This is a genomic window from Streptomyces sp. NPDC086549, from assembly GCF_044746205.1.
Classification (GTDB): Bacteria; Actinomycetota; Actinomycetes; order Streptomycetales; family Streptomycetaceae; genus Streptomyces.
In genome coordinates, this window is the sequence record NZ_JBIVBS010000015.1 from 115,344 (window position 1) to 172,620 (window position 57,277).

The following is a 57,277-nucleotide window of genomic DNA, read 5'->3' on the forward strand; positions in this document are numbered from 1 at the left end:
AAGGCGCTGTGATCCGCAGTGACCGCCGTGAGCACGTCCTCGACATCGGTGATCACACGGCTGCGTGCCAGGCGGATCCGGTTCCACTCGGTGTCGTCCTCGCAGGTCACCCGGAGCAGGCCGAGGAAGAAATCGCCCTTCGCCCGCCCGCTGTACTTCAGGTGGTACCCCTCCGGTGCGCACTGCGTTGCCGCGTCGAAGGCTCTGCGGTAGCGAGCCCGTTCCTCGACGCTGGGGTTCGGGATCCGGAGGAATCGTCCGGCTTCCTGTACCTGTGTGATCAGTGCCGCGCCGACTCCGCCGGTGAGAGCCGCAGGGGCTTCGGCACGCTGCGAGGGAGGCTTCGTCTTCAGTGGGGGAGTGGCGTCCTGCTGCGGGTGAGAGGCGGCCGGCGCCTCGGCTGCTATTGCGGCTCAACGAGGTCTGCGTGGAGCCTGCACGGGGCGGTCCGGATGATGCCCGTGCTCCAGGTAGAAGCGTCCAGCGTCGGTGATCTCCGCTGCCACTTCCCACTCTTCTTGGGCATAGTGATCAGACCCCGCTCTTTGAGCGCGCGAGCGGTGAGGGCGAGCTCGGGGCTTTCTGATGTGACGGGGTCGGTTCCGGATCCGATACGGACGAGGAGCGCTAACTGGCGGTCATTCAACGGAGACCATCGGTGCATGGTGATCGTCGTATCGCCTGCCGTCTCCTCGGCACAAGCCATGGGGATGGCTTGGACGGAGCGCACGCAGTGCACACCCGTCTCGACCGCGGAACGCCACTTGCGGGGAGCCGCCGGGGAGCCGCTTCCCGAAGTCGGCTCCCAAATGGCTCCCAAGACGGGCTCGCACAGCAGATCAGGCCCGGTGCTGATCTCTCAGCACCGGGCCTGACCTGCTGTTACGGCTGTCGGGGTGGCGGGATTTGAACCCACGACCTCTTCGTCCCGAACGAAGCGCGCTGCCAAGCTGCGCTACACCCCGATGTCGCTGCTTCCCGCGGCGACGTCGTTTACTTTAGCCCACCGGTGGCCGGAGACGAAATCCGGTTTTGGCGCGGCGGCGGATCGGGTTCGGGCGGGCGTGGTCCAGGGCGATCAGCAGGATGGCCAAGGCGTAGATGGCGAGGCCCAGGAGGAGGGCGTTGGCCAGGACGCCGCGGTAGCCGTGCTGCTCGACGTTCAGGAAGGGGTAGAGGTAGCGGCCGGGGTCGCCGGGGAGGAGGAGTTCGCCCCGGATGAGGGTGAAGGCCAGGTAGGCCAGGGGGTAGAGGAGCCACGCGGCGGCCTGGCGCAGGTGCAGGCGGCCGGGGGTGGTGAGAAGGAGCCAGTCCAGGACCGCCGCGGCCGGGGCCGCCTTGTGGAGGAGCTGGGCGGCGATCCACTCGCTGTGCCAGGGCGCCGGTGGCGTGGTGGCGCCCGTCATGGAGAACGGGGGCGCCGTGTGGGCCAGGAGCAGGTGGTAGGCGAGGGCCGAGATCACGGCGTAGAGCAGTGTGGCGCCTGTCACGGCCGACGGCAGGGGGCGGCGGGCCGTCCACGCCCGGTGGGCGGAGATCACGAACACCAGCGCCAGCAGCGCGCCGGCCTGGACGCTGAAGTAGCTCGCGGCGCGGGCCGGGCTGCCGAGGAGGAGTTCCAGGGTCACCCCGGCGGCGGCCGTCAGGGCGGCCAGGAGGCGGAACAGCGCGGCCAGGGGGTGGGGGACGGGAGGCACCACCGCCGTGGCCGGTACGGGCGCGGGCAGCAGTGGGGGTTTGCGCGGGACCGCGGGGAGGTCCGGGATGTCCCTGGGTATCGGGGCGGTCATGCCCTCACGCTAAGCAGGGGGGATAAAAGGGGCGATGCGGGTGGGCCGGGTGGGTGACCCGCCAGGCCCGCCAGGCCCACCCGGCCCGTCAGGCCCACCAGACCCACTCGGCTGTCGCCCCAGTGGGTTACTCCCGGCCCACCAGCGTCAGCAGCGTCGCCTCCGGCGGGCATGCGAACCGTACCGGTGTGTAGCGGTTCGTACCGCAGCCCGCCGAGACGTGCAGGTACGACGTCCGGCCCTCCGCCGTGTGCGTGGACAGGCCCTTCACGCGGTCCGTGTCCAGGTCGCAGTTGGTGACGAGGGCGCCGTAGAAGGGGATGCAGAGCTGGCCGCCGTGTGTGTGGCCGGCCAGGATCAGGGGGTAGTCGTCCGCCGTGAACGAGTCCAGCACTCGCAGGTACGGCGCGTGCACCACGCCCATCGAGAAGTCGGACGTACCGGAGGGGCCGCCGGCCACCTGCAGGTAACGGTCGCGCTTGATGTGCGGGTCGTCCAGGCCCGTCAGCTCCACCGAGACGCCCTCGACCTTCAGCACACCCCGGGTGTTCGTCAGGTTCAGCCAGCCCGCCGCGTCGAAGCTGTCGCGGAGGTCCTCCCAGGGGTTGTGGATCACGCCCACGGCCGGCGGGTTGCCGTTCAGGCCGTGGCGGCCGTTGACCTTCTCCATCAAGTAGCGGGCCGGGTTGCGGGGTTTGGGGCCGTAGTAGTCGTTGGAGCCGAAGACGTACGCCCCCGGGAACTCCATCAGGGGGCCCAGCGCGTCCAGGACCTCCGGGACGCCCTCCGGGTCCGAGAGGTTGTCGCCGGTGTTGATCACGAAGTCCGGGCGGAGCCCCGCCAGCGAGCGCAGCCAGCGCTGCTTCTTGCGCTGACCGCTCACCATGTGGATGTCGGAGACCTGGAGGATGCGCATCGGGCGCATGCCCGCGGGGAGGACCGGGACGGTCACCCGTCGGAGCCGGAAGGAGCGGGCCTCGAAGCCAGCCGCGTACAACACACCGGCGGCGCCGGCCGCCGCGATTCCCAGAGGTACTCCGTATCGAGCGCGCATACGACCATCGTGTCAGACGATACGGCCGCCCCGTTACCGGCCGCCGACCGAGCCGTTGCCCGCCCCTTCGCCTGCCCTTCGGCTGCCTTTCGTCTGCCCTTCGCCCGAGCCGCCGCCTAAATCGACGGGCGTCCGGGGTTCCACACCTGCGACAATCGTTGCTATGACCACCACGCTCAAGTCGAAGCTGCACGACGACCTCAACGCCGCGATCAAGGAGCGCGACGAGCTCCGCTCCTCGACGCTCCGGCTGACGCTCACCGCGATCACCAAGGAGGAGGTCGCGGGCAAGGAGAAGCGTGAGCTCTCCGACGACGAGGTTCTGAAGGTGATCACCAAGGAGGCCAAGAAGCGCCGGGAGGCTGCCGACGCCTTCGCCCAGGGTGGTCGCCCCGAGCAGGCCGAGCGGGAGAAGGCGGAGGGCGAGCTCCTCGCCGCGTACCTGCCGAAGCAGCTGTCCGACGAGGCGCTGGAGCAGATCGTCGCCCAGGCCGTCGCGGAGGCCAAGGCGGCGGGCGCCGAGGGGCCGCGGGCCATGGGCGCCGTCATGAAGATCGTGAACCCGAAGGTGGCCGGCCAGGCCGAGGGCGGCCGCGTCGCCGCCGCGGTCAAGAAGCTGCTGCAGGGCTGACGCACGACAGCTCGTACAGGCTTGTACAGACGAACAGGACCGCACCGTGGGCCTCGGCCCGGGTGCGGTCCTGTCGTGTTCGGACTCGGACGGTGTACGGCAGACGACAGACGCGTACGGCAGACCGTGGACGGTCGGCCGTACGGGCGTCAGCGCGTCCCGCCGTTCCCGTTCCCGTTGTTCCCTCCGTTGGCCGCCCCCTGGATGAAGTTGCCCGGGAGGGAGATGGTGGGTGTCGGGAAGGTGCCGCCGTTCGTCGTGCCGTTCGTCGTGCCCGTCGTCGTGCCCGTCGTCGTGCCGCCGTCCGTCAGGCCGCCGATGATCCCGCCGATGAGGCCGCCGTTGTCGCCGCCGCCGTTGTCGTGTCCGTTCCCACGGCCGTGACCGTCCTCGTCGTTGTTGCCGTCCGGGATGTCGACGAGGTGGAAGGAGTCGGCGCTCTTGCCCTCCAGGGCGCCGGTCATGGCGTCCTTCCAGATCGGGCCGGGGACCTGGCCGCCGTAGACGAGGGGGTGGTAGACGCCGCCGATGGAGATGTTGACCATCTTCACGTTCTGCCGGGCGCTGCCGACCCAGACCGCACCGGCCATGTTGGGTGTGTAGCCGACGAACCAGGCGTTCTTGCGCTCGTCCGTCGTACCCGTCTTACCGGCGCTCTCGCGGTCGGTGAGACCGGCCTGCTGACCCGTACCGGAGTCGACCACACCGCGCAGCAGGGTGTTCACGGTGTCGGCGGTCTTCTCGCTCATCGCGCGCGAGCAGGTCGACTTCGGCACCTGGAGGGACTTGTGCTCGTTGCCGACCTTCTGGGTGATCGACTCGATGGCGATCGGCGTGCAGTACATGCCGCGGGCGGCGAAGGTGGCGTAGGCGTTGGCCATCGTCAGGGGGGAGATGCCCTTGGAGCCGAGCGCGATGGCGGGGACCTGGGGGAGCTTCTCGCCGTCGCCCTGCACCACGTGCAGCGCGTCGGTCATCTTCACCACCGGGCACAGGCCGATGTCGGAGATGAGCTGCACGAAGTAGGTGTTGACCGACTTGGCCATCGCCTCCTTCATGGCGTACGGGCCCTTCTCCGTCGCGCTCTCGTTCTCGACCTTCGCGTTCTCGTTGTTGACCCACTGCTTGCCGTCGCAGGCCTGCACGGGGCTCGGGTACAGCATCTGGTACGGCGACGAGTACGCCTGCGTCGCCGGCTTGCCGCCCTCGATGGCGGCCGCGGCCACGAACGGCTTGAAGGTCGAACCGGTCGGGAAGCCGTAGTTGGAGCCGCCCAGCGAGCGGTCGACCGAGAAGTTGTACTCGGTCTCGTTCTTGCCGTAGCCGTACGGCTTCGACTGGCCCATGGCCAGGACCTTGCCGGTGCCGGGCTCGACCAGCGTGGCGGCCGCGGCGACCTTGTCCGACTTGTTGACGTGCTGCTTGAGCGAGGCCTGGACCGACGCCTGGGCCTGTGGGTCGAGGGTCGTACGGATCGTCAGACCGCCGCGGTTCCAGACCTTGGCCCGCTCCTCCTTGGTCTTGCCGAAGACCGGGTCGGTGAGGAAGACGTTCTCCACGTACTTGCAGAAGAAGCCGGCACCCTTGGTGGCGGTGATGCAGCCGTTCTTCGGCTGGCTGACGTGCAGCCCGAGCGGCTTCTCCTTGGCCGCGTCGGCCTCCTGCTGGGAGATGTCGCCGACCTCGGCCATGCGCTGCAGGACGGTGTTGCGGCGCTTGGTGGCCTCCGCCTCGTCGTTCACCGGGTCGTACCGGCTGGGCGACTGGACGATGCCGGCCAGGAGCGCGGCCTGCTGCAGGCTGAGGTCCTTGGCGTGCTTGGAGAAGTAGCGCTGGGAGGCCGCCTCGACGCCATAGGCCTGCTCGCCGAAGAAGGTGATGTTGAGGTAGTTCTCGAGGATCTTCTTCTTGCCGAGCTTTTCCTCGATCTGGATCGCGTACTTCAGCTCACGGACCTTGCGGCCCAGGGTCTGCTGGGTGGCCTGGGCGACCTTCGTCGGGTCGTCGCCGGCCTCCTCGATGAAGTAGTTCTTCACCAGCTGCTGGGTGAGCGTGGAGGCGCCCTGGGCGACGCCGCCGCTCTGCGCGTTCTTGTTCAGGGCGCGCAGGACGCCCTTCAGGTCGATCGCGCCGTGCTGGTAGAAGCGGGAGTCCTCGATCGCGACGATCGCCTTCTGCATGTACGGCGAGATGTCCTTGAGGTCCACCACCGTGCGGTCACGGGAGTAGACGGTCGCGATCTGGTGGCCCTCGCCGTCGAGGATCGTGGTCCGCTGGCTGAGCTGGGGGCTCTTCAGGTTGGCCGGGATATCGTCGAAGCCCTGGACCGACCCCTTGGCCGCCAGCCCGAGCGCGCCGGCGGCGGGCAGCGCGATGCCGGCCATCACGGCTCCCGCGAGGACACTGACACCGAGGAACTTGGCGGCCTGCTGTGTTGCCGACAGGCCACCGCCCGAGCGCTTCTTTGGCATGGGGGCAGCCTAATCCGTAGTCCTGAGGGTTCCGGTGGAGCGGGGGCCTCTCGGGATGTTCGAGTGCCGGATCGTGACATGAACGGCATCCGTGACATCTCGAACGGCATCCGTGGCATCTCGGGGCGGCCGCCCCGAGCCGGGCCGAGGGCAGCGTGAAGCGCCTACGTTCTCATTCGCCGGACACGCGTAAAGGCATTGGCCTAAGCTGCTATCAACTGTCACAGCAGTGCGGCCACGTATCAATACGTCCGGCGACCCCGAATCGTTCCGGGCGTAGCTCAATTTTTTGTGGGCGACGTGTCCGAATCCGCCTCGTGTGTTACCGGGCGTCCGTTGTGACGCACCATAGCTGTACCGGTTTGCCGGGATGGTCGCATATGTCGCCAGCTCACTCCCGCGGGTGATCTGCCGTTTACCCATAGTCCGTTCGGGCCATTCAAGATTGGGCCCGAAGGGGGTGTTGCGCTGTGCCCACCTTCCGTAACGTCCTCAACTGGCGGCGGTGAATATGCCGCTGCCGCCGTGGGGGAGCCTCGATTCGGGAGAGGACGGCGCCGGTATGGGCTGGGTTACCGACTGGAGTGCGCAGGCCGCCTGCCGCACTACCGATCCGGATGAACTGTTCGTTCAGGGAGCAGCGCAGAACAGGGCCAAGGCAGTGTGCACCGGATGTCCGGTACGCACCGAATGTCTGGCCGATGCGCTGGACAACCGCGTCGAATTCGGCGTGTGGGGAGGCATGACGGAGCGGGAGCGCCGCGCGCTGCTGCGCAGGCGGCCCACCGTGACGTCCTGGCGCAGGCTCCTGGAGACCGCGCGCTTGGAGTACGAACGCGGGGCCGGGATCGTGCCTCTCGACAGCGACGAGGTGTACGAGAACTACGCGGCGGTGAGCTGAGGGGCATTCCCCTCGGGCATTTCCTCTCGGGCATACGCCCGGGGCAGCTCCGACCGGGTTTGCGTCGCACGCGTCAGTCGCACCCTCAGACGCGTGCGCCATGGGAAGCCCCGGTGGAAGCCCCGGTCGGGCATGCGCCAAGGTCGGGCATGCGCCAAGGGGGATACACCGCCTCGGGCATGCGCCCAGGACGGGTCACAACCTAGGGGAGCTCCGGCCGCGCGGCCGCGAGCCGTTCCCCGATGTCCCGCAGTCCTGTCAGGTCGTGCACGTCGCCGGGCAGCGCGGCCACCTCCACCACCGCCACCTCGGGGTGGCGTGCGGTGAAGCGGTCACGCGTGCGCTGCTCGCGGGAGAGCAGCCGCATACGCTCGGCGTGCAGCTTCAGCAGGCCTGCGGTGAGCTGAACGACTGATCGCTCCGGGTCCGTGGCGGCGGGGGAGCCTTCGGCAGGAGCCGGTGCTTCGGAAGTGGGAGATTCGGAAGCGGGAGATTCTGAACTGCCGTACGTGTCGGGAGAGTTACGAAGTCCAGCTTTCCCGCCCCCCTGATCCACAATGCGGGGCTCTTCAAGATTTTCCGCGGCGGCGAGCGCACGTTCGGCCGACAAGCGGTCGGCGCCGCTGCCGTGGACCCGGTTGAGCACCAGGCCGACCAGCGGCATGTTCTCCGCGGCCAGCCGCTCCACGAAGTACGCGGCCTCGCGCAGCGCGTCCCGCTCCGGGGCCGCCACCACCAGGAACGCCGTACCGGGCGCCTGCAGCAGTTTGTACGTCGCGTCCGCGCGCGTGCGGAACCCGCCGAAGGTCGTGTCCATCGCGGCCACGAACGTCTGGACGTCCTTCAGCAGCTGACCGCCCAACAGCTTGCCCAGCGTGCCGGTCATCATCGACATGCCGACGTTGAGGAAGGCCATCCCCGCGCGTCCGCCCAGCTTCGCCGGGGCCGTCAGCAGCCGGATCAGCCGCCCGTCCAGGAAGGACCCGAGCCGCTTGGGCGCGTCAAGGAAGTCCAGCGCCGACCGGGACGGCGGAGTGTCGACGACGATCAGGTCCCACTCGTCCCGGGCCCGCAGCTGACCCAGCTTCTCCATGGCCATGTACTCCTGCGTGCCCGCGAAGCCCGCCGAGAGCGACTGGTAGAAGGGATTGGCCAGGATCGCGGCCGCCCGCTCGGCATCCGCGTGCGCCTCGACGACCTCGTCGAAGGTGCGCTTCATGTCGAGCATCATGGCGTGCAGTTCGCCGTCGCCCTCGGTGCCCTTCACCCGGCGCGGGACGTTGTCCAGTGAGTCGATGCCCATGGACTGGGCCAGCCGCCGGGCCGGGTCGATGGTCAGCACGACCACCTTCCGGCCGCGCTCGGCGGCACGCAGCCCCAGGGCCGCCGCGGTCGTCGTCTTGCCGACACCGCCCGAGCCGCAGCACACCACGATCCGGGTCTTCGGATCGTCGATCAGCGGGTCGATGTCGAGCACGCGCGCCGGGGACAGCCGGTGGCGGGTGGTGTCCTGCGCCTGGGCCAGGTCCGGACTCATGCGATCCCCTGCTTCCGCAGCTCGGTGGCGAGTTCGTACAGGCCCGCCAGGTCCATGCCCTCGGCGAGCAGCGGCAGTTCGTGCAGCGGCAGGTCCAGCTCGCTCAGGACGGCTCGCTGCTCGTGCTCAAGCGCGTACCGCTCGGCGTACTCGGCGGCCTGCTCCAGCAGCGGGTCCACCAGCTGCTCGGCCTTCCCGCCGCGGCGCGCCCCGCCGAGGCCGGCGGCCGAGAGAGCATGCGCCACGGCGGTGCGCGGGACGGTCCGCACGAGCTCCAGGTCGGCCGCGTCCAACACCTCGGGCCGCACCATGTTCACGATGACCCGGCCCACCGGCAGCCGCGCCGCCTGCAGTTCGGCGATCCCGTCCGCGGTCTCCTGGACGGGCATCTCCTCCAGGAGCGTGACCAGGTGCACGGCGGTCTCGGGAGACTTCAGCACCCGCATCACGGCCTGCGCCTGATTGTGTATCGGGCCGATCTTCGCCAGCCCCGCCACCTCGTCGTTGACGTTGAGGAAGCGGGTGACGCGCCCGGTCGGCGGGGCGTCCATGACGACGTAGTCGTACACGAACCGCCCGCTCTTGTCCTTGCGCCGCACCGCCTCGCACGCCTTGCCCGTCAGGAGGACGTCCCTCAGACCCGGTGCGACGGTGGTGGCGAAGTCGATGGCGCCGAGCTTCTTCAGGGCCCGGCCCGCCCCGCCCAGCTTGTAGAACATCTGGAGGTAGTCCAGAAGGGCCAGTTCGGGATCGATGGCGAGGGCGTACACCTCGCCGCCCCCGGGAGCGACGGCGATTTTCCGCTCCTCGTAGGGCAATGCCTCCGTTTCGAAGAGCTGTGCGATGCCCTGCCGACCCTCGACCTCCACGAGAAGCGTCCGCTTCCCCTCGGTCGCGAGGGCCAGCGCGAGGGCCGCGGCGACCGTCGTCTTTCCGGTCCCGCCCTTGCCGCTGACGACCTGGAGCCTGCTCACGCCTTCGAGACTAACCAGTCCGCCGACAGGCTACGCGGGAGGCTGTGGATAACAGCGGCTACAGTCGGCCACATGACCAAGTGGGAATACGCAACCGTGCCGCTGCTCGTCCACGCCACGAAGCAGATTCTGGACACCTGGGGCGAGGACGGCTGGGAGCTCGTCCAGGTCGTGCCCGGCCCGAACAACCCCGAGCAGCTCGTGGCCTACCTGAAGCGGGAGAAGCAGTCGTGAGCGCCGTCGAGGCCAAGCTGGCCGAACTCGGCCTCTCCCTGCCGGCGGTCGTGCCGCCGCTCGCCGCGTACCAGCCCGCCGTACAGTCCGGGGTGTACGTGTACACCTCCGGCCAGCTGCCGATGGTGGACGGCAAGCTCCCGGTCACCGGCAAGGTGGGCGCGGAGGTCACCGCGGAGGAGGCCAAGGGCCTGGCCCGCACCTGCGCGCTCAACGCCCTGGCCGCCGTGAAGTCCGTCGCCGGTGACCTGGACCGCATCGCGCGCGTGGTGAAGGTCGTCGGCTTCGTCGCCTCGGCCTCCGACTTCACCGGGCAGCCCGGCGTCGTCAACGGTGCCAGCGAACTGCTCGGCGAGGTGCTCGGCGACAAGGGCGTACACGCGCGCAGCGCGGTGGGCGTGGCCGTGCTGCCGCTGGACGCGCCGGTGGAGGTGGAGGTCCAGGTCGAGCTGGTGCCGTAAGGCCTTGCTCAGGCCCTGATCAGGCCCTGCTCGCCGGCACCTCTCGAACATTCGCTCACATCGGGATAGCCTCCGCCCATGGCTAATGGGCAGTGGTTTCCCCCGGAGTGGCCGGAACGTATCCGCGCGCTCGCGGACGGCACCCTCACCCCGGTGCCCGCCAGGCGCGCGGCCACGGTGATGCTCCTGAAGGACACCACTGCCGGTCCCGCCGTCCACATGCTGCGCAGACGCGCCTCCATGGCGTTCGCCGGAGGCGCGTACGCGTACCCCGGCGGCGGTGTCGACCCGCGCGACGACGACCACCAGATCCGCTGGGCGGGCCCCACGCGCGCGTGGTGGGCGCAGCGGCTCGGCGTCGACGAGACCGGCGCGCAGGCGATCGTCTGCGCGGCCGTCCGGGAGACGTACGAGGAGGCGGGCGTCCTGCTCGCCGGAACCACCCCCGACTCGGTGGTCGGCGACACCACGGGCGAGGACTGGGAAGCGGACCGTGCCGCCCTGGTCGCCCGGGACCTGTCCTTCGCCGAGTTCCTGGACCGCCGCGGGCTGGTCCTGCGCTCCGACCTGCTGGGCGCCTGGACCCGCTGGATCACCCCGGAGTTCGAGTCCCGCCGCTACGACACCTGGTTCTTCGTAGCGGTCCTCCCGGAGGGCCAGCGCACCCGGAACGCCTCCACCGAGGCCGACCGCACGGTGTGGATCCGCCCCCAGGAGGCCGCGACCTCGTACGACGCGGGCGAGCTGACGATGATGCCGCCCACCATCGCGACGCTGCGTCAGCTGCTTCCGTACGCCTCCGCCGCCGAGACGCTCTCCGCCGCGCCGGCGCGCGACATGACCCCGGTCCTGGCCCGCGCCCGCCTGGCGGACGGCGAGATCGTCCTGTCCTGGCCGGGCCACAACGAGTTCACCAAGCACATCCCGACCGTCCCGACCGGTGGAGGCCCCTCATGACCGTCGCCGCAGCCCAGCCGGGCCGGCCCAGGAGCGGAGGCCCCGTTTCCTGTGTGTCCCTCGCGTCCTGTGCGTCCCTCGCACCGTCGCGCGGGCCGCGGGATGCCGGGCGGGCCTCCGGCCGCCGGCTCGACGCGTGGACGACGGAGTCGGAAGGAGCTTCCGCATGACGGACGCCGCAGCCCTGCCCGGCCAGCCCAGGGGCGGAGTTCTCTCCGGTCCCGCCACCGCACGGGCCGTCAACGTCCTGGCGCCCAACGCCTCAGCGATGACCCTGGACGGCACGAACACCTGGATCGTCGCGGAGCCCGACTCCGACCTGGCCATCGTGATCGACCCCGGTCCCCTGGACGACGACCACCTCCGGAACGTCGTGGACACGGCCGAGACGGCCGGCAGGCGTGTCGCGCTGACCCTCCTGACCCACGGACACCCCGACCACGCGGAGGGTGCCGCCAGGTTCGCCGAGCTGACCCGTACGAACGTGCGTGCGCTGGACCCGGCGCTGCGGCTCGGCGACGAGGGCCTGGCCACCGGGGACGTGGTCACGGTCGGCGGCCTGGAGTTGCGGGTCGTACCGACCCCCGGCCACACCGCGGACTCCCTGTGCTTCCACCTCCCGGCCGACGGGGCGGTCCTGACCGGCGACACGATCCTCGGCCGCGGCACGACGGTCGTGGCGCACCCCGACGGCCGCCTGGGCGACTATCTGGACTCCCTGAGGCGTCTGAGGTCGCTCACGGTGGACGACGGCGTCCATACGGTCCTGCCGGGCCACGGCCCCGTCCTGGAGGACGCACAGGCCGCCGTCGAGTTCTACCTCGCCCACCGTGCCCACCGCCTCGCCCAGGTGGAGACGGCCGTCGAGGACGGCTACCGCACCGCCGCCGAGATCGTCGCGCGCGTGTACGCCGACGTGGACCGTTCGCTCTGGCCCGCGGCGGAGCTGTCGGTGCGGGCGCAGCTGGACTATCTCCGGGACCACGGGCTGATCTAGGGCTGATCCGGGGCCGCCAGGGTCGAGTCGGGGGCGCCAGGGTCGGTCCAGGGCCGATCCGGGGTCGATCCGAGGCTGATCCAGGGCCTGTTCGCCCGGTCGGCGCCCGAACCGGTGCTCAGTCCGGTCTCGGGGCCTTCACACCGTGCACGCGCGCGTACTCCTCGGCGAGCCACGGCCCGAGGTTGTCGACGTACGACCGCAGGACGGCGGGATCGCCCTCCGGCTCGTACCCGTACTCGGCCGCGGCCCGCATCTGCCCCGCCCGCTCCGGGTAGTACGCGCCGAAGACCTGGGCCATCTCCCTCAGGTCGCTGGTCCAGCCGTTCCAGCGGGGCATGACGAGGGTGAACCCGGTGCGGACGAGGTGCCGGGACATGAACCGTACGAGGGGTCGCAGGGCCTCTCCGGAGACGTCCGCGCCGGCGATCCGCTCCCGCCAGCGGGGGAGGAAGAGGGCCAGATCCCCGTTGGTCTCGCGGGCGAGCAGGGAGTCGGGCCGGTAGCGGGGCAGGTACTCGGCGAGATCCTCCCCGAGGACCGGTGTGCACAGGCAGGCGACGAACCAACCCAGGTCGTACCGCTCCAGCTCACTCAGCAGCCGCGCCCTGCTGTACAGCAGTGTCCCGACCCCGTCGATCTGCGGGAACTCCTTGTCCAGCGCGTCGCCGAGCGCACGGAAGGCCTCTCGGTCCGCGTCGCTCGGCTCCTCCCGCAGTGCGACCAGGAGATCGAGGTCGCTGCGGCCCACGCGCGCGGTGCCGCGTGGGATCGAGCCGTAGAGGTAGGCGCTGTGCAGCCGCGCCCCGAAGACGTCCAGCAGCCGGTCCCGCGCGGCGGCGACCACGGGGCGGAACTCGTGCGGGACGCGGACGAGTGAGCCTTCGCGTTCGATGCGGCCCTGAGGGTCGAGGCCTTTGGAGGGCATGGTTTCGGGCATGGGCTCACTGTGCCCCGGGGGGACCGGCCGGGCAGCTCATTTGCCGCCGCGTCGGCAACGAAAACGGGGTGCCGCCCCTCACGAGGCGGCACCCCGTCGACGTACGTCCGGGTGACTCGGCGTCAGCGCGAGCGCTTCGCGAGCCTTTCGACGTCCAGCAGGATCACGGCCCGCGCCTCCAGGCGGAGCCACCCGCGCTGGGCGAAGTCCGCGAGCGCCTTGTTCACGGTCTCGCGGGACGCGCCGACCAGCTGGGCCAGCTCTTCCTGCGTCAGGTCGTGGACGACGTGGATGCCCTCTTCGGACTGCACGCCGAAGCGGCGGGAGAGGTCCAGCAGGGCGCGGGCCACACGGCCGGGGACGTCGGAGAAGACCAGGTCGGACATGGCGTCGTTGGTCTTGCGCAGACGGCGCGCGACGGCGCGCAGCAGGGCGGTGGCCACCTCGGGGCGGGCGTTCAGCCAGGGCTGGAGGTCGCCGTGGCCCAGACCCAGCAGCTTGACCTCGGTCAGCGCGGTGGCGGTCGCCGTGCGCGGGCCCGGGTCGAAGAGGGACAGCTCACCGATGAGTTCGCCGGGGCCGACCACGGCGAGCATGTTCTCGCGGCCGTCGGGTGAGGTGCGGTGGAGCTTGACCTTGCCCTCGGTGACGACGTAGAGCCTGTCGCCCGGGTCGCCCTCGTGGAACAGGGAGTCGCCACGTGCGAGCGTCACCTCACTCATGGAGGCGCGCAGTTCCGCGGACTGCTCGTCATCGAGCGCCGCGAAGAGCGGGTTGCGCCGCAGAACGTCGTCCACGAGTTCTCTCCTTGTCGACCTGCTCAGGGGATCTTGCTCCCCCTTGGTACCAGGGGACCGTGCTCCCCATTTTGCCGGACGGTCCAAACAGTGTGATCTGTCACAAGGATGCCGCACAGGTGTCCCGAGGTAAGCGGCAGGGGTCCAATTGGGCGCTGATCCTCTGGGTCCGGGGCGGATGTCGGTGCCTGGCTTTAGGCTGGCCGGGTGTCCAAATCGCCGGTAGAGCACAGGCCAAGGGGGCTGGGCGGGTGGTTGTACGTCGCGATTCCGCTGTGGGCGAACAGAATCCGGGCGGCGGTGGGAAAACCGTAAAAACGGCTAAAACGGCGCCTGTGAAGAAGACGGCGGCGAAGAAGGCGGTGCCGAAGAAGGCGCCCGCGAAGGCCGCGCCCGCGAAGGAGGCGGCGGCGAAAGTCGCGCCCGTGAAGATCGCGCCCGCGAAGGTGCCGGCGAACGAGTCGCGCACCTCACTGGTCCGCCGCGCCCGCCGCATCAACCGCGAGCTCGCCGAGGTGTACCCGTACGCCCACCCCGAGCTCGACTTCGAGAACCCCTTCGAGCTCCTGGTCGCCACGGTGCTCTCCGCCCAGACCACGGACCTCAGGGTCAACCAGACGACCCCGGCCCTCTTCGCCAAGTACCCCACTCCTGAGGACCTGGCCGCCGCGGTCCCGGAGGAGGTGGAGGGGATCCTCCGCCCCACCGGCTTCTTCCGGGCCAAGACCAAGTCCGTCATGGGGCTGTCCAAGGCCCTCGTCGAGCAGTTCGGCGGCGAGGTCCCCGGGAGGCTGGAGGACCTGGTCAAGCTGCCCGGTGTCGGCCGCAAGACCGCGTTCGTCGTCCTGGGCAACGCCTTCGGACGGCCCGGCATCACCGTGGACACGCACTTCCAGCGGCTGGTGCGGCGCTGGAAGTGGACCGATGAGACCGATCCGGACAAGATCGAGGCAGCGGTCGGCTCGCTGTTCCCGAAGAGCGAGTGGACGATGCTCTCGCACCACGTGATCTTCCACGGCCGCCGCATCTGCCACGCCCGCAAGCCCGCCTGCGGCGCCTGCCCCATCGCCCCGCTCTGCCCGGCGTACGGCGAGGGCGAGACCGACCCCGAGAAGGCCCAGAAGCTCCTGAAGTACGAGAAGGGGGGCTTGCCGGGGCAGCGCCTCAAGCCCCCGCAGTCCTATCTCGACGCGGGCGGCAGACCGGCGCCGCCGCTGGGGGCCGCATGACGCGCCGACAGGCTTCGGCACGCCGGTCGACGCAGCCCGGCCCGCCGGAACGATCTCGGGACCGTCGGGCGTTGGACACGGCAGAACGGGGGTGCCCATGACGCACACGAGCAATACCCAGGGCGGCTCGGTGACACTCAGCAAGGCAGGGCTGCCCGAGTGGCTGGACCCGGTGGTGAGCGCCGTGGAGACGGTCGAGCCGCTCCAGCTCAGCCGCTTCCTGCCGCCGGAGAACGGGGCGGGGCGGCAGTCCGCCGTGCTGATCCTGTTCGGCGAGGGCGAGCGCGGCCCCGAGCTGCTGCTCATGGAGCGTGCCGGGTCGCTGCGCTCGCATGCCGGCCAGCCCGCGTTCCCCGGCGGCGCCCTCGACCCCGAGGACGGCGACCCGCAGGCCGACGGGCCGCTGCGGGCCGCTCTCCGCGAGGCCGAGGAGGAGACCGGACTCGACCCGTCCGGCGTCCAGCTCTTCGGCGTGCTGCCCCAGCTCTACATCCCGGTCAGCGGCTTCGTCGTCACACCGGTGCTGGGCTGGTGGCGCAAGCCGAGCCCGGTCGGCGTCGTCGACCCGAACGAGACCGCGCGCGTCTTCACCGTCCCCGTGGCGGATCTCACGGACCCGGAGAACAGGGCCACCGCCGTCCATCCGCGCGGCTACGCAGGTCCGGCATTCCTGGTCGAATCGGCACTGGTCTGGGGTTTCACGGCCGGACTCATCGACCGGCTGCTGCATTACGCGGGCTGGGAGCGGCCCTGGGACAGAGAGAAGCAGGTCCCACTCGACTGGCGGTCATGACAGGGTGAACCCCGTGCTGTGTTTTCCCGGGGGACGCCGTGTCCCTTTGCCGCTTCGCGGCGGGCCGGACCCCCGGCAGAGCTGGAGGGACCGGAGAATGACGAGGCGAGGCCAGAATCAGTGAACGTGCTGGACATCCTGCTGCTGGTCGCCGCCGTGTGGTTCGCGATCGTCGGCTACCGCCAGGGGTTCGTCGTCGGCATCCTGTCGGTGATCGGGTTCCTGGGCGGCGGTCTCGTCGCCGTCTACGTGCTTCCCGTCATCTGGGACGCCCTGACCGACAACGCGGAGGTCAGCACGACCGCCGCGGTCGTCGCGGTGGTCGTCGTCATCGTCTGCGCCTCCATCGGCCAGGCCCTGACCACTCACCTGGGCAACAAGCTCCGCCGGTACATCACCTGGTCCCCGGCCCGCGCCCTGGACGCGACCGGCGGCGCGCTGGTCAACGTCGTCGCGATGCTGCTGGTCGCCTGGCTGATCGGCTCGGCCCTGGCCGGTACGACGCTGCCGACGCTCGGCAAGGAGGTCCGCAACTCCAAGGTGCTCCTCGGTGTCTCCCGGGCCCTGCCCGCGCAGGCGGACACCTGGTTCGCGGACTTCTCCTCGGTCCTCGCGCAGAACGGCTTCCCGCAGGTCTTCAGCCCCTTCGCCAACGAGCCGATCACCGATGTCCAGCCCCCCGACCCGGCCCTGGCCAACAGCGTCGTCGCCACCCGCGCCCAGAACTCCATCGTCAAGGTCATGGGCACCGCGCAGAGCTGCGGCAAGGTCCTGGAGGGCAGCGGCTTCGTCTTCGGCGACCGCCGCGTCATGACCAACGCCCACGTCGTCGGGGGCGTCGACGAGCCCACCGTGCAGATAGGCGGCAAGGGCCGCAAGTACGACGCCAAGGTCGTCCTCTACGACTGGGAGCGCGACATCGCCGTACTGGACGTGCCGGACCTGAAGGCGAGTGCTCTGCGGTTCTCGTCCCAGGACGCGTCGAGCGGCGACAGCGCGATCGTCGCGGGCTTCCCGCAGAACGGGTCGTACGACGTCCGTGCCGCGCGCGTGCGCGGCCGCATCACGGCCAACGGCCCGGACATCTACCATCGCGGCACGGTCCGCCGCGACGTCTACTCCCTGTACGCGACCGTCCGCCAGGGCAACTCCGGCGGCCCGCTGCTCACGCCCGACGGCAAGGTGTACGGCGTGGTCTTCGCGAAGTCCCTCGACGACGCCGAGACCGGCTACGCGCTCACGGCGGACGAGATCCAGGCGGACATCGCCAAGGGGCGTACGGCGAGCGAGCAGGTGGGCACCGACAGCTGCGCCCTGTAGGGCGGCCCGCGCGTGCGGTCAGCCGCGCGGGTGACGCAGCCGTACCGAGACCCATCGGGCCCGGCGGCGCAGGATGCGCGGGATCCCCACCCGGAGGTCCGCTCCCGGCACCTGCGGGGCGCCTCGGCGGTGGGAGCTCAGACCGCCTGCGGAACGGCGGTCGCGGGGTGCGTCACTGTAGTCGTGCGTCCAGCCCATACCCCGACGTCTGCCCCTGCCCCATGGTCGATAACCGCCTCCGGGCCCCTCAATTGGCCTATGCGCCAGGCATGTGGCTGTTCGTAGGACAGATGTTCAACTCCGCATACCGGGCGTATCGGCTCGGTCACCGATCGGGTTCGGGGTCTTTGAGCCAGTTGATCAGCTCGGCGGAGAACGCCACCGGATGCTCCTCGTGAGGGAAGTGGCCGAGCCCGTCGAACAGGCGCCAGCGGTACGGCGCCTCGACGTACTCGCCCGATCCCGCCGCGCTGCGCGTCCGCATCACCGGGTCCAGCGAGCCGTGCAGATGCAGCGTGGGCACGCGCACCGGCCGCTTCATGCGGCGGTTGAACTGGATGCCGTCCGGGCGGGCCAGCGACCGCACCAGCCAGCGGTACGGCTCGACCGAGCAGTGCGCCGTCGACGGGATGCACATCGCCCGCCGGTACGTGTCCACCGTCTCGTCGTCCGGCAGCCGAGGCCCTGACCACTCCCGGAGCAGCCGGCCCACGAGGGCTCCGTCGTCGGCGACGAGCTGCCGCTCCGGGATCCAGGGCCGCTGGAAACCCCAGATGTACGAGCTGGCGGCGGTCTGCCTGGCGTCCCGCAGCATCGCGGAGCGCCAGCGCCGGGGGTGCGGCATGGAGACGACCGCGAGTCGCCGTACGAGCTTGGGCCGCATCGCGGCCGCGGTCCACGCCAGATAGCCGCCCAGGTCGTGGCCGACCAGTGCGGCGTCCGGCTCGCCGAGCGACCGGATCACGCCGGTCACGTCGAGGGCGAGATTGGCCGGGTCGTACCCGCGGGGGGTGCGGTCGCTGCCGCCCACGCCTCGCAGGTCCATCGCCACGGCACGGAAACCCGCGTCGGCGAGCGCGGCCAGCTGGTGCCGCCACGTCCACCAGAACTGCGGGAAGCCGTGCAGCAGCAGCACCAGGGGGCCGTCGCCCAGCTCCGCGATGTGGAAGCGGGCGCCGTTGGCGGCGACGTCCCGGTGGGTCACCCCTTCGGGGACATCGACGTGTACGACCGATGGAGTGGCGGGATCCGTCATGACGACGAGCGTGCCACAGCTTCGATGGCCTCGGGCATCCGGTCCTCCAGGGCCGGGCGCTCGGGGCGCGGGTGCGGCTTGGCGTTCTGCAGGACGCCCGCCGTCTCCTTCATCGACGCGGCCACCTTCTGCGGGCCCTGGCTCTTCTTGGCCTTCTTCGCGAAGACCACGCCGACCAGCGAGAGGACTGCGGCCACCAGGACGTTCGCCGCGAAGGACAGCAGGAAGCAGACCGCGAGGTTCCAGCCGCTCCAGGTCCGGATGCCGTACGCCAGGGCGAAGTTGAGCATCGGCAGGGAGAACAGCAGCAGCACGCCGGCCGCCGAGAACGCGCCGCCGCTCGTCGCGCCGCGCTTGACGTCCTGCTTGAGCTGGGCCTTGGCCAGCGCGATCTCGTCGTGCACCAGCGCCGACAATTCGGTCGTCGCCGAGGCGAACAGCTGGCCGATGCTGCGTTCGGCGCCGACCGGGCTGCCGTCGGGTGCGCTCATCGCGGTCTCCCTCTTCGTCTTTTGTACCGTCTCGTCAGATCATGCCGGACGGTCGTCATCCTCGCCTGCCCCGCCCGGTACTTCGGCAAGCCCGTGGCGCGACTCGGCCTTCTCCCGGGCGATGCGGCGGTGCTCGGCCGCCTTCCGCTCGTAGATCTCCGCCATGCGCAGGTGGTACGCCGGTTCGTCCTGCTCGTAGATGTCGGGGATGCCGTCGAGGTCCTCGTCCCGCTCCTCGTCCTGACACAGCCTCCGGTACCTGCCGTTACGTATCTTCAGCAGGACGGTCGCACAGACGGCCGCGATCAGCGAGCCGGTCAGTACGGCCGCCTTGACCTCGTCGGTGAGCACCGCGTCGCCCTCGAAGGCCAGTTCGCCGATGAGCAGCGAGACGGTGAAGCCGATACCGGCGACGGACGCCACGGCGAAGACGTCGGCCCATTCGAGGTCCTCGCTGAGGGACGCCCGGGTGAAGCGGACGGTCAGCCAGGTGCCGCCGAAGATGCCGGCCGTCTTGCCGACGACGAGCCCGAGGACCACACCGAGGGTCTCCGGCTTGGTGAACACGTCCATTAGCGCCCCGCCGGAGACCGACACACCGGCGCTGAACAGCGCGAACAGCGGTACGGCGAGGCCTGCCGACAGAGGGCGCACCAGGTGCTCGATGTGCTCGCCGGGGGAGTGCTCCTCGTCCTCGTGGGCGGTGCAGCGCAGCATCAGGCCCATGGCGACGCCGGCGATCGTCGCGTGGACGCCGCTGTTGTACATCAGCGCCCAGATGACGAGGGCGAGCGGGACGTACACGTACCAGCCGCGCACGCCCTTGCGCAGCAGCAGCCAGAAGACGGCGAGCCCGGCGACGGCCCCGCCGAGCGCGGCGAAGCCGATGCGGTCGGTGAAGAAGACCGCGATGATCACGATCGCGAACAGGTCGTCGACGACGGCGAGCGTCAGCAGGAAGGCGCGCAGGGCGCTGGGCAGCGATGTGCCGATGACCGCGAGCACGGCGAGCGCGAAGGCGATGTCGGTGGCGGTGGGCACGGCCCAGCCCTGTGCCGATCCGCCGCCGGTGATGGCGGTGAGGGTGTAGACGAGTGCCGGTACGGCCATTCCGCACAGCGCGGCCGCCACGGGCAGCACGGCGGCCTTGGGGTCCCGCAGGTCGCCGGCGACCAGCTCGCGCTTGAGTTCGATCCCGGCGACGAAGAAGAAGACGGCGAGCAGCCCGTCGGCGGCCCAGTGCTCGGCGGAGAGGTTCAGCCCGAGAGCCCCGGGGCCGAGGTGGAAGTGGCTCACGGCCTCGTAGCTGTGGTGCAGCGTGGGTATGTTCGCCCAGATCAGCGCGGTGACCGCGGCCACGAGCAGCAGTACACCGCCGACGGTCTCGGTCCGCAGGGCGTCCAGGACGATCGTCCGCTCGGGGAGGGACAGGCGTCCGAGGACCCTGCGGGAGGCTTTGTCGCGAGGCGGGGCCACGGGGGAGACCTCCGGGTGGTGGGCAGGGCAGAGCACATGCCGACCAGACTTCCCGGCGCACCTTGAGGATCTTGTCGCGTCACTGACGCTTTGCTTAGTTTACCTAAAGTTGCGAGGGGGCGCATCCGGTGCTTCCACGTTATGCGCGAAAGGGGCGCCCCGCTGTCGCGCGGGGCGCCCCTCAGGAGCGTGTTTTTCCTCGGTCCGCTCAGTCCTCGCTGGGCGCCGCCGGCAGCTTGGTCTGGATGAGGTCCATGACCGTCGAGTCGGTCAGCGTGGTCACGTCACCGAGCTGGCGGTTCTCCGCGACGTCCCGCAGCAGGCGGCGCATGATCTTGCCGGAACGGGTCTTCGGCAGCTCCGCCACCGGCAGGATCCGCTTCGGCTTGGCGATCGGGCCGAGCGTGGCACCGACGTGGTTGCGCAGCTCACCGACGAGCTTGTCGTCCTCGGACGCCGTACCGCGCAGGATCACGAAGGCGACGATCGCCTGACCGGTCGTCTCGTCCGCGGCGCCCACGACGGCCGCCTCGGCGACGGAGGGGTGCGAGACGAGCGCGGACTCGACCTCGGTGGTGGAGATGTTGTGGCCGGACACGAGCATGACGTCGTCGACGCGGCCGAGCAGCCAGATGTCCCCGTCGTCGTCCCTCTTCGCCCCGTCGCCGGCGAAGTACTTGCCCTCGAACCGCGACCAGTACGTGTCGAGGAACCGCTGGTCGTCGCCCCAGATGGTGCGCAGCATCGACGGCCACGGCTCGGTCAGGACCAGGTAGCCACCGCCGCCGTTCGCCACCTCGTTGGCCTCGTCGTCGACGACGGTCGCGGAGATACCGGGCAGCGGCCGCTGGGCGGACCCCGGCTTGGTCTCGGTGACACCCGGCAGCGGCGAGATCATCATCGCGCCGGTCTCGGTCTGCCACCACGTGTCCACGACCGGCGTCCGGTCGGCGCCGATGTGCTTGCGGTACCAGATCCAGGCCTCGGGGTTGATCGGCTCGCCCACGGAGCCCAGCACACGCAAGCTGCTGAGATCGAACTTCGCGGGGATGTCGTCGCCCCACTTCATGAACGTACGGATGGCGGTCGGCGCCGTGTACAGGATCGTCACCCCGTACTTCTGCACGATCTCCCAGAAACGTCCCTGGTGCGGGGTGTCGGGCGTGCCCTCGTACATGACCTGCGTCGCGCCGTTCGCCAGCGGCCCGTACACGATGTACGAGTGCCCGGTGACCCAGCCGACGTCGGCCGTGCACCAGTACACGTCCGTCTCCGGCTTCAGGTCGAAGACGGCCCAGTGCGTGTACGCCGCCTGCGTGAGGTAGCCGCCGGAGGTGTGCAGGATGCCCTTCGGCTTACCCGTGGTGCCGGACGTGTAGAGGATGAACAGCGGGTGCTCCGCCTCGAACGCCTCCGGCGTGTGCTCGGCGGGCTGCCGCTCTACGATCTCGTGCCACCACACGTCGCGCTCGTCGTTCCAGGCGACGTCCTGGCCGGTGCGCCGCACGACGAGCACGTGCTCCACGCGGTCCACGCGCGCGATCGCGTCGTCGACGGCCGGCTTGAGCGCGGACGGCTTGCCGCGCCGGTAGCCGCCGTCGGCCGTGATGACGACCTTGGCGTCGGCGTCCTCGATGCGGGTCGCGAGCGCGTCCGCGGAGAAGCCGCCGAAGACGACCGAGTGCGCGGCGCCGACACGGGCGCAGGCGAGCATCGCGATCGCCGTCTCCGGGATCATCGGCATGTAGACGGCGACCCGGTCGCCCGCCTGAACTCCCAGTTCCAGCAGAGCGTTGGCGGCCTTGGAGACCTCGTCCTTCAGCTCGGCGTAGGTGATCGCGCGGCTGTCGCCGGGCTCGCCCTCGAAGTGGATGGCGACCCGGTCGCCGTGCCCGGCCTCCACATGGCGGTCCACGCAGTTGTACGCGACGTTGAGCCTGCCGTCCTTGAACCACTTGGCGAACGGCGGGTTCGACCAGTCCAGCGTCTCGGTCGGTTCCTCGGCCCAGGTCAGCCGACGGGCCTGCTCGGCCCAGAAGCCGAGCCTGTCAGCCTTGGCCTGTTCATACGCCTCCGCCGTCACGTTGGCGTTCGCGGCCAGCTCGGCGGGCGGCGCGAACCTGCGCTCTTCCTTGAGCAGGTTGGCCAGGCTTTCGTTGCTCACGACATCTCCCTTTCGAAGGGTGTCCGTTGTGTCCCAGGCCACAGCTCATCAGACCCGGGGGTCGGATGACAAGGGTCGACCTAAAATTGGTTTAGACCTGTCGGGGTGGAGTCGTGGGTGCTGTGGCCGGGCGGAGTCGCGGCGCCGGGGTCCTGGGCGGCGGCACCGGGGTCCTGGGTGGTGGCGGAGCCGTAGGCGGTGGCGACGGAGCCTTGGGTAGTGGCGACGGAGCCTTGGGTGGTGGCGACGGAGCCTTGGGTGGTGCGGCCGGCACTTGAGCGGCCGCACACCCTGTCCTTCCCTTCCCGGTCCGCTCACGCCGGGCTGGGCAGCTCCTCCGCTCCTGCCACATGCGTGAACAACACTTCGGCCCTGCCCGGCTCGCCGAGCAGATACGCCTGCGCCTCGCCCACGTGGAAGTACATCCCGTGCAGCTCCAGCGCACCTTCCGCCAGCGCCCGTGCCACCGAGCCGTGCGCACGCAGATGCTCCAACTGCTGGACCACGTTGGTCAGGCAGAGCTGCTCCACCGCGTCGGCGGCCGGCCGACCGGCCAGCCGCGCCCAGGGGCGGCGGTCCTCAGCCATCCGCTCCAGGCTCGGCAGGCCGTGCCGCAGCCACCGTCTCAGCGGCGTCGGCTCACCCCCCGGCTCGGAGCTCAGCAGCGCCTGCATGGCCCCGCACCCGGAGTGCCCGCACACCGTGATGGACCGCACCTTCAGCACGTCCACCGCGTACTCGATCGCCGCCGCCACCGAGTCGTCTCCGCTCTCCTCGCCCGGCAGCGGCACCAGGTTGCCGACATTGCGGACGACGAAGAGGTCACCGGGACCGCTGGAGGTGATCATCGACGTCACCAGCCGGGAGTCGGCGCAGGTGAGGAAGAGCTGGGACGGCCGCTGGCCCTCCCGGGCCAACCGCGCCAGCTCCTTCCGCACCAGGGGGGCGGTGTTGCGCTGGAACGCGCTGATGCCACGTGCCAGTTCGTGTCCGCTGGACATGGAGCCGGAGCCGGAGCCGAAGTCGGGGCCGGGGGTCGTGTGGGAGCCGGTGTCGGATGTGGAGTCGGAGCGGGAGCCGGTGGTGGAGCCGGAGCCGGAGCCGGTGGCGGCGTCGGCATTGACATCGGCGACGGCGTCGTCTGGGATCGCCCCGTTCGGGTGCCTGGTCCCGTCGGACTCCGGCTGCCGGTCCACGCCGCCGCTCGGCCGACCGCCGGACGGCATGTCGCACTGGTGGTTGCGCCAGGGCGTCCAGGGCCGGCACCGGCATCCGGCGGACGCCGTCGGCTCGTCGGTCCGGAGTCCGGTGCGGCGTCCGGTCAGATCGGCGGTGCCGCCCTGCGCGGTGTGCGCGCTCTGCCAGTCCTGCAGTGACTCGTACGCCGCGTGGTCCATGAACGAACCGTCCAACTCCACCACGGCGTGGGTGCCTTGGGGTACGAGATGCAGGGCCCGGCTGAGCCGTGGCACCGCGAGGAACGTCAGCTGTCCTCGTACATGTAGGTGATGGACTCCTTCCTTCTCTTCGTGCGTGATACGGGTGCGGGCGAGGCGGTGCAGGGCGACGGCCACGGCCATGGCGACCCCGAGCAGTACACCCTCGAGGACGCCGAGGAACGCCACGCCGAGGGTGGTGACGATGTACACCAGCACTTCCCGGTGGCGGGTCACCGTGCGGATGTGGTGCAGGGACACCATCTGGATGCCGACGGCCATCACCAGGGCGGCGAGCGAGGCGAGCGGGATGAGGTCCAGGACCGGGACCATCAGCAGCGCGGCGACTACTACGAAAACGCCGTGCAGCATCGTGGAGTTCCGGCTCACGGCGCCGGATTGCACATTCGCCGAACTCCGCACGGCCACCCCCGCGACCGGCAGTCCGCCGAGCGCTCCGGAGACGATGTTGGCGGCGCCCTGCCCGAGCAGTTCCCGGTCCAGGTCGGAGCGTCCGACGCGGGCCCGCTGCCCGGGGCGTTTGGCGACCAGCTTGTCCACGGCGACCGCGCCGAGCAGCGACTGCACGCTGCACACCAGCGTGGTGGTGAACACGGCGGCGGCGATGCCGAGCACGGGACCCTCGGGCAGACCGGCCAGGGCGTGGCTGCGCCAGGACGGCAGGTCGACCCTGGGCAGGGTCAGCCCGGTGAGCGAGGCGGTCGCGGTGGACCCCGCGACGGCGACGAGCGCGGCCGGGACCCTGCGCAGCAGCCGGCCGGGTCGGCCGGGCAATCGCGGCCAGACCAGCAGCAGGGTCAGGGTCAGCGCGCTCATCGACACGGCGGCTGGGTGCAGGCCCGCCAACTGGGCGGGCAGGGCCAGGATGTTGTCGAGGACGGAGCTCTGTGGAGTGCCGCCGAGGACGATGTGCAGCTGTGCGACGGCGATGGTGACGCCGATACCCGCGAGCATGCCGTGTACGACGGCCGGGCTGACGGCGAGGGCGGTGCGGGCCACGCGCAGGCAGCCGAGGCCGAGTTGGGTGATACCGGCGAGAACGGTGATGCTGCACGTCGTCCGCCATCCGTAACGGTGGATCAGATCGGCGGTGACGACGGTGAGGCCGGCGGCCGGGCCGCTGACCTGGAGCGGGCAGCCGCCGAGCCGTCCGGCGACGAGTCCGCCGACGGCGGCCGCGACCAGTCCGGCCTGGAGCGGGGCGCCGGTGGCGAGGGCGATGCCGAGGGACAGCGGCAGGGCGATCAGGAAGACCGCGATCGATGCGGACAGGTCGGCACCGGCGACGCGGAATCGGCGGGGCGGGGCCGGTGGCGGGCTGTGCGGTTGGTGGGGGTGCTTCGTCCGGGTCGGGTCGGCGGTGTGGATTCCGGCCTCTCGGGCGAGGCCGAGGGCCTGGGGTCGGGTCGGTACGCAGGCTGACATGTTTCCCGTCTCCTCCGGGGCAGCGCGGTCGCGGAAGGGGTGGTCCCCCGTCGAGATGGCGGGGGCGGTCGCGGCCGTGGGTCACGGCGTGCAGCGGCGGGATGAATCAACGTTCGGTAAATGAATCGTAATGCAGAGTAAAGGTCATACATGGACTTTCAGTGCAAATGGTTCAGATATTCACTCTCCTGGATGAACCGAGCAGTTTATCGGCTTGTCGTATTAATTCCTTCTCGGCCTCGTGGGACCTTGGCGGCGCTGCCGGCACAACCCGGCACATCACCAGAAAACGCCTTCATCGGCGTTGGCCTGAGAGAAGGAAGAAGGTGGACGGAACATGGCCGCCACCCAGAGGATCGCCGCGGGCGCCATGGCCACCGCGGCCTGTGCGGCATCGTTGGTCGGCTGCTCGACCGGCTCCGACGGTTCCCAGGAAGGGGCGCCCGGACCTGAGCAGGGAGCGCCCGCGCCCAGGAGCGTGGTCCGCATGATCGGCGACGGCTCCACCGCGTACACCGGTGCGCAGCCGCACCTGCCCAGACCCGAACGGCTCAAGCCCGGCCAGAAGCCCCCGCAGTTCGTGGTGTTCTCCTGGGACGGCTCGGGCGAGGACAGCCAGAAGCTGTTCTCCCACTTCCGCAAGGTCGCCAAGGCCAACCACGCGACCATGACGTTCTTCCTCAGCGGCGTGTACCTGCTGCCCGAGGAGAAGCGTGACCTCTACCGGCCTCCGCAGCACTCACCGGGCCGCTCCGACATCGGCTTCAACGACGAGAAGGGCATCACCGACACAGTCAGGCAGCTGCGGCTCGCCTGGCTGGAGGGCAATGAGATCGGCACCCATTTCAACGGCCATTTCTGCGGCAATGACGGCGGCGTCGGCCAGTGGTCGGTGGACGAGTGGAAGAGCGAGATCGCCCAGGCCAAGCAGTTCGTGAAGTCCTGGAAGACCAACACGGGTCTGCGGAAGGCGCCGCCGCTGCCCTTCGACTACGACAAGGAGCTCATCGGCGCCCGCACGCCCTGCCTGGAGGGGCAGAAGAACTTCATGAAGGCGGCGAGCGAGCTCGGCTTCCGCTACGACACCAGCGGTGTCAACGACCAGGTCTGGCCGAAGAAGAGGGAGGGTCTGTGGGACCTGTCGATGCAGCTGGTGCCCTTCCCCGGGCACACCTACGAGCAGTTGACCATGGACTACAACTTCATGGTCAACCAGTCCGGCACCTCGACCCAGGGTGACCCCGACAAGTACGACTACTGGGGCGACCAGATGCGGGACGGCCTGCTGAAGGGCTTCTACCGGGCGTACGACGGCAACCGCGCACCCCTGGTGATCGGCAACCACTTCGAGTCCTGGAACGGCGGCACCTATATGCGTGCCGTCGACGAGGTCGTCGAGCAGGTGTGCAACAAACCAGAGGTGCGCTGTGTCTCCTTCCGGCAGCTCGCCGACTGGCTGGACGCCCAGGACCCGGAGACCCTGGAGAAGCTGCGCACCCTGAACGTCGGCGAGGCGCCCAGGCGGGGCTGGGCGTCCTTCCTGTCGGGCCACGCCGCCCCGGCCCCCAAGGGGGTGCCGGGGGCGCCGGCGATCGGACGGTAGCCGTCAGACAGCGGCGGCCACACCCTCGCTGAGCACGAACCCGGGGTCGATCTGCGCCGCCAGGTCGACTCCGGTGCGCTCATTGCCCCAGGACAGGGCGTTCTTCAGGTGGAAGTGCACCATCTGGCGCGTGTAGCGCTCCCAGTCGCGCAGCTCGTAGGTCGCGTCGGCGGCGACCCGAAGGGTGCGCAGGGCGCGGCTGTTGGCGTCCTCCAGGCGCTCGAACCGCGGCGGCTGTCCCTTCTCCATGGCGCGCACCCAGTCCGAGTGCCCCACCGTCACCAGCAGGTCGTCCCCGACCTCCGCGCGGAGGAAGTCGACGTCCTCCTGCCCCTGCACCTTGTTGCCGACGACCTTCAGGACGACGCCGAAGTCGCGGGCGTACTCCTTGTACTGGCGATAGACGGAGACCCCCTTCCGGGTCGGCTCGGCCACGAGGAACGTGATGTCGAAGCGGGTGAACATGCCGGAGGCGAAGGAGTCCGAGCCCGCCGTCATGTCGACCACGACGTATTCGTCGCGGCCGTCGACCAGGTGGTTGAGGAACAGCTCCACCGCTCCCGTCTTGGAGTGGTAGCAGGCGACTCCCAGGTCGGCGTCGGTGAAGGAGCCGGTGACCATCAAACGGACGGCGCCGCCGTCGAGTTCCACCGGCCGCGCGCAGGCGTCGTACACCGGATTGGGCTCCCGCACCCGGACCAGCCGCGAGCCCTCGCCGGGCGGGGTCGTCTTGATCATCGTCGCGGTGGACGTGACGCGCGGGTTGGAACCGCGCAGGTACTCCTTGATCAGCGACAGCCGCTCGCCCATCGCGGGCAGCGCGGCCGCCTGCGACTCGTCGAGACCGAGCGCGGCACCCAGATGCTGGTTGATGTCGGCGTCGATGGCGACGACCGGCGCGCCGGCGGCCGTCAGATGGCGGATGAACAGGGAGGAAAGCGTGGTCTTGCCGCTGCCGCCCTTCCCGACGAAAGCAATTTTCATGTTCACAAAGAGTAGTCGCTTGGTTGCTGTATGTGTCATACGGAGTGAAGAAGACCACTCCTTCGTGGGGTGTGGGCGCGGGGTGCGTAGGGTCGTACTCATGAGTACGACAGGCGCGAACGCCGATCCGCTCGCGGCCCTGGGCGCACTGCCCGGTGTGGCCGAGTCCGTGGAGTCCGTGCGCAAGGCCGTGGACCGGGTCTACGGGCACCGGATCATGCGGCGCCGCAGCAACGAGATCACCTCCGAGGCGGCGCTGCGCGGCGCCCGGGGCTCCGCGGCGCTGTCCGGTGCCGACTGGGCCCTGGAGGAGGTGCGGCGCCGCACCGACTTCAGTGGCGACGACGAGGCGCGCGTCATGGGCGCGGCCCTGCGGCTGACCGCCGAGGCGGGCCAGCTCCTGTCCATCTGGCGGCAGTCGCCTCTCCGGGTGCTGGCCCGGTTGCACCTGGTGGCCGCCGCGAGCGACGGGGACGAGGTCGGCCGGCCCCGCCGGAACGGTGAGTCTGTCGACGAGCCGCTGGTCGAGTCGGCGCTGCCGGACGCCGACGAGGTGTCCGGCCGGCTGGAGGGCCTCTCGCAGCTGATCATCGAGGGGACGTCCGCGCCCGCGCTGGTGACGGCGGCGGTCGTGCACGGCGAACTGCTCGCTCTGCGTCCCTTCGCCTCCCACAACGGCCTGGTGGCGCGCGCGGCCGAGCGGATCGTCCTGATCGGCAGCGGTCTCGACCCGAAGTCGGTCTGCCCGGCCGAGGTGGGGCATGCGGAGCAGGGCCGCGCGGCGTATCTGGCGGCCCTGGACGGCTATGTCTCCGGCACCCCGGAGGGCATGGCGGCCTGGATCGCGCACTGCGGCCGGGCGGTCGAGCTGGGTGCGCGCGAGTCGACGGCGGTGTGCGAGGCGCTGCAGCGCGGAGCCGCGTAGGAACGTCTGGAAAAAGGTTGCGGCGGTACGATTTCTCGTACCGCCGCTGGCATGCTCGCCCGGGTTACCAAGCGTCCTCGATATGTTGCCCATCAGGTCGGGGACTTTGCCCATCACCTGGTGTGGCTGGCCCGTAATCGACGGGTCGACGTCGCGTGGGTGCCCGGTGTTCATGCTTCGGTCCGTGGGGCCAAATGCGGTTTGAAGGTGATCCTTTCGGATGTCCTTGGTCTCGCGGGCCGTTGAATCCTTTGTACTGCAAGCCCGGAGCAAGCGGAACCCCTGACTGCAGTTCTTTACTTTTAGGTCCAAAAATGGACTAAATGGGCGCCGATATGCCGAACGAAATAGCGGTGGCGGCGAAAGTCCAGGTCAGGCGACCGAGCTCCGGCGTCGGCTGGCGTACCAGACGAGACCCGCCGTCGCAGCCGCGGCGCCTATGGCCGCCGCGGCGACGAGGGCCGGGCGCGGCGGCACGGAGAGCGCGGGCAGCCGCTGCTTGAGCCGGACCGGGCGGTGGAAGTCCAGAATCGGCCACCCGCGCGAGAGCGCCTCGCGGCGCAGGGCGCGGTCCGGGTTCACGGCGTGCGGATGTCCGACGGTCCCGAGCATCGGCAGGTCGGTCGCCGAGTCGCTGTAGGCGTAGCAGCGGTCGAGGTCGTATCCCTCGGACTCGGCCAGTTCCTTGATCGCCTCGGCCTTCGTCGGGCCGTACGCGTAGTACTCCACCTCTCCGGTGAAGCAGCCGTCGTCACCCACGACCATGCGGGTGGCCACCACCCGGTCGGCGCCCAGCAGCTCACCGATCGGCTCGACGACCTCGGCGCCCGAGGTGGACACGATCACGACGTCGCGTCCGGCCGTGTGGTGCTCCTCGATGAGGGAGGCGGCCTCGTCGTAGATGATCGGGTCGATCAGATCGTGCAGGGTCTCGGCGACGATTTCCTTCACCTGCTGGACGTTCCAGCCGCGGCACAGCGCGGACAGGTACTCGCGTGTGCGCTCCATCTGGTCGTGGTCCATGCCACCGACCATGAAGACGAACTGGGCATAGGCGGTACGCAAGGCGGCCCTGCGGTTGATCAGTCCGCCTTGGTAGAACGACTTGCTGAACGTGAGCGTGCTCGACTTCGCAATGACCGTCTTGTCCAGGTCAAAGAAGGCCGCTGTGCGGGGCAAGGAGTGGTTTTCCACGACCCAGAGCATAGGCGCCCACCATTCGGCGTAAGGTGGGGCGCGTGGGTTTGCCTGAGAGGGCTCTCGGGTACACCATGGAAGTCACGGATCGTTCGCGACCGTGCTAACCCGGCCCGACTCCTCCCCCCCCGAGTCGGCCGTGGGGACGACCCCCGCTCTCCCCCCCGGCGGGGGTCGTCGCATGTCCGGGTGGGTTTTTCCCTTTCTTCAGGCGGTCGCGAGGCCGCGGCAGGGCGGTTGCGACCGCCTCTTCGGTACGCGCATGATCCGTCACTGTCTGTAGTTGCGGGGCTGCGCTGCGAACGTCGCACAGGGATCGCGCGCCGGTCACCGGTATGGGTGATGGCGATATTCACAACCGCTGAGTCGTCCACAGTTTTCGATCAAGATCCACACGATTTCCGGGATCGCTGCACCGTGATTCCAGCGCGCTCCGCTCGTGGCGAGTTCATGGCCGGTTCCGTTTGTCGGCGCGCCTATGGCCGGTTCGTATCGGCCGTTCATATGGAGGCCGGATGCCGGTTCTTCACACGTTTGGGAATCGCGTGGCCGCAGAGAGCCGCGCGGGAGATGCAGCGAAGGGGGAGCACACGTGGCCGGAACTGTCACCCACGATCCGCCGCCCGCCACTGGAGGGCGGCCGGGACGGCCGCTGATCGTCACCGAGGACGCCGAGCTCCTCGACGATCTGCTGCGCCTGTGCGCGGCGGCGGGCGCGACACCCGAGGTCCACCACGGGGTACCGGAGCGCAGAGGCCGCTGGGAGGCGGCGCCGCTGGTCCTGGTCGGCGACGACGCGGCCCGGCGCGTACGCGGGGCCGCGCGCCGACGAGGAGTCGTCCTGGTCGGCCGCGACCAGGACGACCCCGGGGTCTGGAAACGGGCCGTCCAGATCGGCGCCGACCACGTCCTGATGCTGCCCGACGGCGAGCAGTGGCTGGTCGACCGCATCGCCGACGTCGCCGAGGGCGTCGGCCGCCCGGCGCTCACCGTGGGCGTCATCGGGGGCCGTGGCGGGGCCGGCGCCTCCACGCTCGCCTGCGCGCTCGCCGTCACCTCCGCGCGCGAGGGACTGCGCACCCTGCTCGTGGACGCGGATCCACTGGGCGGCGGACTCGACGTACTCCTCGGCGGCGAGACGGCCGAAGGGCTGCGCTGGCCCGCCTTCGCCGCCTCACGCGGCCGGGTCGGCGGCGGCGCCCTGGAGGAGGCGCTGCCCCGGCTCCACTCGCTCCGGGTGCTCAGCTGGGACCGCGGCGACTGCGTCGCCATCCCGTCCCCGGCGGTACGCGCGGTCCTCGCGGCCGCCCGGCGGCGCGGCGGCACGGTCGTCGTCGATCTGCCCAGGCGCCTGGACGACGGGGTCGCCGAGGCCCTCGCCCAGCTCGACCTCGCGCTCCTCGTGGTCCCCGCCGAACTGCGCGCCGTCGCGGCGGCCGGACGGGTGGCGTCCGCCGTCGGCATGGTCCTGCGCGACCTACGGGTGGCGGTACGGGGGCCGTACGCACCCGGTCTGGACGACCGCGAGGTGGCGAGGCTGCTCGGGCTGCCCCTGGCCGGAGAGGTGCCCGTGGAATCGGGTCTGCTGCGCCCGTACGAGAGCGGCAAACCGCCCGGCGCCACCGGCCGCGGGCCGTTGGCCCGGTTCTGCAAGGGCTTCTGGGAGCGGACGCTGGTGGAAGCGGGTGGCGTATGAGGACGGCCCCCGGACTCGACGCGGCGGACGGCCCGGAACTCCTCGACGGCGTGCGCCGGTGGCTGGCCGAGAGCGGAGCCGAACCGACACCCGCGCGCGTGGCACAGGCGCTGCGTGAACAGGGGCGCGTGCTCGGCGACGCCGAAGTCCTGGCTGCGGCTGCCCGCTTGCGGTCCGAACTGGTCGGCAGCGGGCCACTGGAAGCGCTGCTCGCCGACCCGTCGGTCACCGACGTCCTGGTTTCGGCCCCGGACCGGGTGTGGGTCGACAGGAGCGGCGGTCTCGAACTGACCTCCGTGACCTTCTCCGACGCGGCGGCGGTACGACGCCTCGCGCAGCGCCTGGCCGCCGTGGCCGGACGCCGGCTGGACGACGCGCGGCCCTGGGCCGACGCCCGGCTGCCCGACGGGACGCGGCTGCACGCGGTGCTGCCCCCGGTGGCCGTCGGCTGCACCTGCCTGTCCCTGCGGGTCGTACGGCCGCGGGCGTTCACGCTCGACGAACTGGTCACGGCGGGCACGGTGCCGCCCGGCGGGGACCGCATCCTGCGCGCGCTGCTGCGGGCGCGGCTGTCCTTCCTCATCAGCGGTGGCACCGGCAGCGGCAAGACAACCCTGCTGAGCGCGCTGCTCGGGCTGGTCGGACCGGGCGAACGGATCGTGCTCGCCGAGGACTCCGCGGAGCTGCGGCCCGATCATCCGCACGTCGTACGGCTGGAGACCAGACCCGCCAACCAGGAGGGCGCGGGCCTGGTCACCCTCGAGGACCTGGTGCGGCAGGCACTGCGGATGCGGCCCGACCGGCTGGTCGTGGGCGAGGTACGCGGCCCCGAGGTCGTCCATCTGCTGGCCGCGCTCAACACCGGCCACGAGGGCGGGTGCGGCACCGTGCACGCCAACGCCGCCGCGGACGTACCGGCCCGCCTGGAGGCGCTGGGGACGGCCGCCGGGCTCGACCGGGCCGCCCTGCACAGTCAGCTGGCGGCGGCGCTGTCGGTGGTGCTGCACCTCGTACGGGACCGGACCGGGCGGCGGCGGATCGCCGAGGTGCATGTGCTGGAACGGGGCCCTACGGGGCTGGTGCGGACGGTGCCGGCGTTGCGCTGGGGCACCGGGGCGTTCGAGCGGGAGCGGGGCTGGGAGCGGCTGCGGGGGCTGCTCCGTGGCGAGGCCGCCAGTGATGTCGGCGGCAGCGTCGGCGTCGGTGGCTGGGCCGACGGTGAGGAGAGCGATGGAGGTGACGAAAGTGACGGATGCGATGGGTGAGTTGTCGATGAGTGCCGCCGCGGTGTGCGTCGGGGCGGCCGTCTGGCTCATGGGCGGCCGACAGTGGGGCGCGCGGCGGGCGCGACTGCTGCTGGCCGGTGGCGGTGTGGTGGGGACCGGACCTCCCTCGTGGGAGCGGGCCGCCGGTGAACTGCTGCGGCTGCGGGGACGGTTGCGGAGCGAATGGTGGTCGCTGGCCGCGGGGCTGGTGCTGGGGCTGCTGGGCGCGTCGGTGATCCCGGTCGTCGCGGGGGCGGCCGGAGTCCCTGTGCTGCGGCGGGTCCGGTCGACCAGGGAGGCGCGGCGGGCGCGGGAGCGGCGCGGGGACGCGGTCATCGCCTTGTGCGGGTCGCTCGCCGGGGAGGTGCGCGCCGGACGCCAGCCGGGAGAGGCGCTGTTGCGGGCCGTGCGGGACTCCGGCGGGTTCGCGGAAGCCCAGGCGGCGGTGCTCGCGGCAGCCCGGTTCGGCGGGGACGTACCGGGTGCGCTCGCCGCGGCGGCCCGGCAACCGGGTGCCGAGGGGCTGCTGGGGATCGCGGCGTGCTGGCGGGTGGCCGTGGACCAGGGCGCAGGCCTGGCGGCCGGCCTCGACCGGCTGGACGGGGCACTGCGTGCCGAACGGGACCAACGTGCCGACCTGCGCGCCCAGTTGGCGGGTGCCCGGGCGACAGCGGTGATGCTCGCGGCACTGCCCGCCCTGGGGCTCCTCCTCGGTACGGCCATGGGAGCCGACCCGCTGCACGTGCTGCTGCACACCGGGGCGGGACTGGGCTGCCTGGTGGTCGGCGGACTGTTCGAGGCCGCCGGGATGTGGTGGGCGGCGCGGATCGTGCGGGGAGCGGAGGCGGCATGAGCGCGGAGGTTGTCCACAGGCTGTGGGTGGCCGCCGGGGTCGCGCTCCTCCTCGGCTGGCCGGCCCGGCGGCTGGCGGTGGCGCGGCGCGGACGCCGGATGCGGAGACGGCTGGCCGAACTGCTGCCCCTGGAGACGGCGGACACCGGCTCGCCCTTCGAGGTGAGGGGTGCCGTACGGCGCTGGCTGCCCCTGGCCGGAGTGGTGGGTGCCGGGTGGGTGCTGGTCGGTGGGGTCGCCGGGGTCGTGGTGGGGCTGGGAGCGGCTGTGGGGCTGTGGCGGTGGCGGCGACGGCAGAGGGACGCCGGCCGGGCGGAGGAGTTCGATGCCGCCCACGCGGCACGCCAACTCCCGCTCGCCGCCGACCTCCTGGCGGCCTGCATCGCGGCCGGCGCCGGTCCGGTGATCGCCGCCCAGGCCGTCGGGGATGCCCTCGCGGGGCCCGTCGGGGAAGGACTGGCGCGGGGCGCGGCGGAGGTGCGGCTCGGCGGCGAACCGGCGGACGCCTGGCGCCGGTTGGCCATGCTGCCGGGCGCCGCCTCACTAGCCCGGCTCCTGGAACGTGCCGACGAGTCGGGGCTTCCCGCGGCCGGCCCCGTGGCACGGCTCGCCGCGGACGCCCGCGCGGAGTGGGCGCGCACCGCGACCGCACGGGCCCGGCGGGCGGCCGTCATGGTCACCGCACCGGTCGGGCTGTGCTTCCTGCCCGCCTTCATCGCTGTCGGCGTACTGCCCGTGGTGATCGGGCTGGCGAGCGGGGCGGTGGGAGGAGGTGGTGGATGACCGGCCGAAAGGTGAACGCACGTGGTCAACCGAGTTGCAATTCAAAGGAGTTCAGATGAGCGAGAAGGTCGAGAAGGGCAAGACGGCCGAGAAGGTACGGGCGTGGTGGCAGGTACGGCGGTGCCGGGATGCGGGCATGGTCACGTCCGAGTACGCGATGGGGATCATCGCGGCAGTCGGGTTCGCACTGCTCCTCTACGAGGTCGTGACGAGCGGGCAGGTCAGGGCGGAGCTGCAGGCCATCGTGAAACGAGCCCTCAGTGCGCGGATGTGAGGGAGCGGAGAGCCGGGACGCGGGGTTCGTGACCGCGGAGGCCGCCGTGGTGCTGCCCGTGCTGGTTGCGTTCACGATGGCACTGGTCTGGGGGCTGTTCGTGGTGGCGGCGCAGATCCAGTGCGTGGACGCGGCACGCACGGGCGCCCGCGCGGCGGCCCGCCAGGATCCGGCCGAGGCGGTCGTGGCGGTCACCCGAGAGGCGGCACCCGACGGAGCGAAAGTCACGCTCGCTCGCGAGGGGGACCAGGTCCGCGTGACGGTCGTGGCCGAGCCGCCGCTGCTGTCCGGCCTGCCCTTCGAGGTACGGGAGGAGGCTGTGGCGTCGGCGGAGGAGACGGTGGGCGCAGGGCCGACGAGCGGCGCGGCGGGAGCGGCGTCCGGGGCGTCCGGGGCGGAGGCCGGGCCATGAGCCGCGGTTTCTGGAAGCGGATCTCGTGCCGCTTCTCAGACCGCTTTTCGGGCCGCTTCTCGGATCGCGGGTCCGCCACCGTCTGGAGTGTCGGTGCGATCGCCGTCCTGTGTGTGGTGTTCGGTGTGGTGCTCGCCCTGGGGCAGGCCGTGGTGGCCCGGCACCGCGCGGCGGGCGGCGCGGATCTCGCGGCGCTCGCGGCGGCGGACCACTGGGCCGAGGGCACCACGGCGGCCTGCGCTCGTGCTGAGCGGGTGGCGACGGCGCAGGGCACGAGGCTGGTGCGCTGCGCCGTCGTGGGCGACACGTCGGACGTGACGGCGTCCTCGGGGCGGGAGCCGTTCACGGCGGAGGTCAGAGCGCGGGCGGGACGCGCGGGACCGGCCCCGCGGGACCCTCTGCCGCCGGCTTCTCCGGGGAGCTCTCCACCGGGTCCTCCCCGGCTCCCGCCTCCGGCGCCCCCCGCAGCAGCACCGTGAGCAGCCGCACGGCCCCCCGCTTGTGCAGCGGATCGTTCCCGTTGCCGCACTTGGGGGACTGGATGCAGGACGGGCAGCCGGCGTCGCACTCACAGGAGGCGATGGCCTCGCGGGTGGCGGTGAGCCAGTCGCGGGCGGTGTGGAAGGCACGCTCGGCGAAGCCCGCGCCGCCGGGGTGGCCGTCGTACACGAAGACCGTCGGCAGGAGGGTGTCGGGGTGCAGCGGGACCGAGACGCCGCCGATGTCCCAGCGGTCGCAGGTGGCGAAGAGGGGCAGCATGCCGATCGACGCGTGCTCGGCGGCGTGCAGGGAGCCCCCGAGGATCTCCGGGCTGATCCGGGCCTCGTCCAGCTGGTCCTCGGTGACCGTCCACCACACGGCGCGGGTGCGCAGGGTGCGGGGCGGGAGGTCGAGTTTCGTCTCGCCCAGCACCTCGCCCGTGATGAGACGCCGACGCAGGAAGGAGACGACCTGGTTCGTGACCTCCACGGAGCCGTAGCACAGGCGTCCGGCGCCCCAGGGGACCTCGACGTCCGTCTCCAGGACGGAGATCGACGTCGTGTCGCGGGCCACCGTCGAATACGGCGGGTCCGCCTGTTCGACCAGGGCGACCGAGTCCTCGAGGTCTAGGGAGCGCACCAGGTACGTACGGCCCTGGTGCAGGTGCACCGCACCCTCGTGCACCGTCGAGTGCGCGGCGCCCGCGTCCACCGTGCCCAGCAGGCGTCCCGTCCCTTCCTCGACGACCTGCACCGGCCGCCCGCCTCCGCCGCGGATGTCGGTCAGGTCGGCGGCCCGTTCCCGGCGCGTCCAGTGCCAGGCCTTCGTGCGGCGGCGCAGCAGCTTCGCGGCCTCCAGCTGCGGCAGCAGCTCCGCGCAGGCGGGGCCGAACAGCTTCAGGTCGTCCTCGGTCAGCGGAAGCTCCGCGGCGGCCGCGCACAGGTGCGGGGCCAGGACGTACGGGTTGTCGGGGTCGAGGACGGTGGATTCCACCGGTTGGTCGAACAGAGCCTCGGGATGATGGACGAGGAAGGTGTCCAGCGGGTCGTCGCGGGCGACCAGCACCGCCAGGGCGCCCTGACCGGAGCGGCCCGCCCGGCCCGCCTGCTGCCACAGGGACGCGCGCGTGCCGGGGTAGCCGGCGATCAGCACGGCGTCCAGCCCCGACACGTCCACGCCGAGCTCCAGGGCCGTCGTCGCGGCCAGGCCGAGGAGTTCGCCGGAGTGCAGGGCGCGTTCCAGGGCGCGGCGCTCCTCGGGGAGGTAGCCGCCGCGGTAGGCCGCGACACGCCGGGCCAGGGAGCGGTCGACCTCGGCCAGCCGTTCCTGGGCGATGACGGAGATCAGCTCGGCGCCGCGCCGGGAGCGTACGAAGGCGACCGAGCGCACGCCCTGCACGGTGAGGTCGGTCAGCAGGTCGGCCGTCTCGGCGGTGGCGGTACGGCGCACCGGCGCGCCCTTCTCGCCGTGCAGCTCGGTGAGCGGAGGCTCCCAGAGGGCGAACACCAGTTCCCCGCGTGGGGAGGCGTCGTCGGCGACCTCGACCACCGGGAGGCCGGTGAGGCGGCGGGCGGCCACGGAGGGCTCCGCCGCGGTCGCGGAGGCCAGCAGGAAGACGGGCGAGGCGCCGTAGCGCGCGCACAGCCGGCGCAGGCGGCGCAGCACCTGGGCCACGTGGGAGCCGAAGACGCCTCGGTAGGTGTGGCACTCGTCGATCACGACGTACTTGAGCGTCTTCAGGAAGGAGGACCAGCGTGGGTGCGACGGCAATATGCCGCGGTGCAGCATGTCGGGGTTGGTGAGGACGTAGTTGGCGTACTGGCGGACCCATTCGCGTTCTTCGACCGGCGTGTCGCCGTCGTACACGGCAGGCCGGACCGCGGTGCCCAGCGGTTGTGAAAGTTCCTTCACCGAGCGGCGCTGGTCGGCCGCGAGGGCCTTCGTGGGCGCCAGGTACAGGGCGGTGGCGCCGCGGCCGTTCGGGGCCTCGGAGCCGTCCAGGAGCGTCGACAGGACGGGCACGAGGTACGCCAGGGACTTGCCGGACGCCGTGCCCGTGGCGACGACCACCGAATCGCCGTCCAGGGCGTGCTCGGCGGCGAGCGCCTGGTGGGCCCAGGGGTGCTCGATGCCGCTCTTCTGCACCGCCGCGATCACTTCCGGGCGAATCCGGTCTGGCCAGACGGCATGGCGACCCGCCCGCGGGGGCAAGTGCTCCGTATGAGTGATGCGCGAAGCCCGGCTCGGTCCGGAGGCAAGCCGGTCCAGGACCGTGCCCGGAGCGGGGCGGGGTGCGGTGTCCGTCGGGGTTCGATCGGATCGGTGATTCTTGGCCATCGGCACCGAGTGTGTCACCGGCGTGACGGACAATGGGGCCAAGGCGTCGTGCACGCCTGCCGGTAAGTGATTGAATGCCATCGCGGCTGGCGAACGTCCCGGGGGCCGCAAGCCGAGGTGTCCCGAGGGGCGAGCGCTCGATAGCAAGGTGCTGGAGGATCCGTGGACCTGTCCCTGTCGACCCGTACCGTCGGCGATCGTACGGTCGTCGAGGTCGGTGGCGAAATCGACGTATATACCGCGCCCAAGTTGCGCGAGCAGCTGGTCGAGCTGGTGAACGACGGGAATTTCCACCTCGTCGTCGACATGGAGGGCGTGGACTTCCTCGACTCCACCGGACTCGGCGTGCTGGTCGGCGGGCTGAAGCGAGTGCGTGCCCATGAGGGCTCGCTGCGCCTGGTCTGCAACCAGGAGCGCATTCTCAAGATCTTTCGCATCACCGGCCTCACCAAGGTGTTCCCGATCCACACCTCGGTCGAGGAAGCGGTGGCGGCAACCGACTGACCTGGGCTGCTGCCGACCGATCTCGGGCCGCCGATCGGCCCGGGTCGTCGGCCGTCCTCGCCCTGGGCCGGATCGGCCGGGGCGGAAGAAGTTTCATCAGGGGGTCCGGGCTTTCGGCGGCCCGGCCCCCGACCGCACGCCCGAAGTCGCGAGGGGGATGCATGGCCACCGTTGAACTCCGCTTCAGCGCGCTGCCCGAGCACGTCAGGACCGCCCGACTGGTGGCGGCAGCGGTGGCGCGCAGGGCCGGAGTGGACGAGGCCGTTCTCGACGAGGTGCGGCTCGCTGTCGGTGAGGCCTGTTCCCGTGCCGTCGGGCTGCACCAGAGCGCCGGCATCACGTCACCGGTGAAGGTGGCGCTGATCGAGGAGGAGAAACAGTTCTCCATCGAGGTCGGCGACGAGGCACCCCATGCGGCCCCGGGAGACCGGGCGTCTGGCGGTGCCGCGGACGAGGCGGACGCGGAGGCCGAGGAGGACGAGATGGGCCTCGCGGTCATCAGCGGACTCGTCGACGACGTCGAGGTGAGTGCCGGGGAGCACGGCGGCCTGATCCGCATGACCTGGCCGACCACACCGCCGACCGTCGCGCTCGCCTGAGCCACCGCGTGTCACCCGCCTGAACCACCCCGCGCGACGCGTTTCGACGCACCCCGCATCACTCCCGAGGGCCCTGCTGAGCAGGGCCCTTTGTGTTTTTCCCGTCGACAGTCCGAATTCGTGAAGAAATTCACGATCAATGACCCGATAATTTGATCAAGCGTCAATGTGGCCGTCAATGCCTTAGAGGCGTTACCACTTTCGGGTTCTGTGGCGTGATGTCGATCATTTGCTGAAGAGCATGTGAAGGCTAATTCCGTTTACCGCGCACTGTTTTGATCAGGTTCCGGTACCTACAATCCGTCCACATCTTGAGCTCAGCCCAAGCGTCAAGGAGGACGAATGGCGGGGCTTTCTACCCCTCATCAGTTGAGTCACACCACAACCTTCGCAGCCGCAGTCCTGACCCACGACAACCGCGTCCTGGTGATGGTCATCGCGGCCGTCGCGCTGGCGGCGCTCGTGGTCGCAGGGATCCTGGTGCGCCAGGTGCTCGCGGCAGGCGAGGGCACCGACAGCATGAAGGAGATCGCGGCGGCGGTGCAGGAAGGCGCCAACGCCTATCTGGCCCGGCAGTTGCGCACGCTCGGCGTATTCGCCGTGGTGGTGTTCTTCCTGCTCCTGCTGCTGCCCGCGGACGACTGGAATCAGCGCGCCGGACGGTCGGTGTTCTTCCTGATCGGCGCGGCGTTCTCGGCGGCCACCGGTTATATCGGCATGTGGCTCGCCGTGCGCAGCAATGTGCGCGTCGCCGCGGCGGCCCGGGAGGCCACACCGGCGGAAGGCGAACCGGCAAAGGATCTCACCGCCGTCTCGCACAAAGCCATGAAGATCGCTTTCCGCACGGGCGGCGTCGTCGGCATGTTCACGGTGGGGCTCGGCCTGCTGGGCGCCTCCTGTGTGGTGCTGGTGTACGCGGCCGACGCGCCGAAGGTGCTCGAAGGCTTCGGCCTCGGGGCCGCCCTGATCGCCATGTTCATGCGTGTCGGCGGCGGCATCTTCACCAAGGCCGCCGACGTCGGCGCCGACCTGGTCGGCAAGGTCGAGCAGGGCATTCCGGAGGACGATCCGCGCAATGCCGCGACCATCGCCGACAACGTGGGCGACAACGTCGGCGACTGTGCCGGTATGGCGGCGGACCTGTTCGAGTCGTACGCCGTGACCCTGGTCGCAGCGCTCATCCTCGGCAAGGTGGCGTTCGGCGACTCCGGGCTCGCCTTCCCGCTGCTGGTGCCCGCGATCGGCGTGATCACCGCGATGATCGGCATCTTCGCGGTCGCCCCGCGCCGCAGCGACCGCAGCGGCATGACCGCGATCAACCGTGGCTTCTTCATCTCCGCGGTGATCTCGCTCGTGCTCGTGGCGGTGGCGGTCTTCATCTACCTGCCCGGAAAGTACGCGGACCTGCACGGCGTCACCGACGCCGCGATCAGGACCAAGGACGGCGACCCGCGGATCCTCGCGGTGGTCGCGGTGGCCATCGGCATCCTGCTCGCCGCCGTGATCCAGCAACTGACCGGCTACTTCACCGAGACCAACCGCCGTCCGGTGATGGACATCGGCAAGACCTCGCTCACCGGTCCGGCCACCGTCATCCTCGCCGGTATCTCGATCGGTCTCGAATCGGCCGTCTACACCGCCCTGTTGATCGGTCTCAGCGTCTACGGGGCGTTCCTGCTGGGCGGTACGTCCATCATGCTGGCCCTGTTCGCGGTCGCGCTGGCCGGCACCGGTCTGCTCACCACGGTCGGTGTGATCGTCGCCATGGACACCTTCGGTCCGGTCTCCGACAACGCGCAGGGCATCGCAGAGATGTCCGGTGACGTCGTGGGCGCGGGCGCGCAGGTGCTCACCAACCTGGACGCGGTCGGCAACACCACCAAGGCCATCACCAAGGGCATCGCCATCGCCACCGCCGTCCTCGCGGCATCGGCGCTCTTCGGGTCGTACCGTGACGCGATCACCACCAGCGTGCAGGACGTGGGCGCGAAACTGACCGGCCCGGGCGCGCCGATGAGCCTGTCGCTGGACATCTCGCAGCCGAACAACCTGGTCGGCCTGATCGCGGGTGCGGCGGTCGTCTTCCTCTTCTCCGGACTCGCCATCAGCGCGGTGTCGCGGTCGGCGGGTTCCGTGGTGTACGAGGTCCGGCGGCAGTTCCGTGAGAAGCCCGGGATCATGGACTTCACGGAGAAGCCGGAGTACGGCAAGGTCGTCGACATCTGCACCAAGGACGCCCTCAGGGAGCTGGCCACGCCCGGCCTCCTGGCCGTCATGGCGCCGATCTTCATCGGGTTCACGCTCGGCGTCGGCGCCCTCGGCTCGTATCTCGCGGGCGCGATCGGCGCGGGCACGCTGATGGCGGTGTTCCTGGCCAACTCCGGTGGCGCCTGGGACAACGCCAAGAAGCTGGTCGAGGACGGACACCACGGCGGCAAGGGCAGCGACGCCCACGCGGCCACGGTGATCGGTGACACGGTCGGCGACCCCTTCAAGGACACCGCCGGTCCCGCGATCAACCCGCTGCTGAAGGTGATGAACCTGGTGTCGCTGCTCATCGCGCCGGCGGTCATCAAGTTCTCCTACGGCGAGGACAAGAACCTCGGCGCACGGATCGCCATCGCGGTCCTCGCGCTGCTGGTCATCGTCGGCGCCGTGTACGTCTCCAAGCGGCGTGGCATCGCCGTGGGCGACGAGGACAACAACGCCGAACGGGTGACCAAGTCGGCCGATCCCGCGGTGGTTTCGTAGACCGTCTTACGGCGGTTCGCTCAACGGGCGGGCGGGTGGCGCGCATTGACGTGCCGCCCGCCCGTTCGTCTGTGTGCGCGCCCCCATCGTGAGCCTTCTCTCGCTTGGTGCAAATGGTCGTAAAATGTGCTTTAACGTCTGGTCGCCATGCGCCGGTCACCCATCCGGCGTGTAGGGTCCGGGGGCCGAGAGCCATGGAAGGGACCGATCCGGTGAACAAGAAGCTCGCGGCCGCACTGTCCGGCGGTGCGGTGATCGTGGTGGCGCTGACGGGATGCAGCAGTAGCAGCAGCGGCGGCGGCGGAAGCGACAGCAACGACAAGCTGGATGCCTGGGCCAAGCAGGTCTGCGACGCGGTCCAGCCGCAGGCCGGGAAGATCGCGGCCGCCAACACCGCGATCCAGAAGGAGACCTCGGACAACAGCACGCCGGCAGACGTCCAGAAGACCGACGCACAGGCCTTCCAGGACATGTCCGACGCCTACAAGGCGATCGCCGCCGCCGTGAACTCGGCCGGGGCGCCGAACGTCGACAACGGCCAGAAGAAGCAGCAGGACGCGGTCAAGGAGCTCAACGGCATCGCCGCGTCGTACGCCTCCCTGAAGACGCAGGTCGACAAGCTCGACACCAAGGACCAGGCGAAGTTCGCCGACGGCCTGAAGGGCATCGCGACCCAGCTCGACAAGCTGAGCACGACCGGGAACGACGCGCTGAAGAACCTGGAGGCGGGTGACGTCGGCCAGGCGATGGCCAAGCAGGAGAGCTGCAAGTCGGCCTCCTCGTCCTCCTCGTCCTCCTCTTCTTCGTCCTCTTCCTCGTCGGCCACGGCGGGCTGACCCGCGGGTGCCGGCGGACGGCGGCGGGGCCGGTTCGGGTACGTGCGATGTCGGTCCGAGCGGACACAATGGGGGACGTGAGTAACGCCACCGTGTCCTCCCTGCCGTCCACCGACCGCCCCGACGTCGCCGCCCGGCTCCGTGCCGCCCTGCTCGGCGCCGATTTCACCGCCGACGGGCTGCTCGACCTGCTCGGCGCCCCCGCGTACGCGGCGCTGGCCCGCAGCGAGACCGTGCCCGCCCTCCGGGCGACCCGCGGGGACACGCCGCTGGAGACGCTCGTACGGCTGTTCCTGCTCCAGCAGCCCGTGCCGCACGCGCGCGCGGCGGAGGTGCTGCCCACCGAGGAGTGTCTGGAGAGCGGCTGGCTGACCCGCGTGGGCGGCGACGAGGTCGCGGCGACGGTGGACGTGCGGCCGTACGGCGGGCCGGACGGTGAGGACTGGTTCATCGTGTCGGACCTCGGATGCGCGGTGGGCGGCGCGGGCGGCATCGGCAGCCGTGACGAGAGTGTGGTGCTCGGTGTCGGCGGGGCGTCCACGACCCTGGCGGGCATCACCGTCCGTACCCCCGTCGCCTCCGCGCTCGACCTCGGCACCGGCTCCGGGATCCAGGCCCTGCACGCCGCCCAGCACGCCACGCGCGTGACGGCGACCGACCTCAACCCGCGCGCGCTGCACATCACCGCGCTGACGCTCGCCCTGTCCGGCGCCCCGGCGGCCGATCTGCGCGAGGGCTCGCTCTTCGAGCCGCTCAAGGACAGCGAGACGTACGACCTGATCGTGTCGAACCCGCCGTTCGTGATCTCGCCCGGCGCCCGTCTCACCTACCGCGACGGCGGAATGGGCGGGGACGATCTGTGCCGCTCGCTCGTTCAGGGAGCGGGGGACCGCTTGAACGAGGGCGGGTTCGCGCAGTTCCTCGCCAACTGGCAGCACGTGGAAGGGGAGGACTGGCAGGACAGGATCAGGTCGTGGGTGCCCCGCGGGTGCGACGCCTGGGTCGTGCAGCGCGAGGTGCAGGACGTCACGCAGTACGCCGAGCTGTGGCTGAGGGACGCCGGTGACCACCGTGAGGATCCGGCGGAGTACCAGGCGCGGTACGACGCCTGGCTCGACGAGTTCGAGGCGCGCAAGGTCAGGGCGGTGGGCTTCGGCTGGATCACGCTGCGCAGGACCGCGGCCGCCGAGCCCTCGGTCACCGTGGAGGAATGGCCGCACCCGATCGAGCAGCCGCTCGGCGAAACGATCAGGGCGCACTTCGCCCGCCTCGACTACCTCCGCGAGCACGACGACGCGGCGCTGCTCGACGGCCACTTCAGGCTTGTGACCGAGGTCGTCCAGGAGCAGGTCGGGCTGCCCGGTGCCGAGGACCCGGAGCATGTGGTGCTGCGCCAGAACCGCGGTATGCGCCGCGCCACCAGGGTGGACACGGTCGGCGCCGGTTTCGCGGGTGTCTGTGACGGCACGCTGAGCGCGGGCCGGATCCTCGACGCCATCGCCCAGCTGATGGGCGAGGACTCCGTGGTGCTGCGCGACCGCACGCCCGCGCAGATCCGGCTGCTGGTGGAGCAGGGCTTCCTCGAACCGGCCGGCTGATCCCGGGCGGGCGGCCGGTTCCGGGCACGCGGCCGGTTTCAGGCGGGCGGCTACGCCGTCGGGTCGACCTGGGCGCGGGGCACCTGGCGTACCGCCGCCCGTCACGCACGGCGGCCGGGAGACACGCGCTCAGCGCTCGTGCCGTACGGCACACCGGCCGGGTGACCGGTGTCGCGGTGGCCCCGGCGGGCGGGCGGCGAAACGCCGGACCGATCATCGACAAGAAAACGGCCGGAAAAATATCTGTTCCCGACTCCGGCCGGGGATGTGCCGAATGTGTGTGCGAAAAGCTGTCGGTTCGGCGTTCACCTCGGGTTCGCCTGTCCGCCGCCCTCGCGTGGCAGTCTCCCGACGCTGGGCACACATGGGCGACAGAAGGTGAGCGGGGGAGTCATGGAGAGCGGACCGGCGATCTTCGCTGGTGTGGTGTTCGCCCTGTTCGGAGGCGCCCTGCTGGTGTGGACCGGCATCCGGATCCGGCACCGTGAACCCGTCGCCCACGGTGTGAACCAGGTCGCATCGGCCACCCTCGCGGGCCTCGCCGCGGTGGTCGCGCTGGGCCTCGGGACGTACTGCCTCACCCGCCTGTGAGGGCGGCTCACGTGCTGTCGTACGCGTAATTGGAGCGTCACCCTCCGGACAGGGCCGCAAAGTCCGACGGAGACTCCGGGCGGCAGGAATGGCGGTAGTCGGGTTACCGTTCGAGTGGCCGTTGTGGGCTTTTCCCGTTTGACACGGGGGCGGGATGTACCGTCACACTCCGCAGCGTCACCACGACACGAACCCCGGGACACAGGCCCGGGGAGGCCCCAGCGTCGACCGGAGAGAAGAGCGAAGTTGTCCCCGACCAGCGAGACCGCACAGGGCGGCCGCCGACTCGTCATCGTCGAGTCGCCTGCCAAGGCGAAGACGATCAAGGGCTACCTGGGCCCCGGCTACGTAGTCGAAGCGAGCGTCGGGCACATCCGCGACCTTCCCAGCGGCGCCGCGGAGGTGCCGGAGAAGTACACCGGCGAGGTCCGCCGCCTCGGCGTGGACGTCGAACACGACTTCGAGCCGATCTATGTCGTCAACGCCGACAAGAAGGCCCAGGTCAAGAAGCTCAAGGACCTGCTGAAGGACTCCGACGAGCTCTTCCTCGCCACCGATGAGGACCGCGAGGGCGAGGCCATCGCGTGGCACCTCCTGGAGGTCCTCAAGCCCAAGGTCCCGGTCAAGCGGATGGTCTTCCACGAGATCACCAAGGACGCGATCCGCGAGGCCGTCGCCAACCCGCGCGACCTCAACCAGCGCATGGTCGACGCCCAGGAGACCCGCCGCATCCTCGACCGCCTCTACGGCTACGAGGTCTCGCCGGTCCTGTGGAAGAAGGTCATGCCGCGCCTGTCGGCAGGTCGTGTCCAGTCGGTCGCGACCCGTCTCGTGGTGGAGCGGGAGCGCGAGCGCATCGCGTTCCGTTCCGCCGAGTACTGGGACCTGACGGGCACCTTCGGGACCGGCCGCGCCGGCGACCCCAGCGACCCGTCGTCCCTGGTCGCCCGGCTCCAGTCCGTCGACGGCAAGCGGGTCGCCCAGGGCCGCGACTTCGATTCGCTCGGGCAGCTCAAGTCCGCGAACACCCTCCACCTCGACGAGGCGAACGCCCGCGCCCTCGCCGCCGCCCTGGAGAACACCCGGTTCTCGGTGCGGTCCGTCGAGTCGAAGCCGTACCGCCGCTCGCCGTACGCCCCGTTCCGTACGACGACGCTGCAGCAGGAGGCCAGCCGCAAGCTCGGCTTCGGCGCGAAGGCCACGATGCAGGTCGCGCAGAAGCTGTACGAGAACGGCTACATCACGTACATGCGTACGGACTCCACGACGCTGAGCGACACCGCCATCACGGCCGCTCGCGCCCAGGTCACGCAGCTGTACGGCGCCGACTACCTGCCGCCGCAGCCGCGTACGTACGCCGGGAAGGTCAAGAACGCGCAGGAGGCGCACGAGGCGATCCGTCCTTCGGGTGATCGTTTCCGCACGCCCGCGGAGACCGGTCTGACCGGCGACCAGTTCAAGCTCTACGAGCTGATCTGGAAGCGGACCGTCGCCTCGCAGATGAAGGACGCGACCGGCAACAGCGTGACCGTCAAGATCGCCGGCACCGCCGCCGACGGCCGGGACGTCGAGTTCAGCGCGTCCGGCAAGACGATCACCTTCCACGGCTTCCTGAAGGCCTACGTCGAGGGCGCCGACGACCCGAACGCCGAGCTCGACGACCGCGAGCGCCGGCTGCCCCAGGTCAACGAGGGCGACGCGCTCACGGCCGAGGAGATCACGGTCGACGGGCACGCCACCAAGCCCCCGGCCCGCTACACCGAGGCCAGCCTGGTCAAGGAGCTCGAAGAGCGCGAGATCGGCCGCCCGTCGACGTACGCGTCGATCATCGGCACGATCCTCGACCGCGGCTATGTGTTCAAGAAGGGCACGGCCCTGGTGCCGTCCTTCCTGTCCTTCGCCGTCGTCAACCTCCTGGAGAAGCACTTCGGGCGGCTCGTCGACTACGACTTCACGGCCAAGATGGAGGACGACCTCGACCGCATCGCCCGCGGCGAGGCCCAGGCGGTGCCGTGGCTGAAGCGCTTCTACTTCGGAGAAGGCACCGTCACGGGTGCGGCCGAGGCGGGCAACGGCGACGGAGACCACCTCGGCGGCCTCAAGGAGCTGGTGACCGACCTGGGCGCGATCGACGCGCGCGAGGTGTCGTCGTTCCCCGTGGGCAACGACATCGTGCTGCGGGTGGGCCGTTACGGCCCCTACATCGAGCGTGGCGAGAAGGACACCGAGCAGCACCAGCGCGCGGACATCCCCGACGACCTCGCGCCGGACGAGCTGTCCGTCGAGCTCGCGGAGGAGCTGCTCGCCAAGCCGAGCGGCGACTTCGAGCTGGGTGCGGATCCGGAGACCGGCCACCAGATCGTCGCCAAGGACGGCCGCTACGGCCCCTACGTCACGGAGGTGCTCCCCGAGGGCACCCCGAAGACCGGCAAGAACGCCGTCAAGCCGCGCACGGCCTCGCTGTTCAAGTCGATGTCGCCGGACACGGTGACTCTGGAAGACGCGCTCAGGCTGATGTCGCTCCCGCGCGTCGTCGGCACCGACGCGGACGGCGTGGAGATCACCGCGCAGAACGGCCGCTACGGCCCGTACCTGAAGAAGGGCACGGACTCGCGCTCGCTGACGGCCGAGGACCAGATCTTCACGATCACGCTGGAGGAGGCGCAGGCGATCTACGCCCAGCCGAAGCAGCGTGGCCGCGCGGCCGCCAAGCCGCCGCTGAAGGAGCTGGGCGAGGACCCGGTCAGCGGAAAGCCGGTCGTGGTCAAGGACGGCCGCTTCGGGCCGTACGTCACCGACGGCGAGACCAACGCGACCCTGCGCTCCGGAGACAGCGTCGAGGAGATCACCCCGGAGCGCGGTTTCGAGCTGCTCGCCGAGAAGCGCGCGAAGGCCCCCGCCAAGAAGACGGCGAAGAAGGCGCCCGCGAAGAAGGCTCCGGCCAAGAAGGCGACCGCCACGAAGACCGCCGCCGCGAAGAAGACGACCGCCGCCAAGAAGACGACGGCCAAGAAGACCGTCGCCAAGAAGGCGACGACCGCCGCGAAGGCGACGGCCTCTAAGACGGCGGCTTCGAAGGCGGCGGCTTCGAAGGCGGCGTCGGAGGGCTGAGACCGCGGATCTTCACATCTGGTTCGCGAAACGAACGCCCCGGCATCACTTTGGTGTCGGGGCGTGCGCACGTTCGGACGGTCGCGGCAAGCTGTCGGTGGCTGCCGATAGGCTGAAAGCATGACGCGAGCCGAGCAGCCAACGGCCCTCACCACAGCACCCGACGACACCCTGGTAGCGGACTCCCGCGAACGTGCGGTCCGCGCCCTGCTGCGCCATCCGCAGCTGAAACGGTTGTGGAGCGCACATCTTGTGAGCGGCGTGGGGGACGCCCTCGCGCTCCTGGTCCTAGTCCTCCTCGTCCTCCAGGCGGCGATCGCCGAGGGCTCGTTCGGCGGTGGCTACCGGGGCGCGGCGTTCGCAGTGGCGACCGTCTTCGGGGCACGCATCCTGGCGACGCTGCTCTTCGGCGCCGTACTCCTCGGCCCGCTCACCTCCCTGACCTCCCAGGACGGCCCGCTCGACCGACGCTGGACCATGGTCGGCGCGGACGGGCTGCGCGCCGCGCTGCTGATCATCGCGCCCCTGTGGATCGACTGGACGCCGGCCGACGCGCCGGCCGTCCTGCTGGTCGTCGCCTTCGTCACCGGTGTCGCCGAGCGCTTCTGGTCGGTGTGCCGGGAGAGCGCGGCCCCCGCCCTGCTGCCCGCCCCGCCCCCGGAGGGCGCCACGGTACGGCCGCTGCCGGACCACATGGACGCCCTGCGCCGCCTGTCGCTGCGCACGGGCTTCGTGGCGGTGCCCCTGGCGGCCGTCGCCCTGGTCGTCGCGTCGCTGATCAACAACCTGCTCGGCACCGTGAGCGCCTGGTTCGCCCAGCACCAGGCGGCTCTCGGGTCGTACGTGGCGGCGGGTCTGTTCGCCGCTTCCCTCTCCGTGCTGACCTCCCTGGAGCTGCCCGGCACGCGCACCCCGCGCGCCCGGTCCCCGCTCGAAGGGCTGCGCCGCCCCAAGACGGGCACGGGCACCGACACGGGCCGTACGGGGGCCATTCCGCTGCTCGTCCTGGCCTGCGCCGCCGTCGCCGGGGCGATCTCCGCCGCCGTCGCGGTCTCCGTGCTGCACGCCACGGACCTGGGCGGTGGCCCGGTGCTGTACGGCCTGCTGGTGCTCGCGCTGACCGGCGGAGTCGTCGTCGGCATCCGCACCGCCCCCGCCGTTCTGCCGTCGCTCTCGCGCCGCCGCCTGCTGGCGCTGGCGATCGCCTTCACCGGCGTAGCGCTGCTGGCCGCCGGGCTCGTCCCGGACGTCACCAGCGTGCTGCTGATCGTCGCGCTGGCCGGGGTCGGCGCGGGCATGGCCGCCAACACCGGACACACGCTGCTGGACCAGGAGACCGAGGACTACCGCCGGCCGCGCACGACCGAGCACCTGCACGCGGTCGTACGGCTCTCCGTGGCACTCGGCGCACTGATCGCGCCCCTGGTGGCGGCCCTCATCGGCCCGCACCGGCTGGAGAACGGCAGGTTCGTGTTCGCGCACGGCGGCGCCGCCTTCACCCTGATGCTGGTCGGCGCGCTGCTACTGCCGGTGGCCGCGCTGGTGCTGGCCAAGGTCGACGACCGGTCCGGCGTGCCGCTGCGGCACGACCTGCGGGACGCGCTGCTCGGCGGCGACGACCCGGCGCAGACGCAGGCCACGAACGGTTTCTTCATCGCCCTGGAGGGCGGTGACGGCGCCGGCAAGTCCACCCAGGCCGAAGCCCTCGCGGAGTGGATCCGGGCCAAGGGCCACGAGGTCGTGCTCACCCGCGAGCCGGGGGCGACTCCCGTGGGCAAGCGGCTGCGCTCGATCCTGCTGGACGTGTCGTCGGCGGGGCTCTCGCACCGCGCGGAGGCGCTGCTGTACGCGGCGGACCGCGCCGAGCACGTCGACACGGTCGTACGGCCCGCGCTGGAGCGGGGGGCCGTCGTCATCTCCGACCGGTACATCGACTCGTCGGTGGCCTACCAGGGGGCGGGCCGTGACCTGTCCCCGACCGAGATCGCCCGGATCAACCGCTGGGCGACCAACGGGCTCGTCCCTCATCTGACCGTCCTGCTGGACGTCGCGCCCGAGGCCGCCCGCGAGCGGTTCACCGAGGCTCCGGACCGGCTGGAGTCGGAGCCGGCCGAGTTCCACGCGCGCGTGCGGGCCGGCTTCCTGACGCTGGCCGCCGCCGACCCGGGGCGCTACCTGGTCGTGGACGCGGCCCAGGAGCCCGAGGCCGTCACCACCGTGATCCGGCACCGGCTCGACACCGTGCTGCCGCTGTCCGAGGCCGAGGTGAAGGCCGCCGAGGAGGCCCGCAAGGCCGCCGAGGAGGAGGCCCGCCGCAAGGCCGAGGAAGAGGCCGCGCGCAAGGCCGAGGAGGAGCGCCTGGAGCGCGAGCGCCAGGAGCAGCTCGCCAAGCTGCGTGCCGAGGAGGAGGAGCGCAAGCGGCGCGAGCTGGAGGAGGCGCAGCGGCGCGAGGCCGAACGGCAGGCGGAGGAGGCCCGGCAGCGGGCCGAGGAAGCACGCAGGCGTGCCGAGGAGGAGCGGGCCCGGCTCCTGGCGGAGGAAGAGGCCAGGGCCGCCGAGGAGGCCCGGCGCAGGGCCGAGGAGGAGCGGCGGCGCAAGCAGGCCGAGGAGGAGGCCAGGCTGCACGCCGAGGCCGAGGCACGGCGGCTGGAGAAGCAGCGCAGGGCCGAGGAGGCGCTGCTGCGCGCGGAGGAGGCCCGGCGCCAGGCGGCCGAGGCGGCTGCCGCGGCCGACGTGGCCGCTCAGCAGCCCGCGGCACCTCAGCCGACGCCTCCCGCCGTTCCGCAGGAGGCGGCCACCGTGCCGACGCCGGTGGTGACGCCGGGACCGGTGGACGAGACGACGGTGCTGCGGCCGGTTCGGACGGACAAGGCGGACGATGAGGAGCAGGGCGGCGGCCGGTCTCCCCGGGAGTCGTCGCGCAGGAAGTCGTCACGCGGGGACTCGTCGTCCCGGGAATCCGAGTCCGAGGTGACGGCGAAGCTGCCGCAGCCTCCGGTGCCGCAGGGAGCGGCGGACGAGACGGCCGTGCTGCCTCCGGTGGCTCCGGGTTCCGCGGACGAGACGGCCGTACTGCCTCCGGTACCGGCGGGCGCCGCCGACGAGACGGCCGTACTGCCGCCCGTGCGGGGCGAGGATCCGGCGGAGCGGGTGCCGCAGGGATTCTTCCGGGACGAGCGGCCGGCCGACGGGCCCGACGGCTCCGCCGGCCGTACACGGGAGCTCCCGCAGGTCGGCGCGGACGGTGTGGCGCGACGGCGGCCGCGGTCCGACTGGGCCGAGGAGACGCCCCTGGACGATCTGCCGACGCTGGCGGACGAACTGCTGGGGTCGTACGAGGACCAGGACGACGACCGGGACCAGGGCCGGGGCCGTGGGCGAGGGCGCCGGGGCTGACCGGCGCCGCCCCCGTCGGCGGGCCGTGTTGTCAGTGGGCACCCCCACAATGGATTCCGGAACGCGAAGTGTGACGGAAGGGCGGCGTGACCCATGACCGTGTGGGACGACATCGTCGGGCAGGAGAAGGTGAGCGAGCTGCTCGACGCGGCCGCTCGGGACGCCGACGCCCTTGTCACCGCGGTCGCCGCGGCCGCGCCGCTGCCGGAGGCGTCGAAAATGACGCACGCCTGGCTGTTCACGGGTCCGCCCGGAGCGGGCCGTAACCAGACGGCGCGGGCCTTCGCCGCCGCCCTGCAGTGCGTGAGCCCCGACCGGGCCCTCGGCGGAGCCCCCGGCTGCGGCTTCTGCGACGGCTGCCACACGGCACTGATCGGCACCCACGCGGACGTCACCACGGTGGCCGCGGTCGGCGCCGAGATCCTGGTCAGGGACATGCGGGACACGGTCCGCAAGTCGTTCACGTCACCGGCGAACGGCCGCTGGCAGATCATCCTCGTCGAGGACGCGGAACGGCTGAACGAGAAGTCCGCCAACGCCGTCCTCAAGGCCGTGGAGGAGCCCGCCCCCCGCACGGTCTGGCTCCTGTGCGCCCCCTCTCTGGAGGACGTGCTGCCCACGATCCGCTCCCGCTGCCGCCACCTCAACCTGCGCACCCCCTCGGTCGACGCCGTCGCCGACATGCTCGTACGGCGCGAGGGCATCGAGCCCGACGTGGCGGCCGCCGCGGCCCGCGCCACCCAGGGCCACGTCGACCGGGCCCGCCGCCTGGCCACCGACCCGGCCGCCCGTGAGCGCCGTTCCGCCGTGCTGAAGCTGCCGCTGCGCCTGGACGAGATCGGTGCCTGCCTCAGGGCGGCCCAGGAACTGGTCGACGCGGCCGCGGAGGACGCCAAGCAGCTCGCCGAGGAGATGGACGGCAAGGAGACCGAGGAACTGAAGGCGGCGCTGGGCGCGGCCCAGGGCGGACGTATGCCGCGAGGCACGGCGGGCGTGATGAAGGACCTGGAGGACATGCAGAAGCGCCGCAGAACCCGCACGCAGCGCGACAGCCTGGACCTCGCCCTGACCGACCTCACGGGGTTCTACCGCGATGTCCTCGCCCTCCAGCTCGGCTCCCGTGTGGCCATCGCCAACGCGGACGCCGAGGACGCCCTGGAGCGGCTGGCCCGCGGCAGCTCCCCGGAGTCGACCCTGCGCCGCATCGAGGCCGTCTCCGCCTGCCGCGAGGCCCTCGACCGCAACGTGGCCCCACTCCTGGCCGTGGAGGCGATGACCATGGCGCTGAGAGCGGGCTGAACCGTTCGCCCGTGGTTGACGACGTCATCCGTACGGGCCGCGATTGCGCACGTAAAGCATCCGCACCATCGCTCAGCGTTAGGCTCGCAAGATGCACACCAGGCGAACCCCGCGCCGGAACCGGGCCACGGCCCGCGCCACGGCCACCTTCCTCGCGGCCGCCGCCCTGCTCGTCTCCGCCTGCTCCGCCGGGCGTTCGACGACACCGGTCGGCGACACGGCGGAGGCCGCGCCGGCCGCGCTGCCCCGTTCGACACCGTCCGCGCTGGAGCCGTACTACCAACAGAAGCTCGCCTGGCACAGTTGCGGCGTCTCCGGTTTCGAGTGCGCGACGATGAAGGCCCCGCTGGACTACGCCAGGCCCGCCTCGGGCGACATCCGGCTGGCCGTCGCCCGCAAGAAGGCCACCGGCAAGGGCAAGCCGCTCGGCTCGCTGCTGGTCAACCCGGGCGGGCCGGGCGGTTCGGCGGTCGCGTACCTGCAGCAGTACGCCGGCATCGGCTATCCGTCGGAGGTCCGCGCCCACTACGCCATCGTCGCGATGGACCCGCGCGGCGTCGCCCGCAGCGAGCCCGTCGAATGCCTCGACGGGCGCCAGATGGACGCGTACACACAGACGGACGTCACCCCCGACGACCAGAAGGAGACGAACGGCCTGGTCGCGGAGTACAAGAAGTTCGCGGAGGGGTGCGGGGCCCACTCGGCCGGTCTGCTCCGCCATGTCTCCACCGTCGAGGCGGCCCGGGACATGGACATCCTGCGGGCGGTGCTCGGGGACCCGAAGCTGAACTACGTGGGGGCGTCGTACGGGACGTTCCTCGGGGCGACGTACGCCGGGCTCTTCCCGGAGCGGGTGGACCGTATGGTCCTGGACGGCGCGATGGACCCCTCCCTGACCGCACGCAAACTGAACCTGGACCAGACAGCGGGCTTCGAAACCGCCTTCCAGGCCTTCGCGAAGGACTGCGTCCGGCACGCCGACTGCCCGCTCGGCGGCAAGGGCACAACGCCCGCGCAGGTCGGCGACCGCCTCAAGGCCTTCTTCCGCAAGCTCGACACCCACTCCCTCCCCACCGGCGACCCCGACGGCCGCAAGCTCGGCGAAGCGCTCGCCACCACGGGGGTGATCGCGGCGATGTACGACGAGTCGTCCTGGCCGGAGCTGCGTGACGCCCTGACCGCGGCGATGAAGAAGAACGACGGCGCCGGTCTGCTCGCCCTCTCCGACAGCTACTACGAGCGCAGCGGCGACGGCCACTACACGAACCTGATGTCCGCCAACGCCGCCGTGAACTGCCTGGACCTCCCGCCCGCCTTCACCACCCCCGACCAGGTGAAGAAGGACCTCCCCGCCTTCGAGAAGGCGTCCCCCGTCTTCGGCCCGGGCCTCGCCTGGGCCTCCCTGAACTGCGCGTACTGGCCGGTGCGGCCCACGGGCGAGCCGCACCGCATCGAGGCCAAGGGCGCGGCCCCGATCGTGGTCGTCGGCACCACCCGCGACCCCGCGACCCCCTACATCTGGGCCCAGTCCCTCGCCCGTCAGCTCTCCTCCGCCCGCCTCCTCACCTACGTCGGCGACGGCCACACCGCCTACGGCCGCGGCAGCGCCTGCATCGACTCCGCGATCAACACCTACCTCCTCCACGGCACCCCTCCCGCATCCCGAAAGCGCTGCTCATAGCCGTCCCACCAGGCCCCAGGAGTCCCGCTGCCGGGGCCTGGTCTGAGCGCCCCCGGAAACTGTGTAGACTTACCGACGTTGCTGATCGCACCATGGTGCGGACGGCGCGCCGCCTTAGCTCAGATGGCCAGAGCAACGCACTCGTAATGCGTAGGTCTCGGGTTCGAATCCCGAAGGCGGCTCAGGCAAAGGCCAGGTCACATACCCCGTGACCTGGCTTTTTTGTTGTTTCGAGGGGCGTGGCGTCACTCGGCCCGAGCGCCGGGGATGGCTTGCGTGAGCGGAGCGGCTCGGTGACCTACTTCTTGGGCTTCATCCGTGCGCTCTTCTTGGACGCAGAGACGCGGCACATGGAAGACGACGAGCGAAGGGCTGAGCCTGCCAAGTGCCGGAACAGCGACCGGTAACAGAACCACGTACGTCTCCACCAGGAACAGCCTCCGGCTACCGGCGCGAGCCAGATCTCTGGCTCGGGCCGGTACGCGTCACGACCGTGGAGCAGGCTCTGTCTCTGCGTCGGGGCGCCGTGACGAGTCGCGTCGGCGCGCCACCAGAGTGGTGCCGGTGACCACCAGGCCGATCGCCACGACCTTCGCGGCCTGGTAGATCAGCGAAGGGCTGGAGTTGGACCGGCCCAGGAACCCCCACAGGAGCAGACCGAGGCCAGAGAGCATCAAGAGGAAGCCGCCGACCGGGCCCAGGCCCCCCCAGCTCCAAGGAGTCGCCGCTAACTCCTGCCCGGTGTCAGGGTTTTCACGTTCATCAGCTGTCATGGCTCGCACATTAACAAGTCTCTGGTCCGCGGTCGTGTGGGGCCCGGGCCAGGGCAAGTAAGCGACGTACCCAGGCCGCACAGGCTGTGCACGAGGGACCTCGGCGGTCTGTCGTGCCCGCCACCTCATGGACGGGTGCGGGCGATCTGGTCAGGGGGCGAGGCTTGGTGTCGTGTGAATGCCGAATTCGTGTCTCAGTGCGGAACGGGCGGCCAGGTAACCGGACATCCCGTGCACGCCAGGTCCTGGCGGTGTGGATGCGGAGCACAGGTACACGCCGCGGAGCGGCGTGCGGTAGGGATTCACCCGGGGGGCTGGGCGGAGCACGCTCTGCTTCAGGGTCACAGCACCGCCGTTGATGTCCCCGCCGACGTAGTTGGGGTTGTAGGCCTCGTAGTCGCGGGCGCTGATACCGCGGCTGGCGACGACGGTTTCTGTGAAGCCGGGCGCGTACTGTTCGATACGTGCCTGCACCATGGGCACGGGGTCCTGGGAGCTCCCGTTCGGTACGTGGGCGTAGGCCCACACCGGCCGCTTTCCGTTCCTGGCCCGAGTGGGGTCGGTCACGGCAGGGTCGACGACCAGGACAAAGGGCTCTGGTGCGGCGGTACCTGCGGCGGTGAGGCCTTCTTGGTGACGTATCTGCGCCTGCGTCCCGCCGAGGTGTACGGTGCCCGCCAGGCCTACGTCAGGATCCTTCCAAGGGATGGGAGCGTTGACGAGGAAGTCCACCTTGGCGGCCCCGGGGCCGTGGCGGAAGCGGGAGAGGTGGCGGGCGTAACGGGCGGGGAGCAAGTCGCCGGCGGCTTGGAGAAGACCTTTCGGGGCGGTGTCGAACAGCACCACCTTCGATCCCTGTAGTTCCCTCAGATCATCGATCTTGCATCCGGTGTGGAACGTGCCACCGTGCGCGGTGATATCCGCGGCCAGGGCCTCGGCGATGCGGCTGCTGCCGCCTTCTGGAAGGGGCCAGCCGCTACCGTGGGCAAGGTGCCCCAGCAGGAGTGCGATCGCGCCGGAGGCAAGACTTGGCAGTCGTCCCACCGCGTGTGCCGCGACACCGGTCAGCAGGGCCTTGCCGGCTTCGGTTGTCAGAGTGCGCCTTTCCAGCCGAGTGCCGAGCGTGAGAGTCCGCGCAGCGAACCTGACTGCGACGAGCAGGTCCTGCGGAATGGCGCGCTGGTGGGAAAGGGCGAGATCGATTACGGCGGAGCTGCGCTCCAGCAGTGGAGTCATCATGCGTCGCCAGGGTTCGCCGTCCGCCCCCAGCCGAGCACAGGTTGTCTCCAGGTCGTGGTGAGCCAGGGCAGCCGTGCCGTCGGGTAGTGGGTGGGCGTAGCTGATCTCGGGTAGGCATAAGCGCACCCCACGCGAGGCCAGATCGAACTCCCGGAAGAACCGCGACGCGGCTGCCATGGGGTGAACGGCGGCGCATACGTCGTGGGTGATGTCAGCGTCGAACAGTGACGTGGTGCGCAGGCCTCCACCGATCTCGTGGTGACCTTCGAAAAGTTGCACCTGTAATCCGGCGCGGGCCATGACGACTGCAGCCGCCAGCCCGTTGGGACCCGTCCCCACGATCGCGACGTCCGTCTTCATCACCGGCTTTTCCCTTTCGTTGGCAAGTGCCGCCTCCAGGGTCGACCGACGCGGGGCCTACCCGACGGCTCGCCCAATAGGCGACACAAGCAAACACGAAACGTCACAGCTCGGCAAGATGCGGTGTCGGACACCTTCGTTCATTTTGTCTTGGTCGCCCGGAAATAGTCCGTTGACGAGTCACAGGGGCCTCATAAATATCACTTGTCTCGCGATCATGGGCACGCTAAGTTGGCTGTCAGGAGTGAACGCGACCAAAGGGCCTGACTTTCTAGATGTTGGGCTTTGTTTGCTCCGAACGGTTGCTATGCAGCTGACTCCAGCCCTGGACGCGGGGGACATCCCCGGTGATCAGTGGCGCTCTCATCCAGAGGCGC

46 protein-coding genes, 2 tRNA genes and 1 pseudogene (1 of these 49 running past the window's edge) are annotated in these 57,277 nt (G+C 70.7%); 29 read left to right on the top strand and 20 right to left on the bottom strand.

What is annotated here, in order from left to right; translation table 11 throughout:
• From ACIPSA_RS37240 to ACIPSA_RS37255, 4 genes are all read right to left on the bottom strand, one after another.
• Window positions 1-110: the 5' portion of a hypothetical protein gene (locus ACIPSA_RS37240; protein ID WP_402643292.1), read on the bottom strand. Its footprint begins 109 nt before the window's first position; only the first 110 of its 219 coding nucleotides appear in the window; the start codon lies at window positions 108-110; its stop codon lies off the left edge, out of view.
• Between the two features lie 781 nt (window positions 111-891).
• A tRNA-Pro gene (locus ACIPSA_RS37245) sits at window positions 892-965 on the bottom strand.
• A 33-nt stretch (window positions 966-998) separates the two neighbouring features.
• A complete protein-coding gene (locus tag ACIPSA_RS37250; protein ID WP_402642961.1) occupies window positions 999-1,790 on the bottom strand; it encodes a Pr6Pr family membrane protein in 792 nt (263 codons plus the stop codon).
• A gap of 127 nt (window positions 1,791-1,917) precedes the next feature.
• Entirely contained in the window at window positions 1,918-2,844 is a 927-nt protein-coding gene (locus ACIPSA_RS37255; RefSeq protein ID WP_402642963.1) for a metallophosphoesterase, read from the bottom strand.
• Between the two features lie 163 nt (window positions 2,845-3,007).
• On the opposite strand from ACIPSA_RS37255, the gene ACIPSA_RS37260 reads away from it, so the two are divergent.
• Entirely contained in the window at window positions 3,008-3,475 is a 468-nt protein-coding gene (locus ACIPSA_RS37260; protein WP_402642966.1) for a GatB/YqeY domain-containing protein, read from the top strand.
• Between the two features lie 149 nt (window positions 3,476-3,624).
• Here the strand turns inward: ACIPSA_RS37260 and ACIPSA_RS37265 are convergent, their stop codons facing one another.
• The gene (locus ACIPSA_RS37265; RefSeq protein WP_402642968.1) at window positions 3,625-5,946 is read right to left on the bottom strand and encodes a transglycosylase domain-containing protein; all 2,322 of its coding nucleotides are present in this window, start codon (window positions 5,944-5,946) and stop codon (window positions 3,625-3,627) included.
• Window positions 5,947-6,508: 562 nt separating this feature from the next.
• On the opposite strand from ACIPSA_RS37265, the gene wblA reads away from it, so the two are divergent.
• Window positions 6,509-6,847 carry a transcriptional regulator WblA gene (wblA, locus tag ACIPSA_RS37270; protein ID WP_263216586.1) on the top strand — a complete coding sequence of 113 codons (339 nt, stop codon included), beginning with the start codon at window positions 6,509-6,511 and terminating at the stop codon, window positions 6,845-6,847.
• A gap of 202 nt (window positions 6,848-7,049) precedes the next feature.
• On the opposite strand, the gene ACIPSA_RS37275 is transcribed toward wblA, so the two are convergent.
• Both ACIPSA_RS37275 and ACIPSA_RS37280 read right to left on the bottom strand, forming a co-directional pair.
• The gene (locus tag ACIPSA_RS37275) at window positions 7,050-8,384 is read right to left on the bottom strand and encodes an ArsA family ATPase (protein WP_402642970.1); all 1,335 of its coding nucleotides are present in this window, start codon (window positions 8,382-8,384) and stop codon (window positions 7,050-7,052) included.
• Window positions 8,381-9,358: an ArsA family ATPase gene (locus tag ACIPSA_RS37280; protein WP_402642972.1), complete on the bottom strand. Its 978-nt coding sequence runs from the start codon at window positions 9,356-9,358 to the stop codon at window positions 8,381-8,383. The genes ACIPSA_RS37275 and ACIPSA_RS37280 overlap by 4 nt, the downstream gene beginning before the upstream one ends.
• 72 nt (window positions 9,359-9,430) lie before the next feature.
• On the opposite strand from ACIPSA_RS37280, the gene ACIPSA_RS37285 reads away from it, so the two are divergent.
• From ACIPSA_RS37285 to ACIPSA_RS37300, 4 genes are all read left to right on the top strand, one after another.
• The gene (locus tag ACIPSA_RS37285; RefSeq protein WP_121891618.1) at window positions 9,431-9,592 is read left to right on the top strand and encodes a DUF4177 domain-containing protein; all 162 of its coding nucleotides are present in this window, start codon (window positions 9,431-9,433) and stop codon (window positions 9,590-9,592) included.
• Window positions 9,589-10,053, top strand: a complete 465-nt coding sequence (locus ACIPSA_RS37290) for a RidA family protein (protein WP_402642974.1) — start codon at window positions 9,589-9,591, stop codon at window positions 10,051-10,053. The genes ACIPSA_RS37285 and ACIPSA_RS37290 overlap by 4 nt, the downstream gene beginning before the upstream one ends.
• Window positions 10,054-10,131: 78 nt before the next feature.
• Window positions 10,132-11,010 carry an NUDIX hydrolase gene (locus tag ACIPSA_RS37295; RefSeq protein WP_402642977.1) on the top strand — a complete coding sequence of 293 codons (879 nt, stop codon included), beginning with the start codon at window positions 10,132-10,134 and terminating at the stop codon, window positions 11,008-11,010.
• A 166-nt stretch (window positions 11,011-11,176) separates the two neighbouring features.
• The gene (locus tag ACIPSA_RS37300; protein ID WP_402642979.1) at window positions 11,177-12,007 is read left to right on the top strand and encodes an MBL fold metallo-hydrolase; all 831 of its coding nucleotides are present in this window, start codon (window positions 11,177-11,179) and stop codon (window positions 12,005-12,007) included.
• A 118-nt stretch (window positions 12,008-12,125) separates the two neighbouring features.
• Here the strand turns inward: ACIPSA_RS37300 and ACIPSA_RS37305 are convergent, their stop codons facing one another.
• Together ACIPSA_RS37305 and ACIPSA_RS37310 are read right to left on the bottom strand one after the other, a co-directional pair.
• Window positions 12,126-12,947, bottom strand: a complete 822-nt coding sequence (locus ACIPSA_RS37305; RefSeq protein ID WP_402642982.1) for a nucleotidyltransferase domain-containing protein — start codon at window positions 12,945-12,947, stop codon at window positions 12,126-12,128.
• A 122-nt stretch (window positions 12,948-13,069) separates the two neighbouring features.
• Complete coding sequence (locus tag ACIPSA_RS37310) at window positions 13,070-13,744, bottom strand: Crp/Fnr family transcriptional regulator (protein WP_018547939.1); 675 nt, start codon at window positions 13,742-13,744, stop codon at window positions 13,070-13,072.
• Window positions 13,745-14,019: 275 nt separating this feature from the next.
• Here ACIPSA_RS37310 and nth point away from each other — a divergent pair, with 275 nt between their 5' ends.
• From nth to ACIPSA_RS37325, 3 genes are all read left to right on the top strand, one after another.
• On the top strand, window positions 14,020-14,973 hold the full coding sequence (gene nth / locus ACIPSA_RS37315; protein ID WP_402642984.1) for an endonuclease III: 954 nt from the start codon (window positions 14,020-14,022) through the stop codon (window positions 14,971-14,973).
• A 97-nt stretch (window positions 14,974-15,070) separates the two neighbouring features.
• Window positions 15,071-15,766, top strand: coding sequence for an NUDIX hydrolase (locus ACIPSA_RS37320; RefSeq protein WP_402642987.1), 696 nt, complete (start codon window positions 15,071-15,073; stop codon window positions 15,764-15,766).
• Window positions 15,767-15,886: 120 nt separating this feature from the next.
• Complete coding sequence (locus tag ACIPSA_RS37325) at window positions 15,887-17,086, top strand: MarP family serine protease (protein WP_402642989.1); 1,200 nt, start codon at window positions 15,887-15,889, stop codon at window positions 17,084-17,086.
• 18 nt (window positions 17,087-17,104) lie between these two features.
• Here the strand turns inward: ACIPSA_RS37325 and ACIPSA_RS37330 are convergent, their stop codons facing one another.
• The 6 genes from ACIPSA_RS37330 to ACIPSA_RS37355 all read right to left on the bottom strand — a co-directional run bounded on the left by ACIPSA_RS37330 (window position 17,105) and on the right by ACIPSA_RS37355 (window position 25,354).
• Window positions 17,105-17,284: a hypothetical protein gene (locus tag ACIPSA_RS37330; RefSeq protein WP_402642992.1), complete on the bottom strand. Its 180-nt coding sequence runs from the start codon at window positions 17,282-17,284 to the stop codon at window positions 17,105-17,107.
• A gap of 127 nt (window positions 17,285-17,411) precedes the next feature.
• Window positions 17,412-18,341 (bottom strand): alpha/beta fold hydrolase, encoded by a 930-nt coding sequence (locus tag ACIPSA_RS37335; RefSeq protein ID WP_402642994.1) that lies wholly within the window; start codon window positions 18,339-18,341, stop codon window positions 17,412-17,414.
• Complete coding sequence (locus tag ACIPSA_RS37340) at window positions 18,338-18,832, bottom strand: phage holin family protein (RefSeq protein ID WP_402642997.1); 495 nt, start codon at window positions 18,830-18,832, stop codon at window positions 18,338-18,340. Before ACIPSA_RS37340 ends, ACIPSA_RS37335 begins: the two co-directional genes overlap by 4 nt.
• Before the next feature lie 39 nt (window positions 18,833-18,871).
• Window positions 18,872-20,308, bottom strand: coding sequence for a Na+/H+ antiporter NhaA (gene nhaA / locus ACIPSA_RS37345; RefSeq protein WP_402642999.1), 1,437 nt, complete (start codon window positions 20,306-20,308; stop codon window positions 18,872-18,874).
• A 208-nt stretch (window positions 20,309-20,516) separates the two neighbouring features.
• On the bottom strand, window positions 20,517-22,472 hold the full coding sequence (gene acs, locus ACIPSA_RS37350) for an acetate--CoA ligase (protein ID WP_402643002.1): 1,956 nt from the start codon (window positions 22,470-22,472) through the stop codon (window positions 20,517-20,519).
• A 314-nt stretch (window positions 22,473-22,786) separates the two neighbouring features.
• Window positions 22,787-25,354, bottom strand: a complete 2,568-nt coding sequence (locus ACIPSA_RS37355; RefSeq protein ID WP_402643004.1) for a bifunctional SulP family inorganic anion transporter/carbonic anhydrase — start codon at window positions 25,352-25,354, stop codon at window positions 22,787-22,789.
• A gap of 337 nt (window positions 25,355-25,691) precedes the next feature.
• Between ACIPSA_RS37355 and ACIPSA_RS37360 the strand changes: the two genes are divergently transcribed.
• The gene (locus ACIPSA_RS37360; protein ID WP_402643006.1) at window positions 25,692-26,957 is read left to right on the top strand and encodes a hypothetical protein; all 1,266 of its coding nucleotides are present in this window, start codon (window positions 25,692-25,694) and stop codon (window positions 26,955-26,957) included.
• Between the two features lie 3 nt (window positions 26,958-26,960).
• On the opposite strand, the gene ACIPSA_RS37365 is transcribed toward ACIPSA_RS37360, so the two are convergent.
• Window positions 26,961-27,941, bottom strand: a complete 981-nt coding sequence (locus ACIPSA_RS37365) for an ATP-binding protein (RefSeq protein ID WP_402643008.1) — start codon at window positions 27,939-27,941, stop codon at window positions 26,961-26,963.
• Window positions 27,942-28,041: 100 nt separating this feature from the next.
• Here ACIPSA_RS37365 and ACIPSA_RS37370 point away from each other — a divergent pair, with 100 nt between their 5' ends.
• Complete coding sequence (locus tag ACIPSA_RS37370; protein WP_402643010.1) at window positions 28,042-28,866, top strand: Fic family protein; 825 nt, start codon at window positions 28,042-28,044, stop codon at window positions 28,864-28,866.
• Window positions 28,867-29,238: 372 nt separating this feature from the next.
• Here ACIPSA_RS37370 and ACIPSA_RS37375 read toward each other — a convergent pair whose 3' ends face one another.
• Window positions 29,239-30,072, bottom strand: coding sequence for an HAD family hydrolase (locus ACIPSA_RS37375; protein ID WP_402643013.1), 834 nt, complete (start codon window positions 30,070-30,072; stop codon window positions 29,239-29,241).
• 583 nt (window positions 30,073-30,655) lie between these two features.
• Between ACIPSA_RS37375 and ssd the strand changes: the two genes are divergently transcribed.
• From ssd to ACIPSA_RS37410, 7 genes and pseudogenes are all read left to right on the top strand, one after another.
• Entirely contained in the window at window positions 30,656-31,759 is a 1,104-nt protein-coding gene (gene ssd / locus ACIPSA_RS37380) for a septum site-determining protein Ssd (RefSeq protein ID WP_402643015.1), read from the top strand.
• Window positions 31,756-33,024: a TadA family conjugal transfer-associated ATPase gene (locus ACIPSA_RS37385; protein WP_402643018.1), complete on the top strand. Its 1,269-nt coding sequence runs from the start codon at window positions 31,756-31,758 to the stop codon at window positions 33,022-33,024. The genes ssd and ACIPSA_RS37385 overlap by 4 nt, the downstream gene beginning before the upstream one ends.
• Window positions 32,990-33,877: a type II secretion system F family protein gene (locus ACIPSA_RS37390; protein ID WP_402643020.1), complete on the top strand. Its 888-nt coding sequence runs from the start codon at window positions 32,990-32,992 to the stop codon at window positions 33,875-33,877. Before ACIPSA_RS37385 ends, ACIPSA_RS37390 begins: the two co-directional genes overlap by 35 nt.
• Window positions 33,874-34,659 carry a type II secretion system F family protein gene (locus ACIPSA_RS37395; protein WP_402643023.1) on the top strand — a complete coding sequence of 262 codons (786 nt, stop codon included), beginning with the start codon at window positions 33,874-33,876 and terminating at the stop codon, window positions 34,657-34,659. Before ACIPSA_RS37390 ends, ACIPSA_RS37395 begins: the two co-directional genes overlap by 4 nt.
• 55 nt (window positions 34,660-34,714) lie before the next feature.
• Entirely contained in the window at window positions 34,715-34,933 is a 219-nt protein-coding gene (locus ACIPSA_RS37400) for a DUF4244 domain-containing protein (RefSeq protein WP_402643025.1), read from the top strand.
• A 28-nt stretch (window positions 34,934-34,961) separates the two neighbouring features.
• Entirely contained in the window at window positions 34,962-35,345 is a 384-nt protein-coding gene (locus tag ACIPSA_RS37405; RefSeq protein ID WP_402643028.1) for a TadE family type IV pilus minor pilin, read from the top strand.
• A pseudogene (locus ACIPSA_RS37410) lies at window positions 35,342-35,779 on the top strand (Rv3654c family TadE-like protein); the annotation flags it as partial. The gene ACIPSA_RS37405 and the pseudogene ACIPSA_RS37410, both read left to right, overlap by 4 nt.
• Here ACIPSA_RS37410 and ACIPSA_RS37415 read toward each other — a convergent pair.
• A complete protein-coding gene (locus ACIPSA_RS37415) occupies window positions 35,700-38,243 on the bottom strand; it encodes a DEAD/DEAH box helicase (RefSeq protein ID WP_402643030.1) in 2,544 nt (847 codons plus the stop codon). The pseudogene ACIPSA_RS37410 and the gene ACIPSA_RS37415 overlap by 80 nt on opposite strands.
• Before the next feature lie 81 nt (window positions 38,244-38,324).
• Here ACIPSA_RS37415 and bldG point away from each other — a divergent pair, with 81 nt between their 5' ends.
• From bldG to ACIPSA_RS37470, 11 genes are all read left to right on the top strand, one after another.
• A complete protein-coding gene (gene bldG / locus ACIPSA_RS37420) occupies window positions 38,325-38,666 on the top strand; it encodes an anti-sigma factor antagonist BldG (protein ID WP_010986038.1) in 342 nt (113 codons plus the stop codon).
• A 161-nt stretch (window positions 38,667-38,827) separates the two neighbouring features.
• Complete coding sequence (locus tag ACIPSA_RS37425; RefSeq protein ID WP_402643032.1) at window positions 38,828-39,265, top strand: ATP-binding protein; 438 nt, start codon at window positions 38,828-38,830, stop codon at window positions 39,263-39,265.
• A gap of 342 nt (window positions 39,266-39,607) precedes the next feature.
• Entirely contained in the window at window positions 39,608-42,016 is a 2,409-nt protein-coding gene (locus tag ACIPSA_RS37430; RefSeq protein ID WP_402643035.1) for a sodium-translocating pyrophosphatase, read from the top strand.
• 194 nt (window positions 42,017-42,210) lie between these two features.
• Complete coding sequence (locus ACIPSA_RS37435) at window positions 42,211-42,852, top strand: small secreted protein (RefSeq protein ID WP_402643037.1); 642 nt, start codon at window positions 42,211-42,213, stop codon at window positions 42,850-42,852.
• A 68-nt stretch (window positions 42,853-42,920) separates the two neighbouring features.
• Window positions 42,921-44,450, top strand: coding sequence for a methyltransferase (locus ACIPSA_RS37440; protein ID WP_402643040.1), 1,530 nt, complete (start codon window positions 42,921-42,923; stop codon window positions 44,448-44,450).
• A 393-nt stretch (window positions 44,451-44,843) separates the two neighbouring features.
• The gene (locus ACIPSA_RS37445) at window positions 44,844-45,041 is read left to right on the top strand and encodes a hypothetical protein (RefSeq protein ID WP_402643042.1); all 198 of its coding nucleotides are present in this window, start codon (window positions 44,844-44,846) and stop codon (window positions 45,039-45,041) included.
• 246 nt (window positions 45,042-45,287) lie between these two features.
• Window positions 45,288-48,152, top strand: coding sequence for a type I DNA topoisomerase (gene topA / locus ACIPSA_RS37450; RefSeq protein ID WP_402643045.1), 2,865 nt, complete (start codon window positions 45,288-45,290; stop codon window positions 48,150-48,152).
• A 120-nt stretch (window positions 48,153-48,272) separates the two neighbouring features.
• Window positions 48,273-51,548 carry a dTMP kinase gene (gene tmk, locus ACIPSA_RS37455; RefSeq protein WP_402643047.1) on the top strand — a complete coding sequence of 1,092 codons (3,276 nt, stop codon included), beginning with the start codon at window positions 48,273-48,275 and terminating at the stop codon, window positions 51,546-51,548.
• Window positions 51,549-51,641: 93 nt separating this feature from the next.
• Window positions 51,642-52,847 (top strand): DNA polymerase III subunit delta', encoded by a 1,206-nt coding sequence (locus ACIPSA_RS37460; RefSeq protein ID WP_402643049.1) that lies wholly within the window; start codon window positions 51,642-51,644, stop codon window positions 52,845-52,847.
• 91 nt (window positions 52,848-52,938) lie between these two features.
• Entirely contained in the window at window positions 52,939-54,528 is a 1,590-nt protein-coding gene (locus ACIPSA_RS37465; RefSeq protein WP_402643052.1) for an alpha/beta hydrolase, read from the top strand.
• A gap of 108 nt (window positions 54,529-54,636) precedes the next feature.
• Window positions 54,637-54,710: transfer RNA gene (locus ACIPSA_RS37470), tRNA-Thr, on the top strand.
• 303 nt (window positions 54,711-55,013) lie between these two features.
• On the opposite strand, the gene ACIPSA_RS37475 is transcribed toward ACIPSA_RS37470, so the two are convergent.
• Complete coding sequence (locus ACIPSA_RS37475) at window positions 55,014-55,202, bottom strand: hypothetical protein (protein WP_402643054.1); 189 nt, start codon at window positions 55,200-55,202, stop codon at window positions 55,014-55,016.
• Between the two features lie 249 nt (window positions 55,203-55,451).
• A complete protein-coding gene (locus ACIPSA_RS37480; protein ID WP_402643056.1) occupies window positions 55,452-56,900 on the bottom strand; it encodes a phytoene desaturase family protein in 1,449 nt (482 codons plus the stop codon).
• Between the last annotated feature and the right edge of the window lie 377 nt (window positions 56,901-57,277).

Coding starts and splice junctions, on each gene's coding strand:
- ACIPSA_RS37250 (WP_402642961.1), bottom strand. CDS start 1,790: ATGACCGCCCCGATACCCAGGGACATCCCGGACCTCCCCGCGGTCCCG.
- ACIPSA_RS37255 (WP_402642963.1), bottom strand. CDS start 2,844: ATGCGCGCTCGATACGGAGTACCTCTGGGAATCGCGGCGGCCGGCGCC.
- ACIPSA_RS37260 (WP_402642966.1), top strand. CDS start 3,008: ATGACCACCACGCTCAAGTCGAAGCTGCACGACGACCTCAACGCCGCG.
- ACIPSA_RS37265 (WP_402642968.1), bottom strand. CDS start 5,946: ATGCCAAAGAAGCGCTCGGGCGGTGGCCTGTCGGCAACACAGCAGGCC.
- wblA (WP_263216586.1), top strand. CDS start 6,509: ATGGGCTGGGTTACCGACTGGAGTGCGCAGGCCGCCTGCCGCACTACC.
- ACIPSA_RS37275 (WP_402642970.1), bottom strand. CDS start 8,384: ATGAGTCCGGACCTGGCCCAGGCGCAGGACACCACCCGCCACCGGCTG.
- ACIPSA_RS37285 (WP_121891618.1), top strand. CDS start 9,431: ATGACCAAGTGGGAATACGCAACCGTGCCGCTGCTCGTCCACGCCACG.
- ACIPSA_RS37295 (WP_402642977.1), top strand. CDS start 10,132: ATGGCTAATGGGCAGTGGTTTCCCCCGGAGTGGCCGGAACGTATCCGC.
- ACIPSA_RS37300 (WP_402642979.1), top strand. CDS start 11,177: ATGACGGACGCCGCAGCCCTGCCCGGCCAGCCCAGGGGCGGAGTTCTC.
- ACIPSA_RS37305 (WP_402642982.1), bottom strand. CDS start 12,947: ATGCCCGAAACCATGCCCTCCAAAGGCCTCGACCCTCAGGGCCGCATC.
- ACIPSA_RS37320 (WP_402642987.1), top strand. CDS start 15,071: ATGACGCACACGAGCAATACCCAGGGCGGCTCGGTGACACTCAGCAAG.
- ACIPSA_RS37330 (WP_402642992.1), bottom strand. CDS start 17,284: ATGGGCTGGACGCACGACTACAGTGACGCACCCCGCGACCGCCGTTCC.
- ACIPSA_RS37335 (WP_402642994.1), bottom strand. CDS start 18,341: ATGACGGATCCCGCCACTCCATCGGTCGTACACGTCGATGTCCCCGAA.
- ACIPSA_RS37340 (WP_402642997.1), bottom strand. CDS start 18,832: ATGAGCGCACCCGACGGCAGCCCGGTCGGCGCCGAACGCAGCATCGGC.
- ACIPSA_RS37355 (WP_402643004.1), bottom strand. CDS start 25,354: ATGTCAGCCTGCGTACCGACCCGACCCCAGGCCCTCGGCCTCGCCCGA.
- ACIPSA_RS37360 (WP_402643006.1), top strand. CDS start 25,692: ATGGCCGCCACCCAGAGGATCGCCGCGGGCGCCATGGCCACCGCGGCC.
- ACIPSA_RS37365 (WP_402643008.1), bottom strand. CDS start 27,941: ATGAAAATTGCTTTCGTCGGGAAGGGCGGCAGCGGCAAGACCACGCTT.
- ACIPSA_RS37370 (WP_402643010.1), top strand. CDS start 28,042: ATGAGTACGACAGGCGCGAACGCCGATCCGCTCGCGGCCCTGGGCGCA.
- ACIPSA_RS37375 (WP_402643013.1), bottom strand. CDS start 30,072: ATGCTCTGGGTCGTGGAAAACCACTCCTTGCCCCGCACAGCGGCCTTC.
- ACIPSA_RS37385 (WP_402643018.1), top strand. CDS start 31,756: ATGAGGACGGCCCCCGGACTCGACGCGGCGGACGGCCCGGAACTCCTC.
- ACIPSA_RS37390 (WP_402643020.1), top strand. CDS start 32,990: ATGGAGGTGACGAAAGTGACGGATGCGATGGGTGAGTTGTCGATGAGT.
- ACIPSA_RS37395 (WP_402643023.1), top strand. CDS start 33,874: ATGAGCGCGGAGGTTGTCCACAGGCTGTGGGTGGCCGCCGGGGTCGCG.
- ACIPSA_RS37400 (WP_402643025.1), top strand. CDS start 34,715: ATGAGCGAGAAGGTCGAGAAGGGCAAGACGGCCGAGAAGGTACGGGCG.
- ACIPSA_RS37415 (WP_402643030.1), bottom strand. CDS start 38,243: ATGGCATTCAATCACTTACCGGCAGGCGTGCACGACGCCTTGGCCCCA.
- ACIPSA_RS37425 (WP_402643032.1), top strand. CDS start 38,828: ATGGCCACCGTTGAACTCCGCTTCAGCGCGCTGCCCGAGCACGTCAGG.
- ACIPSA_RS37430 (WP_402643035.1), top strand. CDS start 39,608: ATGGCGGGGCTTTCTACCCCTCATCAGTTGAGTCACACCACAACCTTC.
- ACIPSA_RS37435 (WP_402643037.1), top strand. CDS start 42,211: ATGGAAGGGACCGATCCGGTGAACAAGAAGCTCGCGGCCGCACTGTCC.
- ACIPSA_RS37440 (WP_402643040.1), top strand. CDS start 42,921: ATGGGGGACGTGAGTAACGCCACCGTGTCCTCCCTGCCGTCCACCGAC.
- ACIPSA_RS37445 (WP_402643042.1), top strand. CDS start 44,844: ATGGAGAGCGGACCGGCGATCTTCGCTGGTGTGGTGTTCGCCCTGTTC.
- tmk (WP_402643047.1), top strand. CDS start 48,273: ATGACGCGAGCCGAGCAGCCAACGGCCCTCACCACAGCACCCGACGAC.
- ACIPSA_RS37460 (WP_402643049.1), top strand. CDS start 51,642: ATGACCGTGTGGGACGACATCGTCGGGCAGGAGAAGGTGAGCGAGCTG.
- ACIPSA_RS37465 (WP_402643052.1), top strand. CDS start 52,939: ATGCACACCAGGCGAACCCCGCGCCGGAACCGGGCCACGGCCCGCGCC.
- ACIPSA_RS37475 (WP_402643054.1), bottom strand. CDS start 55,202: ATGCTCTCTGGCCTCGGTCTGCTCCTGTGGGGGTTCCTGGGCCGGTCC.
- ACIPSA_RS37480 (WP_402643056.1), bottom strand. CDS start 56,900: ATGAAGACGGACGTCGCGATCGTGGGGACGGGTCCCAACGGGCTGGCG.